At 30.4% G+C, this 57,671-nt stretch carries 44 protein-coding genes and 1 tRNA gene (2 of these 45 cut by a window edge); 20 read left to right on the top strand and 25 right to left on the bottom strand.

The window, feature by feature from the left end:
- Nucleotides 1-933 carry the 3' portion of a Fic family protein gene (locus tag ACZ451_RS14745; protein WP_464213723.1) on the top strand. The gene continues 177 nt to the left of window position 1, outside the view, so only the last 933 of its 1,110 coding nucleotides appear in the window; its start codon lies off the left edge, out of view; the stop codon is at nt 931-933.
- A 586-nt stretch (nt 934-1,519) separates the two neighbouring features.
- Entirely contained in the window at nt 1,520-2,788 is a 1,269-nt protein-coding gene (locus ACZ451_RS14740; RefSeq protein WP_464213721.1) for a pectate lyase family protein, read from the top strand.
- 200 nt (nt 2,789-2,988) lie between these two features.
- On the opposite strand, the gene ACZ451_RS14735 is transcribed toward ACZ451_RS14740, so the two are convergent.
- Complete coding sequence (locus ACZ451_RS14735) at nt 2,989-3,474, bottom strand: hypothetical protein (RefSeq protein ID WP_464213719.1); 486 nt, start codon at nt 3,472-3,474, stop codon at nt 2,989-2,991.
- 268 nt (nt 3,475-3,742) lie between these two features.
- On the opposite strand from ACZ451_RS14735, the gene ACZ451_RS14730 reads away from it, so the two are divergent.
- On the top strand, nt 3,743-5,620 hold the full coding sequence (locus tag ACZ451_RS14730; protein WP_464213717.1) for an outer membrane protein assembly factor BamB family protein: 1,878 nt from the start codon (nt 3,743-3,745) through the stop codon (nt 5,618-5,620).
- Between the two features lie 79 nt (nt 5,621-5,699).
- Here ACZ451_RS14730 and ACZ451_RS14725 read toward each other — a convergent pair whose 3' ends face one another.
- Nucleotides 5,700-6,227: a hypothetical protein gene (locus tag ACZ451_RS14725; protein WP_464213715.1), complete on the bottom strand. Its 528-nt coding sequence runs from the start codon at nt 6,225-6,227 to the stop codon at nt 5,700-5,702.
- A gap of 126 nt (nt 6,228-6,353) precedes the next feature.
- On the opposite strand from ACZ451_RS14725, the gene uvrA reads away from it, so the two are divergent.
- The 5 genes from uvrA (at nt 6,354) to ACZ451_RS14700 (ending at nt 15,884) form a co-directional block, all read left to right on the top strand.
- A complete protein-coding gene (uvrA, locus tag ACZ451_RS14720) occupies nt 6,354-9,191 on the top strand; it encodes an excinuclease ABC subunit UvrA (RefSeq protein ID WP_464213713.1) in 2,838 nt (945 codons plus the stop codon).
- 56 nt (nt 9,192-9,247) lie between these two features.
- Nucleotides 9,248-9,934, top strand: a complete 687-nt coding sequence (locus tag ACZ451_RS14715; protein WP_464213711.1) for an LOG family protein — start codon at nt 9,248-9,250, stop codon at nt 9,932-9,934.
- 4 nt (nt 9,935-9,938) lie between these two features.
- Entirely contained in the window at nt 9,939-12,776 is a 2,838-nt protein-coding gene (locus ACZ451_RS14710; RefSeq protein ID WP_464213710.1) for a gluzincin family metallopeptidase, read from the top strand.
- Between the two features lie 159 nt (nt 12,777-12,935).
- A complete protein-coding gene (locus ACZ451_RS14705; protein WP_464213709.1) occupies nt 12,936-15,347 on the top strand; it encodes an alpha-ketoacid dehydrogenase subunit alpha/beta in 2,412 nt (803 codons plus the stop codon).
- Nucleotides 15,348-15,506: 159 nt separating this feature from the next.
- Nucleotides 15,507-15,884: a DoxX family protein gene (locus ACZ451_RS14700; RefSeq protein WP_464213707.1), complete on the top strand. Its 378-nt coding sequence runs from the start codon at nt 15,507-15,509 to the stop codon at nt 15,882-15,884.
- Between the two features lie 98 nt (nt 15,885-15,982).
- Here ACZ451_RS14700 and holA read toward each other — a convergent pair whose 3' ends face one another.
- Nucleotides 15,983-16,981 carry a DNA polymerase III subunit delta gene (gene holA / locus ACZ451_RS14695; RefSeq protein WP_464213706.1) on the bottom strand — a complete coding sequence of 333 codons (999 nt, stop codon included), beginning with the start codon at nt 16,979-16,981 and terminating at the stop codon, nt 15,983-15,985.
- Nucleotides 16,982-17,007: 26 nt separating this feature from the next.
- On the opposite strand from holA, the gene ACZ451_RS14690 reads away from it, so the two are divergent.
- From ACZ451_RS14690 to ACZ451_RS14680, 3 genes are all read left to right on the top strand, one after another.
- Nucleotides 17,008-17,454: a type I restriction enzyme HsdR N-terminal domain-containing protein gene (locus ACZ451_RS14690; RefSeq protein ID WP_464213704.1), complete on the top strand. Its 447-nt coding sequence runs from the start codon at nt 17,008-17,010 to the stop codon at nt 17,452-17,454.
- Nucleotides 17,455-17,517: 63 nt separating this feature from the next.
- Complete coding sequence (locus tag ACZ451_RS14685) at nt 17,518-18,522, top strand: glycosyltransferase family 2 protein (protein WP_464213702.1); 1,005 nt, start codon at nt 17,518-17,520, stop codon at nt 18,520-18,522.
- A gap of 77 nt (nt 18,523-18,599) precedes the next feature.
- Nucleotides 18,600-19,454, top strand: coding sequence for an OmpA/MotB family protein (locus ACZ451_RS14680; RefSeq protein WP_464213700.1), 855 nt, complete (start codon nt 18,600-18,602; stop codon nt 19,452-19,454).
- 75 nt (nt 19,455-19,529) lie between these two features.
- Here ACZ451_RS14680 and ACZ451_RS14675 read toward each other — a convergent pair whose 3' ends face one another.
- From ACZ451_RS14675 to ACZ451_RS14640, 8 genes are all read right to left on the bottom strand, one after another.
- Nucleotides 19,530-20,801 carry a hypothetical protein gene (locus ACZ451_RS14675; RefSeq protein WP_464213698.1) on the bottom strand — a complete coding sequence of 424 codons (1,272 nt, stop codon included), beginning with the start codon at nt 20,799-20,801 and terminating at the stop codon, nt 19,530-19,532.
- Between the two features lie 3 nt (nt 20,802-20,804).
- Nucleotides 20,805-22,721: a zinc dependent phospholipase C family protein gene (locus ACZ451_RS14670; protein WP_464213696.1), complete on the bottom strand. Its 1,917-nt coding sequence runs from the start codon at nt 22,719-22,721 to the stop codon at nt 20,805-20,807.
- A gap of 424 nt (nt 22,722-23,145) precedes the next feature.
- Nucleotides 23,146-23,763 carry a DEAD/DEAH box helicase gene (locus ACZ451_RS14665; RefSeq protein WP_464213694.1) on the bottom strand — a complete coding sequence of 206 codons (618 nt, stop codon included), beginning with the start codon at nt 23,761-23,763 and terminating at the stop codon, nt 23,146-23,148.
- Between the two features lie 262 nt (nt 23,764-24,025).
- Nucleotides 24,026-24,868, bottom strand: a complete 843-nt coding sequence (locus tag ACZ451_RS14660; protein ID WP_464213692.1) for a 1,4-dihydroxy-2-naphthoyl-CoA synthase — start codon at nt 24,866-24,868, stop codon at nt 24,026-24,028.
- A gap of 21 nt (nt 24,869-24,889) precedes the next feature.
- Entirely contained in the window at nt 24,890-27,214 is a 2,325-nt protein-coding gene (locus ACZ451_RS14655) for a tetratricopeptide repeat protein (protein ID WP_464213690.1), read from the bottom strand.
- Between the two features lie 54 nt (nt 27,215-27,268).
- The gene (locus tag ACZ451_RS14650; RefSeq protein ID WP_464213688.1) at nt 27,269-28,522 is read right to left on the bottom strand and encodes a glycosyltransferase; all 1,254 of its coding nucleotides are present in this window, start codon (nt 28,520-28,522) and stop codon (nt 27,269-27,271) included.
- 15 nt (nt 28,523-28,537) lie between these two features.
- Nucleotides 28,538-30,049, bottom strand: coding sequence for a DEAD/DEAH box helicase (locus tag ACZ451_RS14645; RefSeq protein WP_464213686.1), 1,512 nt, complete (start codon nt 30,047-30,049; stop codon nt 28,538-28,540).
- A 138-nt stretch (nt 30,050-30,187) separates the two neighbouring features.
- Nucleotides 30,188-30,697 carry a DUF6155 family protein gene (locus ACZ451_RS14640; RefSeq protein WP_464213684.1) on the bottom strand — a complete coding sequence of 170 codons (510 nt, stop codon included), beginning with the start codon at nt 30,695-30,697 and terminating at the stop codon, nt 30,188-30,190.
- A 208-nt stretch (nt 30,698-30,905) separates the two neighbouring features.
- Here ACZ451_RS14640 and ACZ451_RS14635 point away from each other — a divergent pair, with 208 nt between their 5' ends.
- Nucleotides 30,906-31,769 (top strand): sigma-70 family RNA polymerase sigma factor, encoded by an 864-nt coding sequence (locus tag ACZ451_RS14635; protein ID WP_464213682.1) that lies wholly within the window; start codon nt 30,906-30,908, stop codon nt 31,767-31,769.
- A 459-nt stretch (nt 31,770-32,228) separates the two neighbouring features.
- Here the strand turns inward: ACZ451_RS14635 and ACZ451_RS14630 are convergent, their stop codons facing one another.
- The 8 genes from ACZ451_RS14630 to ACZ451_RS14595 form a co-directional block, all read right to left on the bottom strand.
- Nucleotides 32,229-33,455 carry a YaiO family outer membrane beta-barrel protein gene (locus ACZ451_RS14630; protein WP_464213680.1) on the bottom strand — a complete coding sequence of 409 codons (1,227 nt, stop codon included), beginning with the start codon at nt 33,453-33,455 and terminating at the stop codon, nt 32,229-32,231.
- On the bottom strand, nt 33,448-35,841 hold the full coding sequence (locus ACZ451_RS14625; RefSeq protein WP_464213678.1) for a sulfatase-like hydrolase/transferase: 2,394 nt from the start codon (nt 35,839-35,841) through the stop codon (nt 33,448-33,450). Before ACZ451_RS14625 ends, ACZ451_RS14630 begins: the two co-directional genes overlap by 8 nt.
- On the bottom strand, nt 35,841-37,271 hold the full coding sequence (locus ACZ451_RS14620; RefSeq protein ID WP_464213676.1) for a glycosyltransferase family 2 protein: 1,431 nt from the start codon (nt 37,269-37,271) through the stop codon (nt 35,841-35,843). The genes ACZ451_RS14625 and ACZ451_RS14620 overlap by 1 nt, the downstream gene beginning before the upstream one ends.
- Nucleotides 37,264-39,270 (bottom strand): HEAT repeat domain-containing protein, encoded by a 2,007-nt coding sequence (locus ACZ451_RS14615; protein WP_464213674.1) that lies wholly within the window; start codon nt 39,268-39,270, stop codon nt 37,264-37,266. Before ACZ451_RS14615 ends, ACZ451_RS14620 begins: the two co-directional genes overlap by 8 nt.
- Before the next feature lie 91 nt (nt 39,271-39,361).
- On the bottom strand, nt 39,362-39,727 hold the full coding sequence (locus ACZ451_RS14610) for a response regulator transcription factor (RefSeq protein WP_464213672.1): 366 nt from the start codon (nt 39,725-39,727) through the stop codon (nt 39,362-39,364).
- Between the two features lie 5 nt (nt 39,728-39,732).
- Entirely contained in the window at nt 39,733-41,445 is a 1,713-nt protein-coding gene (locus tag ACZ451_RS14605; RefSeq protein ID WP_464213670.1) for an ATP-binding protein, read from the bottom strand.
- A 426-nt stretch (nt 41,446-41,871) separates the two neighbouring features.
- Nucleotides 41,872-42,264: an acyl-CoA thioesterase gene (locus ACZ451_RS14600; RefSeq protein ID WP_464213668.1), complete on the bottom strand. Its 393-nt coding sequence runs from the start codon at nt 42,262-42,264 to the stop codon at nt 41,872-41,874.
- Nucleotides 42,265-42,308: 44 nt separating this feature from the next.
- Nucleotides 42,309-43,205 (bottom strand): DUF72 domain-containing protein, encoded by an 897-nt coding sequence (locus ACZ451_RS14595; protein WP_464213666.1) that lies wholly within the window; start codon nt 43,203-43,205, stop codon nt 42,309-42,311.
- Between the two features lie 205 nt (nt 43,206-43,410).
- Between ACZ451_RS14595 and ACZ451_RS14590 the strand changes: the two genes are divergently transcribed.
- Nucleotides 43,411-43,818: a glyoxalase gene (locus tag ACZ451_RS14590; protein ID WP_464213664.1), complete on the top strand. Its 408-nt coding sequence runs from the start codon at nt 43,411-43,413 to the stop codon at nt 43,816-43,818.
- Here the strand turns inward: ACZ451_RS14590 and ACZ451_RS14585 are convergent.
- Nucleotides 43,810-44,490, bottom strand: coding sequence for a DUF2461 domain-containing protein (locus tag ACZ451_RS14585; protein ID WP_464213662.1), 681 nt, complete (start codon nt 44,488-44,490; stop codon nt 43,810-43,812). The two genes, ACZ451_RS14590 and ACZ451_RS14585, sit on opposite strands and share 9 nt — an antisense overlap.
- 99 nt (nt 44,491-44,589) lie before the next feature.
- On the opposite strand from ACZ451_RS14585, the gene epsC reads away from it, so the two are divergent.
- Both epsC and cysM read left to right on the top strand, forming a co-directional pair.
- The gene (epsC, locus tag ACZ451_RS14580) at nt 44,590-45,384 is read left to right on the top strand and encodes a serine O-acetyltransferase EpsC (RefSeq protein ID WP_464213660.1); all 795 of its coding nucleotides are present in this window, start codon (nt 44,590-44,592) and stop codon (nt 45,382-45,384) included.
- Nucleotides 45,374-46,258 carry a cysteine synthase CysM gene (gene cysM, locus ACZ451_RS14575; protein ID WP_464213658.1) on the top strand — a complete coding sequence of 295 codons (885 nt, stop codon included), beginning with the start codon at nt 45,374-45,376 and terminating at the stop codon, nt 46,256-46,258. The genes epsC and cysM overlap by 11 nt, the downstream gene beginning before the upstream one ends.
- Here cysM and ACZ451_RS14570 read toward each other — a convergent pair.
- The 3 genes from ACZ451_RS14570 to ACZ451_RS14560 all read right to left on the bottom strand — a co-directional run bounded on the left by ACZ451_RS14570 (nt 46,255) and on the right by ACZ451_RS14560 (nt 49,052).
- Nucleotides 46,255-47,043 (bottom strand): tRNA pseudouridine synthase A, encoded by a 789-nt coding sequence (locus ACZ451_RS14570; protein ID WP_464213656.1) that lies wholly within the window; start codon nt 47,041-47,043, stop codon nt 46,255-46,257. The genes cysM and ACZ451_RS14570 overlap by 4 nt on opposite strands.
- Nucleotides 47,044-47,130: 87 nt before the next feature.
- The gene (locus ACZ451_RS14565; protein WP_464213654.1) at nt 47,131-47,595 is read right to left on the bottom strand and encodes a GNAT family N-acetyltransferase; all 465 of its coding nucleotides are present in this window, start codon (nt 47,593-47,595) and stop codon (nt 47,131-47,133) included.
- A 140-nt stretch (nt 47,596-47,735) separates the two neighbouring features.
- Nucleotides 47,736-49,052: an SGNH/GDSL hydrolase family protein gene (locus tag ACZ451_RS14560; protein WP_464213652.1), complete on the bottom strand. Its 1,317-nt coding sequence runs from the start codon at nt 49,050-49,052 to the stop codon at nt 47,736-47,738.
- Nucleotides 49,053-49,165: 113 nt separating this feature from the next.
- On the opposite strand from ACZ451_RS14560, the gene ACZ451_RS14555 reads away from it, so the two are divergent.
- Nucleotides 49,166-49,663 (top strand): lipocalin-like domain-containing protein, encoded by a 498-nt coding sequence (locus tag ACZ451_RS14555; RefSeq protein WP_464213650.1) that lies wholly within the window; start codon nt 49,166-49,168, stop codon nt 49,661-49,663.
- A gap of 170 nt (nt 49,664-49,833) precedes the next feature.
- On the opposite strand, the gene ACZ451_RS14550 is transcribed toward ACZ451_RS14555, so the two are convergent.
- Nucleotides 49,834-51,258, bottom strand: a complete 1,425-nt coding sequence (locus tag ACZ451_RS14550) for an L-serine ammonia-lyase (protein WP_464213648.1) — start codon at nt 51,256-51,258, stop codon at nt 49,834-49,836.
- 263 nt (nt 51,259-51,521) lie between these two features.
- Here ACZ451_RS14550 and dnaK point away from each other — a divergent pair, with 263 nt between their 5' ends.
- Entirely contained in the window at nt 51,522-53,423 is a 1,902-nt protein-coding gene (gene dnaK, locus ACZ451_RS14545; protein WP_464213646.1) for a molecular chaperone DnaK, read from the top strand.
- A gap of 847 nt (nt 53,424-54,270) precedes the next feature.
- On the opposite strand, the gene ACZ451_RS14540 is transcribed toward dnaK, so the two are convergent.
- A tRNA-Pro gene (locus ACZ451_RS14540) sits at nt 54,271-54,344 on the bottom strand.
- Nucleotides 54,345-54,496: 152 nt separating this feature from the next.
- Between ACZ451_RS14540 and ACZ451_RS14535 the strand changes: the two genes are divergently transcribed.
- The 3 genes in view from ACZ451_RS14535 to ACZ451_RS14525 are tightly spaced (at most 5 nt apart) and all read left to right on the top strand, a layout consistent with a single transcriptional unit that may run on beyond the window.
- On the top strand, nt 54,497-55,141 hold the full coding sequence (locus tag ACZ451_RS14535; protein WP_464213644.1) for an SGNH/GDSL hydrolase family protein: 645 nt from the start codon (nt 54,497-54,499) through the stop codon (nt 55,139-55,141).
- Nucleotides 55,138-56,724, top strand: coding sequence for a family 20 glycosylhydrolase (locus tag ACZ451_RS14530; RefSeq protein WP_464213642.1), 1,587 nt, complete (start codon nt 55,138-55,140; stop codon nt 56,722-56,724). Before ACZ451_RS14535 ends, ACZ451_RS14530 begins: the two co-directional genes overlap by 4 nt.
- Before the next feature lie 5 nt (nt 56,725-56,729).
- Nucleotides 56,730-57,671, top strand: the 5' portion of a protein-coding gene (locus tag ACZ451_RS14525) for a lactonase family protein (protein WP_464213640.1). Its footprint extends 195 nt past the window's final position; the window shows 942 of its 1,137 coding nt (coding positions 1-942); the start codon lies at nt 56,730-56,732; its stop codon lies off the right edge, out of view.

The following is a 57,671-nucleotide window of genomic DNA, read 5'->3' as shown; positions in this document are numbered from 1 at the left end:
AAAACTTCAGAAATAGAAGGAGAGTACCTCAGTAGAAAAGATGTGATATCTTCTGTTCGGAATAACCTGAATATCAACACTTCTTACGAAAAAGTAAAAGATAGTAGAGCCGAAGGTATAGGCGCATTGGTTACAAGTGTGCAAAATAGTTTTAGAGCGCCTCTTACAAAAGAAACCTTATTCGAATGGCATAAGCAGTTACTGCAACACGAAAAACAGCTAAAAGTTGGCGCTTGGCGAACACATACAGAACCCATGCAAGTTATTTCTGGAGCTATGGGAAAAGAGAAAATTCATTTTGAAGCACCAGCCTCAGCCGATGTACCCAAGGAAATAAAGCAATTTATAAATTGGTTTAACGATACTGCTTCAACAGGAAAGCTGCGAATAAAGCATGCAGTTATTCGATCTGCAATAGCACATCTATACTTTGAAAGCATTCATCCATTTGAAGATGGTAATGGAAGAATAGGAAGAGCTATTGCAGAAAAAGCACTCTTACAAACCATAGATAGCCCGTTACTCATTAGTCTTTCTACGCGTATTGAAAAGGAAAAGAAACAATACTATCAAGCCTTAGAGAAAGGACAAATGAGCAATAAAATAACGCCTTGGCTTCATTATTTTATGGATGTAATCTTAAATGCTTTAGACACATCGGAAGCAACTATTGATTTTACATTGAAAAAAACGAAACTTTTTGATAGCTACCAATCAAAATTGAATGAAAGACAACTAAAAGCTGTCCGCAGAATGCTAGAAGAAGGCATCGATGGATTTGAAGGTGGTATGACTGCTAGGAAGTACATTGGAATAACCAAAACATCTAAAGCAACCACAACTAGAGATCTACAAAATTTATTAGAATTAGGTGTTTTTAAATTATTGGGCAAAGGGCGTAGTACGTCTTACCAAATTAATTTAGATGTGTAATTGCTGTATATGCTTTGCTTATGTACTAAATTTGGAAACAAAATAGCATGTAAAATATAAGTATACACTTTTAAATACTTATCTGTTTTTTGATTCTCTCTAGCCTATTTTATCCCGTATTTGTGCCCTTTTTCTCTTAAAGCACTGTAAATAAAGCGTAGTTAGGTTTTGTATTGGTAAGTAACCACACGAAACTAGTTCTTCGGATCTATTTTTAGAAATATTCCAATGTATACATCTTAAGGCTATGCTTTAAAACTACTTTTACAATCTAAGGGTTTGTATATAAATTAAAATTTAGTTACTTCAACTTACTTCCTTTTAGCAAATAGTACAACTTTTTTCTAAATGTACAACAACTTAACCTCATTAAAAACGACTATCAAATTAAACAGCTATTATCATTTTGTCTTATTAACTAGCCAAAATAAATTGATTTCCTATTTTTAAAGTTATAAAATTAATAGTTTTATAATTAAATTGTTAATTTAACAAATAAATTTATTCTTAATTCAGTATTTGTTTTTAACTTCGAGTCTTAATCTAATAATTAACAAATCTAATCTAGAACAAAAAAAACAACAAAATGAAAATCAACACAAAAACAAAAGCTTTTTTATGGGTTACCGCAGTATTTATGATAATGTCATGTGAAGATCCTTACGAAGATCAGGATGTTTCTGTTTCTGAAGATCCAGTAATAACTCTTAGTGAAACAAAAGCAACAGTACGAGCTGGAGGAAATTTTGCTCAAAATTTGATAAATGCTGTCAATGCAACTCCGGTTGGAGGTACCGTTTACATCCCTAGAGGAAATCACCAAATATTCAGCCCTATAGTACTTCCGAATAAAAGAGTTTTTATTCGCGGAGAAAGCAGAGGTACTACAACAATTACTTTGAATGGTAGATCTAACGGAATCTTTTATGTAGGAGCTAATGGAACACGTATTGAAGACCTTGGAATAAATGCAAAAAACAATTTGGGCTTTAGTAATTTTGCTATCGATATCAATGGTAAACAAGATGTTCTTGTAAGAAGAGTAAATATTAGTAATGCTGTAAATGGAATAGGAACAGCAAATACACCAACTGGAGGAAAATCAATGGGAGGACTAAGCGTTGTTAATTGTGCTTTTAGTAATTGTACTCATGGAATTCTTTTTAACAGAAAATTTAGTGCAAACCCAATCAGGTGGATGAAAAGAATACTAATTGATCGTTGTACGTTTTCAGGAAATCAAACCGTAGGAGTTATTATAGATTGCGGAAATGATGGATCTAATGGAAGAGGTACTGGACCAGGATTTTGTAACCCAGGAGGATTACGAAGCGGGCAATTTGGAAGAAGAGCTGCTGAAGCACAAAGAGTAGTTACAGATATGAATGGGATGCTTATTACAGGATGTACTTTTGGAAAAGCTTTAGATTATAATATTGGATTAGCCAAATGTAAAAATATAAACATTATAGGTAATACATTAAGAGGCACTAACAATAAAAGATTTAGCGAAAGTATTAGTTTGGAACACCAAGCTTCAAATATTCTGATTTCTCAAAACTTTATATCTAATGGTGGAAATAACGGTACAAGTTATATTGCTTTAAATAGTTTTAGCGATTATTGTACTCCAAGGGTAAAGTCAAACGGAACCAGATTTGTTACAATTAGAAATAATACGTTCCAAGGAGCTGCTACTGATGGCATTATTTCACAGAATGCCGATTCAGCTACAATTATTGATAATAATTTCCTTAATCCTAAGCCTAATAGATTAGATCTTAATTTCTATACAGGAAATACTGGTATAACTCATGCTAGAAACAATATTAGTAGAATACAAATAAGAAACTAACAATAATACGTTAGTCATTAAAATACCCAGTAACATTATATAATGTTACTGGGTATTTTTATTTTCAACCATAGTACTTTCAAATACATTATTCTAAACCAACAAAATTTAGCACCTTAATTTCACTTTCTACTCTCCTATCCCTATATTAACAAGAGTTTAGTACATATTGTATCGGCAAAATAAGTATCTAAATAAAGTTACTCTACAAGAGTTTCTTGAATTGACAAGCTCCAACCCTTAGCCATTTTTTTAGCAGGAAGGTAACCTGGCTCTAGAATCCCTAAAGTAATAAGACCAGCACCACCTGCAATAAACGGAATGGCAGAAGTGCCATCTACAAAAATAGCCACAATGGCTCCTACTCCTATAGTAACTGCACCAAGGTATATAAAACCAGTAGTAGCAAGAGTACTTAAAAAGATAGGATCTCTTTTTATTTTTTCAATATCACTAAGCGCAATAGAGGTTCCGTTTATGGCAATTGTATTAGCATCTACAATAACAAAACGCCCTTTAAATTTCTCACCTGCATTTGTTTTTACACGGACTCTTTTATTTTCTTTTATAGTTTTTGTTACTTTTCTACCTTGATGTTCTAATTGAAGCACTTTTTCTTGAGCTAAAGAAACAGTTACTGTTAGCATTAAAAATAAGGTGAGTGAAAAATTAGTCAGTGTTTTCATAGTAATTTTAAATAATAATAGAAATACAGACCTTCCGATCCTTTTTTCTAAGTTAAATTCTTTTTTTAAACTAACTCATTTCTTGTTATTGAGTAGTTGACTATTAGATACAAAAATTTATAAATGGTTGCTTTGTAATTCAATAACAAAGATAGTTTTATGATCCAAATGATAGTATTAACCTCTATAATATAGCATTTCACAACATAAAATTTCTATTATTAGTAACTACAATTAAGTTTAAGGCATAATTAAAAAACCCACCTAAATGAAACGAAATTTATTACTATTTGTATGCACACTATGTGTAAGTTTAATTTATGCGCAAAGAGAACCTCAAAAAACATTAACTTTTGATAATAAAGTAGACGATTTAATAATTGTACCTGTTAATGGTATTGCCGTTATTTCTGAAGGCAATAATGTTCATGGATATAGTCCTCTTGATGCAGAAACAATTTGGACGATAAATAAACCAAAAAAAACAGGTTTGGACACTGCTGCTGATTTTTTACAAACTGGTTCAATAACCAAAGCTCCACTTGAGTTTACTGTAATTGAAGATACTCCATTTATCCAAAAGTTTTTTGACAATAGGCTTTTTGTATACAACAGCGTAAATGGAGATTTACTTTACGCTCCAGAAGGCAAAGAAAATTTTTTCCAAGCAGAATATCTTTATGATGAAAATGCTTTTTTGTTAAGAGGTCTAGAAGGTAAAAATCTTATTATCGCTAAATATAGTTTAGCAAATAAAAAAACGGAATGGAAAACTACAGTGTCTACTACTTATGGTGCTTTTTTACAAGCAGCTTCTAAATTAGCTGGAGTAGAGAAAAATGGTTTAAGAGATGTTATGGAATATTCTGATGATATAATTTATGCCCTAGTAAAATCTAAGTTCTATGTGTTAGATAAAGCAAGTGGTGATCTTTTATGGAAGGAAGAAGAAAAGAAAATATCAGACTTTAGAGTTTCAAATGATGGAAAAAAACTAATAACTGTAGAAACCAAGGGTTTTTTAAATAATAAAAGCTTAATTAATTTGTATGATTCAAGAAGTGGAAATAAAGTATGGAAAGATCCACTAAAAACTAAATATTTAGTACTTTTTGAAGATTGGCAAGATAAAATGTTATTAGCACATTACAGAGGATTTAATTTTTATGATTATAACACTGGTACCAAAGAGTGGAAAAAAGATCCTAAAGGAAAAGGTATTAAATCTGTAATACCAATAGATAAAGACTTTCTCTACGTGTATGATGATGAAATGATGTTGTTAAATAAAGAAGGAGGCAAAGAATGGAAAAAAGATGTAAAAATATGTGATGATGAGGAAGACCCTATTTTCTTTTTAGAAAAAACAAATAATGGAAGAATACTATATATTACAGCTACATATGCCAATATGGTAGATTATAAAACAGGTAAAAAAATCTGGAAAGGTAATCTTAAGCTTAATGAAAAAAGGCCTACTATGGCAAAGTATGATGAAAAAAGTGGTGATTTTATTGTTTATAATGATGAAAAATTATATCGTTTTAATCAAACAAGTGATGCCAAACCTAAACCATATGCAAAACTTAAATTAAAAAATGAAAAAATGATTTCTAGTTTAGAAATTTTCCCCAATAATGTTTCTATTTCTGGTGAGAATGAAGTTGTGGGTATTAATGATGCTGGTGAAGTTGTTTTTCATAATAAATATGTACAACCAGGGGAATTTGGTAGGCTTTTACTAAAAACCGCATTTATAACAGGGCAAATAGTAGGAAGTTTAGCTACAACAGAAGTTACAGTAACCACTAGAGATAGTGAGGGTAATATTACTTCTAGTAATACCAGTGCTGTGTTTGGAGAAAAAACAAAGGCAATTGGTGAAGCTGGATATTATGCTGGGAGATTTGGTCAACAATTTGTTCAAGATCGTTTTTTAGCGATGCAAGAAACTGATAATTATAGTTTAATTTTTGCTAAAGGTGAAAAAGGAGAAAAAGTTCTTGTAAAAGTAAATAAAGAAACAGGAGAAGAAATCGACAAAATTATGATGACGAATAATAAGCCTATTTATGATGTTGATAATGTTTCTGATGATATCTATTATAGTAAAGGAAAAGAAGTAAGAATTTTTGAAGGAAAGTAACTATATTCCTATACCTTATTTAAAAATAAAAGCGTTTCAAAATTAGGATTTTGAAACGCTTTTATTATCTTACAAATTCTTATTTGGTTCGTTCGCCAACAAAATGATCACTCTTATTTTTAAATAATACATTAAAAGTGGTTAGACTACCATAAATTCTTGTAATATATTGTTGCAAATCTATTTTTTCTTGATCATCTAAATTTTTACTAGCATTTATTTTTTGTTCCATCACACGGATCCGATCTCTTACCATTACTATTTTATGAAAGAAGGTATGTATAGGCACTTCTTTATTAGAAAGATTAGCATCACCAGCCTCCATTATTAAATTACCGCCACGCCACTTGTCAGCAATTGGAGTTACAGAAGAAGCATCGCTCCATTTTCTTAAAATAGAAATTAAAGACTGTTCTACTTCAGAGAAACTAATGGTATCTACTTCATCTTCAACAGCATCAATAATTTCAAAATCATCAATTAAATCAATAGTTTCCAATCCGTTTTCTATAAAAGTAACCCAATAATGCTTAGAAGTAACATTGGTGATGACGCCTTTTCCAAATTCTGAATGGTTTATTCTAGACCCTATTCCTAATAGTTGCATATCAAAAAATTATATCGATTAAAGGATTAAAAATAATACTAAGTTTTAATTCTCAAAAACGAAATGAAGTTAACTTCATAATTAAATAGCAAAACCGTATTTTTACAGCTTTGCTTTTAAAGAAAAATGATAAATTACGAAGAAAACATAGAGGTAAAAGGAGCTCGTGCTCATAACCTAAAAAATATAGATATTACCATACCAAGAGAAAAATTGGTTGTGATTACTGGATTATCTGGTAGTGGCAAGTCCTCTTTAGCTTTTGATACCATTTATGCAGAAGGTCAACGTAGGTATATTGAAACATTTTCTGCTTATGCAAGACAATTTTTAGGAGGTTTAGAGCGGCCAGATGTAGATAAAATTGATGGCCTTTCTCCTGTAATTGCCATAGAACAGAAAACAACTTCTAAATCGCCAAGGTCAACAGTAGGCACCATTACTGAAATTTATGATTTTTTACGCCTTTTATACGCACGCGCTGGTGATGCTTATAGTTATAATACAGGAGAAAAAATGGTGAGTTATAGTGATGAAAAGATAAAAGAGCTTATTAAAGCAGATTATACAGGTAAAAAAATTAATATTCTTGCACCAGTTATAAAATCTAGAAAAGGACATTATAGAGAGCTTTTTGAGCAAATTGCAAAACAAGGTTTTGTAAAAGTACGGGTAGATGGTGAGATAAAAGACATTGTAAAAGGTATGAAAGTAGACCGTTACAAAGTTCATGATATTGAAATTGTAATAGATCGCTTAAAGGTAGCTACCGATACAGAAGAATTTGATAAAAGATTATCAGAAACCATACATACCGCAATGTACAGTGGCGATAATGTTTTAATGGTGTTAGAAGAAGGAGAAATAGTAGCGCGTTATTTTAGTAGAGATTTAATGTGCCCCTCTACTGGTATTTCTTATCCAAACCCAGAACCTAATACCTTTTCTTTTAACTCCCCAAAGGGGATGTGTCCAGATTGTAGCGGACTGGGCCATGTATATGTAGTAAATGAAAAGAAAATTTTTCCAGATAAAAAGCAATCCATAGAAGCTGGTGGTATTGCGCCTTTAGGTCCCTACAAAAAATCATGGGCTTTTAAGCAAATTGAAACAATTGCACAACGCTATGAATTTCAATTAACAGACCCTATTCAAAAAATACCCGAAAAAGCAATGGATATTTTGCTACATGGTGGTTTTGAAAGTTTTGAGGTAGATTCTAAAACCCTTGGTGTAAAACGTACTTATAAAATAGATTATGAAGGGATAGCCAATTTTATTAAAAACCAATTTAAAGAAGCTGACTCTACAGCTATAAAAAGATGGGCAAAAGAATATATGGATAAAGTAAGTTGCCCCGTATGTTCTGGTTCTCGCTTACGTAAAGAGTCATTAAATTTTAAAGTAAACGAAAAAAATATTGCAGAATTAGCACATTTAGATATTGCAGAACTAGCCGCATTTTTTAAAGCTTTACCCAAAAAAATATCAGGAAATCAGTTTAAAATAGCAGAAGAGATTATTAAAGAAATTAGTACCCGAATTCAGTTTTTATTGGATGTTGGTTTAGACTATTTGTCTTTAAACAGAAGTTCTAAATCTTTATCTGGTGGCGAAGCACAACGCATTCGTTTAGCAACACAAATTGGTTCTCAATTGGTAGGAGTACTTTATATTTTAGATGAACCTAGCATAGGATTACACCAACGAGATAATGAAAGACTTATAAAATCTTTAGAATCTTTACGTGATATTGGTAATTCTGTTATTGTAGTAGAACATGACCGTGATATGATAGAACGTGCAGATCACGTTATTGATATAGGACCAAAAGCCGGCAAATATGGTGGGGAAATTATTTCTGAAGGCTTACCTAAAAATCTAAAAAAGGCTAATACCCTTACGGCAGATTATATTACAGGCAAAAAAGCCATTGAAATTCCTAAAAAAAGGAGAAAAGGAAATGGAAAAAGCATCACATTAACAGGCTGTACCGGAAATAATTTAAAAAATGTTTCCATAACTATTCCTTTAGGTAAAATGATAGGTGTTACCGGAGTTTCAGGTAGTGGAAAATCAACCTTAATCAATGAGACCCTCTACCCTATTATGAACGCATATTATTTTAATGGCGTTAAAAAACCAATGCCCTATAAAAAAATTACAGGCTTAGAACATATAGACAAAGTTATAGACATTAACCAGGCTCCAATTGGGAGAACGCCGCGCTCTAATCCAGCAACTTATACTGGGGTGTTTTCAGAAATACGATCATTATTTACTAAAACACCAGAAGCTGCTATACGAGGTTATAAACCGGGTAGATTTAGCTTTAATGTAAAAGGTGGGCGTTGCGAGACCTGTCAAGGTGGTGGTTTACGGGTTATAGAAATGAACTTTTTACCCGATGTTTATGTAGATTGTGAAACCTGTAATGGGAAACGTTTTAATAGAGAAACGTTAGAAATTAGATATAAAGGGAAATCTATTTCTGATGTTTTGGAGATGACCATAAACGAAGCTGTAGACTTTTTTGAATTGATTCCTAAAATTTATAGGAAATTAAAAACAATAAAAGATGTTGGGTTGGGTTATATATCCTTAGGACAACAGTCTACAACATTATCTGGAGGGGAAGCGCAACGCATTAAATTAGCCACTGAACTTTCTAAAAGAGATACGGGTAATACCTTTTATATTTTAGACGAGCCTACTACAGGGCTTCATTTTGAAGATATTAGAGTATTAATGGAAGTTTTAGATAAATTAGTAGACAAAGGTAATACCATACTTGTTATTGAACATAATATGGATGTTATTAAAATGGCTGATTACATTATAGATATTGGCTATGAAGGTGGTAAAGGTGGTGGAAAAGTAGTTGCAAAGGGAACTCCAGAAGAGCTAGCAAAAGACAAAAAAAGCTATACTGCTAAATTTTTGCAAAAAGAATTAGATATTTAAAAAGGATATTATAAAATTGTAGTGATACATTTATATATCATAAGAGATAAAATAGCATGAGAAAAGAACAACATCATAAAGGTTGGAATGAGATAAAAACAAATGACTCTTGGGCATTATTTAAAATAATGGGAGAATTTGTAAATGGATTCGAAAAAATGAGCTTAATTGGGCCATGCGTATCCATTTTTGGATCTGCAAGAACCAAAGAGAATCAAGAATATTATAAAGCTGCAGTAGATGTTGCAGAAAGTATTGCAAAAGCAGGTTATGGTATCATTACTGGCGGTGGCCCTGGTATTATGGAAGCCGGTAATAGAGGAGCAAATAAAGCGGGTGGTACTTCCGTAGGACTTAATATAGACCTTCCTTTTGAACAACATGATAATCCGTATATTGATAGTGATAAGAGTTTAGACTTTGATTACTTTTTTGTTAGAAAAGTAATGTTTGTAAAATATAGTCAGGGTTTTGTGGTAATGCCTGGAGGTTTTGGCACCTTAGATGAACTTTTTGAAGCAATTACACTCATACAAACCAATAAAATAGGGAAATTCCCAATTATATTATTTGGTACTACCTATTGGAAAGGTTTGTTAGAATGGATAAAAAATACGATGTTAACTGCTGGTACAATAAGTCCGCAAGATTTAGATTTAATACATTTAGTTGATACAAAAGAAGAGGTTGTAGAAATTATAGATGCGTTTTATAAAGGAAATACGCATAGTCCTAACTTCTAATTTGATGAATCAAAAAAATCTTTTTTTTAAATATTGCATAGGTCTGCTGCTGCTCTGTTGTTTTTATAAAACATATGGGCAACACCGTAATGAAATTAATGCCATTTTAAATAAAGAGACTAAATCTATTACTATAAAACAAGCATTTACCTATAAAAATAGCTCTACTGATACTTTAGACATTCTTTATTTTAATGATTGGGCAAATGCATATTCAAATAAAAAAACACCTTTAGCCATACGTTTCGAAGAAGATTTTAAAAAGAATTTTCATTTAGCTAAAGATTCTGAAAGAGGCTATACAAAAATGTTGAGTGTTGTTGATGAAAATTATGTAGGCATTCCATCTACACATACTTCAGTTGGTGATATTATTAAAGTTAATTTAAGTGAAAAACTTATTCCTAATGATAGTATCCAACTTTTCTTTACCTATGATGTAAAATTACCTCCAAATAAGTTTACTCGTTTTGGCTATAACAATAGAGGCGAATATTATCTTAAAGATTGGTATTTAACCCCAGCCGTTTATGATGGTGAATGGCACTTATATTCTAATGAAAATCTTGAAGATTTGTATACAGATATTACAAATACTTCTGTAACATTTACATTCCCCAAAAAATTATTTCTTCATACAAACTACTTTATTCATGACAAAGAAAATGGAACAGATCAACAAGTATACACCTTAGAGGGTAAGAATAGAAAAAGTTGTGATATTCACCTTTCCCGTTTATCTAACTTATCCAAACACATTACTAAAAATTTGGTGATTCTAAGTGATATTACTGTTGAAAAATACGATGTTATTTCTAGAGGAATAGCGATAGAAAAAGTAGCCGATTACATTTATGAAAAGTTAGGAGCGTTTCCACATGAAGAATTAGTAGTAACCACCTTTAATTATAGAAAAGATCCTTTATACGGAATCAATCAATTACCTAGATTCATAAGACCATATGATGATCAGTTTCAATTTGAGATGAAATTTTTAAAAACAGCTTTAGCTAGTTATTTAGATGAAACTATTTTTATAAATCCTAGAAAAGAAAAATGGGTAAAAGATGCTGTTTTAAATTATTTAATGATTTCATATGTAGAGCAATATTACCCCAATCAAAAATTATTAGGAAAACTATCTAATATATGGGGGTTCAGGAAATTTAATTTAGCACAATTAAAATTTGTAGATCAGTACCCTCTGCTGCACATGGTAGCAGCACGTAAGAATACAAACCAAGCATTAACTACCTCTAATGACTCACTTATTTTATTTAATCAAAAAACTGGAAATAGAAATAAAGCTGGTGCTGGGATGTCCTTTTTAGCAGATTATGTTGGCAAGGAAAATATAGATAAGAGTATTAAAAATTTCTACAATACTTATAAATTAAAAAGTATTGGTCCTGATGAGTTTCAAACTACCATAGAGCGTAATGTTACTAAAGATATTTCCTGGTTTTTTGATGAATATGTCTCTGCAAATACTAATATTGATTTTAAAATAAAAAATATAAAAAAGACCAAAGATTCTTTATTTGTTACCATAAAAAATAAAAGCGGAACAAATATCCCTATTTCACTTTCTGGCGTTCAAAAAGACTCTGTTATCTCTAATTATTGGTTTTCGGACATAGATACTACACGTACATTTAGTATTCCCAGAAATGGAGAGCAAAAGCTTGTTTTAAATTATAATGGCAAAATTCCAGAATTTAATCAGCGAGACAATTGGAAATCTGTAAAAGGAGGTTTTCTTTCTAGTAATAAAAAGTTAAAATTTCAATTTTTTAAAGATACTGAAGATCCCTATTACAATCAAATATTTTATGTTCCTGTAGCGCGTTTTAATATCTATGACGGTATTACACCTGGGCTAAGAATTTACAATAAAACTTTTTTGGATCGTCCTTTTTTGTTTGATTTTCAACCCTCCTATGGTTTAACAGAAAAAGCATTTGTAGGTTCTGGAGGCTTTAGATATCAAAAGTATTATCAAAATAGAAAACTTTTTTCTGCAAACTATTCATTTAGTGGTAATACCTTTCATTTTGCAGAAAACTCAAGGTTTACAACCATTACGCCATCGGTTAGTTTTATTTGGCGTCCAAACGATTTAAGGTCTAATAAAAGAAACTTTTTACGTTTTAGATATATTAATGTTTTAAGAAATATAGATCCTAGATTAACTACTTTAGAAACAACTCCGGATTATAGTGTATTAAACGCTCGTTATGGTAGTTTTAAGAATGGATTGGTAAACTTTTATTCTTGGAATGTAGATGGGCAACTTACCAACAATTTTAGTAAAGTTAGTTTTAATGCTGAATACAGAAAACTTTTTCAAAATAATATGCAATTGAATTTAAGGTTTTTTATAGGCAAATTTATTACAAATAACACCTCAGATCCTTTTTTTAATTTTAATTTAGACAGACCCACAGATTATCTTTTTGATTTTAATTACATAGGTCGTTCTGAAGGTGCTGGAATTTTTAGTCAGCAATATATAGCTGCAGAAGGTGGCTTTAAATCTCAAATTGCAAATCCAGACACTAACAACTTTTTAGCAACCACTAATACCAGTGTAAATATATGGCGATGGGTGGAGTTATATGGTGATCTTGGAATCATAAAAAATAAAAGAGAAAGTGGTAGATTTGTTTATGATTCTGGTATTAGATTAAATTTGGTGACGGATTATTTTGAACTTTATTTTCCCCTATACTCAAACAATGGTTGGGAAATAGCACAACCAAATTATGGAGAAACCATCAGATTTGTGGTTACCTTAAGTCCTAAAACTTTAACAAGACTTGTTACAAGAAGGTGGTTTTAATTCATTAAATTATTCTTAAAATATCGCATTTATTTTATTTATTTCATAATTAAGCACTATTATGTAATCCAAAAATTAACATATTATTGAAATTTATAACATTTTGTTGATTGCATTATTCAAACTCTTTTGATATTTTTGCAAAAAAATCTTAATAAGATGAAAGTAAATCTACAAACAAGTGCTGATATTTCTTTTGATGATTTTAAAGATCAAATCCTTAAAGATTATGAGACTGCGGTTCTTAGTAGAGAATGTAGCTTATTAGGAAGGCGAGAAGTACTTACCGGTAAGGCAAAATTTGGAATTTTTGGAGATGGAAAAGAGCTTCCCCAACTAGCCATGGCAAGAGCTTTTAAAAATGGTGATTTTAGAAGCGGCTACTATAGAGATCAAACATTTATGATGGCTATAGGGCAATTAACGCCAAAAGCTTTTTTCCATGGATTATATGCCACAACTGATGTTACTAAAGAGCCTATGAGTGCTGGTAGGCAAATGGGAGGGCATTTTATGACGCCTAGTACAAACCAAGATGGGAGTTGGAAAGATCTAACAGCACAAAAAAATAGTAGTTCAGATATTTCGCCAACCGCTGCGCAAATGCCTAGACTTTTAGGTTTAGCACAAGCATCAAAAATATACAGACACGTAAAAGGAATAGACGCTACTAAATTTTCTGTAAACGGAAATGAAGTAGCTTGGGGAACTATAGGGAATGCAAGTACTAGTGAAGGTCACTTTTTTGAAACTATAAATGCCGCTGGTGTGTTACAGGTACCAATGGTTATTAGTGTTTGGGATGATAATTATGGAATTTCTGTACCAGCAAAATACCAAACAACAAAAGAAAATATTTCTGAAATTTTAAAAGGCTTCCAAAGAACAGATACTGAAAAAGGTTATGAAATTTTAAAAGTTAATGGTTGGGATTATACTGCATTAATTCATGCATATGAAAACGCCTCTGATATTGCCAGAGAAGAACATGTGCCCGTATTAATACACGTAAAAGAATTAACACAACCTCAGGGACATTCTACTTCTGGATCGCATGAGCGATACAAGAGTGAGGAGCGTTTAGCATGGGAAAAAGAGCATGATTGCAATAAACGCTTTAGAGAATGGATGATTAGCATAGGAATTGCTACAGATGAGGAATTGAATGCGTTAGAAATTAAAATACGAAAAACTGTACGAACTGCAAAAAAAGAAGCTTGGTCAGAATTTTTAAAACCGCATAAAACCGCTAAGGCAGAACTTAAACTTATTTTAGATAATGCGGCAAGTACTTCTTCCAACAAAGCATTTATATCAAAAATAAATAACGATTTAATTGCTATAGAAGAGCCTATTAAAAAAGATATGCTTTCTAAAGCTAGAAAAGCACTACGCTATCTTTTGGGTGAAAATTCTACCTCTAAAACTGCACTTATCAATTGGATTGACAACTTTATTGCGGAAAATCAACCAAAATTTAGTTCGCATTTGTATAGTGATTTACCAAATAATGCAACTAAAGTAGCAGAAATAAGAGCGACTTACGATACGGATGCAGAAAAAGTAGATGGCAGGGTTATTTTAAAAGAAAATTTTGACAAACTTTTTGCTAGACGCCCAGAAGCCTTAATTTTTGGTGAGGATAGTGGTGTAATAGGAGATGTAAATCAAGGTTTAGAGGGTTTACAATCTAAATATGGAGCACTTAGAGTTTCCGATACCGGAATTAGAGAAGCTACTATTATTGGTCAAGGAATAGGAATGGCATTACGAGGATTAAGACCTATAGCAGAAATTCAGTACCTAGACTATATTTTATATGGTTTGCAAACTCTTAGTGATGATTTAGCAACATTATTATACAGAACCGTAGGACAACAAAAAGCACCCTTGATTATAAGAACTAGAGGTCATCGTTTAGAAGGTATTTGGCATTCTGGTTCACAAATGGGTGGTATTATTAATTTGTTACGCGGCATTTATATTCTTACTCCAAGAAATATGGTAAAAGCAGCAGGTTTTTACAATACACTCATGAAAAGTGATGAACCTGGCCTTGTTATAGAAAGTTTAAACGGGTACAGACTTAAAGAAGAGATACCAAATAATTTAGGAGAGCTTTGTACTCCAATCGGTGTTGTAGAAACTGTTAAAGAAGGTACAGATATTACGATATTATCTTATGGTTCTACCTTGCGTATTGTAACAGAAGTAGCTCAAGAACTTAAAGAAGTTGGTATAGATGCAGAAGTAATAGATGCGCAAAGCTTATTGCCTTTTGATTTAAATCATGACACTTTAAAAAGTATACAAAAAACAAATAGACTTTTAGTAGTAGATGAAGATGTGCCTGGAGGCTGTTCTGCCTATTTAGTAAATGAAATTGTTGAAAAACAAGGTGCTTATCATTACTTAGATAGTGTACCATATACCTTAACTGCAAAGGCACATAGACCTGCTTATGCAACAGATGGCGATTATTTTTCAAAGCCTAATGCCGAAGACATTTTTGAAAAAGTATATGAAATAATGCATGAAAGCAACCCAACAGATTATCCTAAATTAAGATAAGCAATATTGTTATGGTAAAATGCTCGTAGCATTACTGAAAAAATAATATGGATTTAAGGTAAACAGCTGAGTATTTAGATTTTGTTTATGGTGTAAAAGTGCATTTTTTGTATTTCTAATAAAAAATAAATATTTTTAAATATTCTAAATCTTTCTATGATGCAAAAAAATACTATAAATAACATAGGCTTAGCGCTTTTAAGAATTATACCCTCTGCTCTGATGTTAGTGCATGGCATCCCTAAATTCCAGAAGTTAATTAATGGTGATTTTGGAAAAATGGATCCTATTGGTATTGGTGCTGCTCCTTCACTTTTCTTAGCGGTCATAGGAGAAGTGGTTTGTCCCTTATTATTAATTGTAGGTTTTAAAACGAGGTTAGCTGCCATACCTGCTGCAATTACAATGGCTGTTGCCGCGTTTATTGTTCATGGCAAAGATCCATTAGCTACAAAAGAATTAGCCCTATTATATTTTGTTTTCTTTATCGTAATTGCATTATTAGGACCTGGCAAATATAGTATAGACAGAAAATAAAAAATCTCGGGGCAAGCCTACAAGGTATTCGTAAGGAAATAACTTAAAAATATCGAGGCAAGCCTCGGAGCATTTAAATCTCGATTATCGAGTAAATTTTAAATAATTTTTACAAGCAATTCTTTTAGCAAATCACTTTGAGATAAGGTTGCTCCCACTCCTTTGCCTTTAGTGTCTAATTCTCTTAAATTAGATATAATACCACTCACTTTTCGCATGGGATAATTACGCGCAGCCACTTCAAATTCTTTTACAAAAAAAGGACGTATGCCCAAGGTTTTAGATACATTATTAGGACTACGGTCAGATAATCCATGGTATTGTAATAATTGTGTAAAAAATGTATGTAATAAGGTTACAGTTAAAACAAAAGGATTGTCTTTTGGGTTTTGAGCAAAATAATTTATAATTTTTGTAGCCTTAAGTACATTGCGTTCTCCCAAGGCTTTTTTCAATTCAAAATTATTAAAGTCTTTACTAATTCCTATATTCTCTTCAATAATTTCTGGTGTTATTTCTTTTCCTTTTGGAACAACTAATTTTATTTTTTCTAATTCATTATTAATTTTACTTAAATCTGTTCCTAAAAACTCTACTAATAATACGGTTGCTTTTGGAGTAATACTATATCCGCTTCCTTGCAATACTTTTCTAATCCAATCTGCTACTTGATTTTCGTATAGCTTTTTACTTTCAAAAATTATTCCTGACTTTTGAACTGCTTTATATACTTTTTTACGCTTATCTAATTTAGAATATTTAAAACATATTACTAAAACAGTTGAAGGTTGTGGGTTTTCAGCATATGAAGCCAACTGATCTATTGTCCTGGAAAGATGCTGTGCCTCTTTAACGATAATAACCTGCTTCTCAGACATCATAGGATATCGTTTTGCATTACTTACAATATCATCTATAGAACTATCTTTACCATAAATAATAGTCTGATTAAAGCCCTTTTCGTCTTCAGATAATACATTTTTTTCTATATACTCAGCAATTTTATCAATATAATAAGGCTCCTCCCCCATTAAAAAGTAAATTGGTTTTAAATGACCCTCTCGAATATTACTTACCAACTGTTTTACTTCATCCATTTAAAAAAAATCATCAAATTTGTACTATGCAAGCGTTAAATTTACCTGCTTACAACTTTCGTTTCAAAAATAGGGAAAATAAAGTCTATATTTTTGATGTAATCCGCAAAAAATTTGTGGTTTTACAACCCGAAGAATGGGTAAGACAGCATATACTCCAATACTTAATCCAAGAGAAAAAATATCCTAAAAGTCTCATCAATGTAGAAAAGCAATTAAATAGTAATGGTGTAAAGAAGCGATATGATATTGTAATCTTTAAACCTAATGGCGCAATTGCTATTTTAGTAGAGTGTAAAGCACCAGAAATAAAAATTAATCAAACTACTTTTGATCAAATTGCACAATACAATCTGCTTTTAAAAGCAGATTACCTTATGGTTACTAATGGAATGCAACATATTTATTGCAAGATGGATTTTGAAAAAGAAAAGTATACGTTTTTAAAGGATATTCCTGATTTTAGCCGTTAATTTGCAACCTATAAAAGAATAATGAACTTATAGCATGTATCTAAAAGAAAAGGTGCAATTTGAATGTTAAAAATAGCAGTTGTAATACTTAATTGGAATGGAGAAAAATTATTAGAACAATTTTTACCTTCAGTAACACAATATTCTAATAATGCTACGATCTATGTTGCAGATAATGCTTCTACCGATAATTCAATTCATTTTATAAAAGAAAACTACCCCACTGTAAAAATTATTAAAAACACAGTAAATGGAGGTTATGCTAAAGGTTATAATGATGCTTTACAGCATATAGATGCAGAAATTTATTGTTTGTTAAATTCTGATGTTGAAGTAACAAAAAATTGGCTAAATCCAATAGAAAATACTTTTTCAGAATTTCCTGATATTTCAATTATACAACCTAAAATACTAGATTTAAAACAGAAAGATTATTTTGAGTATGCTGGTGCTGCAGGAGGATATATAGATCAGTTAGGCTATCCATTTTGTAGAGGTAGAATTTTTCAAGCGTTAGAAAAAGACACTGGCCAGTATAATGATATTCAAGAGATATTTTGGGCTACAGGTGCATGTATGTTTATAAAGAGTACAGTCTTTAAAGAATTAAATGGTTTTGATGAAGATTATTTTGCGCATCAAGAAGAGGTAGATTTATGTTGGAGAGCAAAAAATCAGGGCCATAAAGTATTCTATGTAGGAACATCTGAAATTTATCATCTAGGAGGATCAACACTCACTAATATGAACCCAAAAAAAACATATTTAAATTTTAGAAACTCCTTGTATTCTATCACAAAAAATTTACCGCGCAAGAAAGCATTTTGTATTATCTTTGTGCGATTGTTACTGGATGGTGTTGCAGGGTTACGCTTTATTTTTCAATTAAAATTTAACCATTGCTTTGCAATTTTAAGAGCTCATTTTAGCTTTTATAAAAACTTTAGCAAGGTTTATAAGAAAAGAGAAAAAACAAAATATATTCGAAAATATTATACTGTAAAGTCCATTGTTTGGTCTCATTTCGTATATCATATTAGAAAATTTAACATTTTAGTAAAAGATTAACTAAGTTGTAATAGCCTACTATTACATTTTATATAAATTTGAAACTGTTTAAACAATATAATCTATTTATAATTATTATGAAAAAAATCATTTTAGGATGTTTAGGAATTACTTTATTAGTAGCATCATGTGTACCACAAAAGAAATTTGCTGAATTAGAAGCAAAACATAAGGAAACACAGGATTTATTAAATTCAGCTACTGTAAAATTAAACAATTGTTTAGAAGAAAAAGCAACTGCATCTGCAAGGTTAAAGACTTTAGAAGATCAAAATAAATTTTTAAAAGGAAACAATCAAGTACTTATAGATAATTTAGGAAATCTTACAGACTTAAGTGCAGCTGGTGCTAAAAACTTAGAAAGATCTTTAGAAAATATAAAAGAAAAAGATTTAACGATCCGTAAATTAAATCAGGCTATTACCAGAAGAGATTCTGTAAACCTATCTTTAGTACAAAGTTTAAAGGGTGTTCTAGGAAACTTAGACGATGAAGATATTGAAATTAGTGTAGAAAAAGGTGTTGTTTTTGTATCAATATCTGATAAGCTTTTATTTAGCAGTGGTAGCTATAAATTATCCCAAAAAGCAAAAGGAGTATTAGGGAAAGTTGCTAAAGTAGTAAACAATAAGCCAGATTTTGACTTTTTAGTTGAAGGACACACAGATGATGTTCCTTATAGAAAAGGAATTTTAGAAGATAACTGGGATTTGAGTGCTAAACGTGCTACTTCTGTTGTACGTGTTTTACAAAACGATTATGGTGTAGATCCTAAGCGTATGACTGCAGCAGGAAGATCTTCTTATATTCCATTAGACGCTACAGATAAATCTAAAAATAGAAGAACCCGTATTGTAGTTCTTCCAAAAATAGATCAGTTTTATGATATGATTGAAGAAGGAATGAAAGATCCAGCAATCAACGGAAACTAAGAATAAAAAATTAAAAAAATTAAAGGCGACCATCTCGGTCGCCTTTTTTAATACAAAAAATTTTAGCTAGTTAAGTTATTGATTGTTCCAAACTATTTTTTTAACACCAATATGTCGGTCCTCATCGGAGTTTAAAACATTGAAATTTTTTGGCATGTCATATGGTGCTATTGAATATGCTCGTATTGTAAAAATAAAATCTCGTCTATCTTTTTTAACTGGAGCTTTCCATGAAATTTTAACAGTTTTAGAATCAAAAGCTCCTAAAAAAGTAGTTGTAGAACCAATAAATTGTTGATCATTAATATCCTTTGAATCCTTATGAATTCTACGTCTAGTACTAAATTTACCACGAGGTGCAATCTCTATTAAATCTCCTTTTTTAATTTTTATCCTAGGGTTACTCTTTAAAGAAAGGCTAATATGATTTCCTGTCCTTACACTATTAGGTTGAGAATTTCTACTTTTTCCTAGTACTTTTACATTAAACTGATTACGTGTACCACTTCTTGATGTTCCAGTGAAAATATTTATTTTCTTATTTGAAGAAAAATTATACATGCCTTGTTCTACAACTCCAGTTACATGAGTACCCCTACCAGCTATTTTAAAAACATCTTCTACATGAAACCTAAAAGAACGTTGATCTAAAGGGATATCATCTGAATTCACTAACATATCACCCGTTTTAATCTCTCTTTTAAATTTTTCTCTTAATGTTTTATTCAAAGAAAGAAATAAGGTGATTTCACCTCTTATATTCTCTACAGTATGAAAAGTGCTAGATGTTGAGGGCTGTGTAATACCATTTACACGGGTTGTATAAGTAAAATCACTTCCTAAAACATCTAAGATATCTCCAAGTACAATTTTTCCTTTTTCTAGTTTTCCTTTTATTTGAAGCCCTAAAAAGTTCACGGAAATTTGATGAATTGTAAATTCAACATTATATTCTTTCATTTTCTTAGCAACAAAGAACTCAACATTAACTGTCGGCATATAAATATCTCCTCTATTAACAAGTGTTGCTTCTAGATTATAGCTAGTATTTGGATTTATATTTTGTGCTACACGCCCAGAGCTTTTATGCGTTAAGTTAACACCAAAACTATTTTGATTAAATCTAGCATTTCTCCTTCCTTTATCATTATGAGCACTAGGGATTAATAAAAATGATTTCCCTGTATGCAAGCCTAAATTTAATTTGATTCCATTTTGAAGCGCTTTCGCTCTTTCATCCTGATATTCTCTTGTCTCAACATAATCTGCAAAAGCGTTGCTGTTTAATTCAATATCATTTTTTATAAGCGCTATTGAACGATCTATTTTTTTATGAAAATTACTCATGATTTATTTTTTTAATATGGGTTGAACTGGTTCTACTATTTCATCATCTGCTGTACAGGAAGTGCTTTCCCAACATGGATAACCAATACCACGATCTGCATCTAAATTAATATCAGGAATTTCTTTATTTTCTAAGAATTGTTGATACAAATAACTGGTTAATAAGCAGGAGTTACCCAACTGTTCTCTCCTACCCTCAGTTTTAAGTGCTTCAAAATCATTAATCTGATTGATTGAATTCACAAAGTTTGTATTTAGATTAATATTCCCTTCTATAAAATAATCATGAGGTTCAGTAGCATAACTTGTTGGTGCTGGTGTAGCTGTATTTAACTCTGGATCCGTACTTGGATACATAAGATGGGCTTCTTGTGATGCAACTCTAAATATTCCTTTATTTACATCAACATGTTTTAAAGGGTATTCCCATGAAGTACGCAATGTATTTCCCTGCAAATCTGGTAATGTAGGATTAAGCATATGTTCTACCCTTGAATCGTTTAAATACCTAACAGAAGGAAACGCCATTCCGTTTAATGAAACTGAAAGACGGAAATAATCATAAATACCATAAATAGATTGGTATATAAAATTTAGAATATGGTGAAATGCATGTGCACCAATTGCAACAAAAGATCCAATTAAAGCATCTAATAAAGCCGCAGCTATTTTTGCCAATTCTTTAATAATACGTGCTAAATTTTTAAAGAAATTAATAATATTTCTAGGGTTAAAATTCCATGAAAAATCAACATCACCTAAAATATCTCCAATTTCTCTTATAGCATCTGTCACTCTTTGTACAAAATCATCAAATGTTTCTCGAATTTCTTCTGTTAATGGTGGCAAATCTGGTAATGATGGAGGTAAAATAGCTTCTTCTGTACTAGATTTAAACCAACTATACCATAATCTATATGCAGCATCAACTTCCTCTGGTTCCATACCGTCACCGAATATAGATGAACCATCATCATTTTTATACACTTCTTTTGTAGCATTAGAAAATAACTCACTTAACTCCTGAGGAAGCCCAATATCAGTAATTTCTGGTGTTAAACCATCTATAATAGATTCTGTATCGTTAATTCTATTATGCTCATTAAAGTTAAATCGAAAATCGTCATGCAAATTACTATTACTAAAATCTTTATTTGAATATTGATGTAAAGCAGAAACATCCTGAAATTTCTCTACTACATTATGGCGCTGTGAGTGTGTTCTAAATGGACCTCTAACAATATTATTAACATAAGGATGCCCAACACTATCTGCTGATACATGAGATAAGTAACCGATGGCATAAGCATGCAATTTAGGATTATCCTTACTGTGTTCTAGTAAATATTGTGCAAATTTTCCTGTTCTTCGATAGTGTAAAATATCAAACCACCACCATTTATTTTTTGGTTCACAATTTTGAATAGGGTGTGCTAAAAAGCTATAGATATCAATATTAGAAGTAACAAAATCTTCAATTGCAGTAGATACAGTGGCTTCTATAAGCCCAACTAAACTCTTAGTATCTTCAATCATCCTTTTAATATTTCTAAAAGTTACAGATTCTTCAACTACTTCATCTACCGCTTCATCTAATTCGTCTTTTAGTTCCTTTAGTTCTGTTAAGATTGGAAATGTTTCTTCTATTTTACCCTCTACCTCTTTCAGTGTTTTTGCTAATTTTATAATCATTTTAGCAGGAAAAAATTCGCCTAAAGGCCAATCTTTCACATTAAAAAAAAGAAAATCTGGACCCAATGTTCCAAAATTGAGATAGGTTTCATGTTCTTTTAACCAATTTAAAGTTTCATCGTTAAAATATTTAGCATTATTTGGATCACCATTTAAAGTGGATCCTGATTGATTAACTCCTTTATGAAGTTGTTGACCGATAATATAATGTACAGATGGACCTGGCATATTTATGCGTTTTTAAATTAATAATTAATTGAAAACCTTAAGGATTTTATTTTTTGAAATGGGTTACCCATTCCTATATAATATTTTAAAATTCTTAAACAGAATTAAAATATTTATAGATATCATCATGATTATATGTGATGAAAGTAAGTTTTAAATTACTTTAAAAAATAAATTATGTAAGAATTGCAAATTAATATGTGTAGATAGTAATTTTTTATTTACCTCATTAAAGTGGCAAAATGCTAAATAACAATTATATAGGTTTTAACCACAAGTTTCTATCATTAGACAACAATAGTTTATTTAAACGCTACAAGAAATATACTTTTACAGTGTTATAATTTTAAAGAGTTAGTTTTTCATTTTCATATAGTGTTCTCAAAAAATGGCTTTAATCGCTTGATTAGAGCCTTTTTTATGCTTATTCATTTGCTTTTACGGTAATAGCATTATGCATAAAAACATTTCTCATACGTTCTAAGCGTTCATCAAATACCGTAGCTAAAACTACATATTGGCATTTTTCTATACTTTCTGGTGTTCTAATTACATCTGAATAGGCACTTGCTTTCTTTAAAAACTCTGCATCTTCTATTATAAAAAGTTTTAACTGACTTAAATTAATCCCGTTTAAAAAGAATATTTTATTAAGTCGTTTGGGGGTAGCAATTACAATATCAACTCCATCGTAAATATCTGCTCTTTGATCTTCTATGTTTTGCTCGTCGTAAGCACAATATATTCTTAAATCCATTCGCTTTGTAAAACGTTTAAAATCGTCTGCCAAAGCTAAAGCCTTTTGTTTGTCAGCTACAAATATTAATGCTCTAGGAGCGTCTTCAAATGCTTTACATTCTAATTTTTGTAATGTACTTATAATAATCGCTGTAGATTTCCCGCACCCCTTAGGACCAATACCATATACATTAACACCACTCTTTATTTTTGGTAATAATTGTTTTTGAAATGGTAAAGGAATATCAAATTCTAAAAGATCTAGTGCTTCTTGTAATGCTGGATGTATTTTTTTAAAAGACATATTGTTAATTAAAATTCTTCATTTTTTTGGCGTTTAAAAAGTGCTTATAACGTTTTTTTATGATCTCACCACAAGTTTTAAGCAGTTCACAACAATAGTTTCTCAAAAGAGTGAAAGCCCTGTATATTTATGGTATAATAAAAAGAAATAAAAATTTTCATTTTCATATAGTGTTCTCAAAAAGGGGCTTTATCTAAAAGGGTAAAGCCTTTTTTAATGCCTTATATTCAAGAAAGATTAGTGCTATAGGGTATTAATCTGCTTAAGGAAGCCATTTATTTTCGCCAAAATCTGGTTTTCTTTTTTCCAAAAATGCATTTCTACCTTCTTTAGCCTCTTCTGTCATATAGGCTAAACGAGTAGCTTCACCAGCAAATACTTGTTGTCCTACCATACCGTCATCAGTAAGGTTCATTGCAAATTTGAGCATTTTTATAGAAGTTGGTGATTTTTCTAAAATTTCTTGTGCCCATTGGTAAGCGGTATCTTCTAATTCTTCATGAGGAATTACTGCATTTACCATTCCCATTTCATATGCTTCTTGTGCTGAATAATTTCTTCCTAAAAAGAAAATTTCTCTTGCTTTTTTTTGTCCTACCATTTTTGCTAAATATGCCGAGCCATAACCACCATCAAAACTTGTAACATCAGCATCTGTTTGCTTAAATATTGCATGCTCTTTGCTTGCTAAAGTTAAATCGCAGACAACATGTAAACTATGCCCCCCACCAACTGCCCATCCTGGTACAACAGCAATTACTGCTTTTGGCATAAAACGAATCATACGCTGCACTTCTAGAATATTTAAACGATGTTGGCCATCTTCTCCTACATAACCCTGGTGCCCTCTTGCTTTTTGATCTCCTCCACTGCAAAAAGACCAAATTCCATCTTTTGTAGATGGCCCTTCTGCAGATAACAAAACTACTCCTATTGTAGTATCTTCTTGTGCATCATAAAAAGCTTTTATGAGTTCGCTTGTTGTGTTAGGACGAAATGCATTACGAACATTTGGCCTATTAAATGCAATACGTGCTACACCATTACACTTTTTATAGGTGATGTCTTTGAATTCTAAGGCTTTTTTCCAATTTGGTAATTCCATAAGTTTAAATATTAAGCAAGATTAGCCTTCTTTTTCGTTATAAATTAATAACCTTGCTGCAAGTTCATTAGCTCTTTTTAAATACACAAAGTCTTTATCTGCATTAGACCAGTACTTCATTGCAATATCTAAATATTCTTTAGCTTCTTGTTTATTTTCTTTTTCTAATAAAAGTGCCATTCTATAATAATAGATGGGTTCATCTGTTTTTTGATCTATTGCTTTTTGCAGGATTTGTTTAGCTGTTTTTATATCCCCTACTTTGTTATATATTTCGGCTAAGAAAAAACTATTTGCATCAAATAATTTTTTAATTTTCCCTGTATCTTTCTCTAAAATTTTAAGACATGTTTCATAATCTCCTAATTGGTAAAATTTTAATAATTCATAAAATTCTTTAAAACCATCTCCATAGTTTTCATACTCTTTAGAGCAAGTCAAGAACTCTTCATTATTTATTTTTACTTCATAATCTCGAACAATAATATTTGACTGTACTATACAGTCAAATATGGGAATTGATTCAGCAGAATACTTTCCTATTTCCTTTATCAATCTATCTATTTCATTTGTCTGATTTATTGTTTGATACAAATCAAATTTTACGTTAAAAGTTCTAGTTAACATAGCACTTAAAGGAGTATTTTTAAGACCATATTTTTCATAGGTTTCGTAAGCTTTTAAAGATTTATTAATTTGCCCCGTTCTTCTAAAAAAATACCCTTTAATCCATAAAAAGTTTAGACTATCTGTAAGTGTAGTTGCTTGTGCTATTCCCTTATCTATCCTCTCATTTGCTTTGACTAAATCTAAATTTCTAAAATCTAAATAGGCTAATCTTGCTTGTAACTTTGTGTTTAAAGGATCTAATGCTTCTTCTTCAAAAAGTATCTCTTTAGCTTTTTCTATTCTCCCCTGCTTTTCATAAATATCTGCATATCGCATCCGATCTTGTTTTCTATCAGGAAATTCTCTGCTAAACCTATCTAATGTTTTTTCTGCTTCTATATATTCTTCATTTTCTACTTCTAAATTATAGAGTGTTAATAATCCTTTTTCAATATTACCATTATCTATAGCTTCTTGTATTAATACTTTAGCACTATCTATGCCTTTGTTAGCCTTATAATAACTTAGTAAATTATTATAAGCACTAAATTCGTATGGAAACATTTTTCTACGCAATTCTTGGAGTTTACAATAGGCATCAAAATTATTTGTGTAATTGTATAGGACTTCTTTAGCATAAAACTGCGTTCTTTCTGGCAATGAATTACCATATTTAATTGATTTTTTAATTGCTACAATAGCTTGATCACTTTTTCCTGCATTGTATAACGAGGTACCCAAATAAAGGTAACAGGTAGAACACATTGCGTCTGATTCAACTGATTTGTTAGCAAAATCTATTACTTTTTCTAATCCTGATGGATCGTTATAGTAAGCCATTCGAGATTTAGTTAAATATTCTAATGACTTTGTATTTTCTGTAATTAAAGAAGAACTTGGTAAACTGGTTTTATTTTTAGATCCTTCAATAGGGTTGGGAATATGATCAAAAATGTATTGTTTTATTTTATCAATTGCAACAAAAGGGTTTTTGTCTGTGATATCAAAAGACATGATACTCTTACCATCATTAGAACTATATAAATTACTAGCAAAAATATATTGTTCATCTTTTATCGAGTAAGATATTCTGGTGAAATAATCACAGCGCACTTCATTTGCAATTTTTCGTTGCATACCAACACTAGGTACTGTAAATGGTTTAAGTTCTAATCGGTCATAAACACTATGTAAACTATATTGAGAGTAAGAATAAAATTCTGGCCTTTGATCAACACTTGATTCCAACAAATTTGAAAAAGCTACCCCCCACCAATCTAATTCATTATCATCTGTTAGATTTTCGAATTGAAAAATAGCAACAGTTTTCACTTGATTAAAAACAGGAACAACTGTTTCAATTTTTTCCCCTTTTTCGTCAGTTAAAGTTACAATTTCTGATTGTTTTGGTTTTTCATTATTAAATAAAAGACCTCCTAATATAAAAGCAATTATTACATTTCCTAAAACAACAAACTTTGGCCATTTTACAACCCCTTTTGTAGTTTTTGGATTTAATTGATCACTAAAATAAATTAGAATAATAATAGCAGGTATCAACGCAAACCAGACAAGCAAGTATTTATCTACTAAATTTTCAGTGAAATTGTACCGTCTCGTCAAAAATTCCACAAATTGTAAAAGTCCAAAGCCGACGGCAAAATATGTCCCTAAGTATTGAGGCACTTTTTTATCCCATAATACCTGAAACCATGATTTTTTATCTTCTGAAGCCATACACTAAATATATCTACTAATATAAAGGATGTAACTTAAAAGAAACTTATTAATTTATTTTTTTTTTAAAACAACTTCTTTATTCTTCTCTTCAATCCATTTAGACATATACTTGGTGCTTTTCATGCTTTCATGAAGTAGCAGTGCCCCTATAAAATTAGCTTTTCTATGAGCTATTAAATTAGATTGAATGTCTATTAATTTGGATTCAAAATTAGTACTCAAAATATTTTTATCATATAACTGATTTATAATTCTAAATCCATTTTGTTGTGCTATGTTCCATTTTTCTTGATTTTGGTATAATGATGCCGCTGCATTTGCAAATTCTACTGCATTATCCACAACTTCACCACACCAATCTAAATCTCTATGCATCCCCTCTGCTCCTATTTTTGTGGTGATACTTGGCAGACCAAAACACATAGCATCGGCTAGTTTCCCTTTTATACCAGCTCCAAACCGCAATGGCGCTAAATTAATTCTAGCACCTTTCATCATAATTTCTAAATCATCTACAAAACCATGAACTATAACTCCTTCATCTGGCCTATGCATTTCTACTATTTGTTGTGGTAAATAGGCACCATACACATGTAGCGTAGCATTAGGTAATTCTTTTCTTATCAATGGCCATATTTTCTTATTTAACCAAAGAAAGGCATCTATATTTGGCGTGTGTTTCCCGTTTCCTATACAGACAAAATCTTTTCTGTTTTCAAAAGAGGGCATTTCATTTTTTTTTGTATAAATTTCTGCTAACATAAATGGTAAATGCAATAGTAAAGAAGTACTGATTTTTATGTGCTTACAGAGTAATTCCATTTCATAGCTTGAAATAATCAGCGAAAGATCGCAACGATAAATACTAGCTATTTCTCTTTTTGTAATATCACTTTTTAACCATTCATCAATTGTAAAAGAGCTATTTTTTTTACATAATTGTGCTCTAACACTACGTAAACTATGTAAATCTTCTGTATCCAAAATACGTATTGCACTTGGAACATTTTCAGCTACACGCCAACCAAATTGTTCTTCTGTTAAAAAACGATCAAACAAAACAATTTCTGGTTGTAATTTTAGTATAAAATCATCAAAACTAGTATTATTTAATGCTATCGAAACTTCAGTGATACCTAAATCTTCTAATTTTAAAGATAAATTACTTTTACTAGCAGTAGATGCGAACGTAATTTTGTAATTTTTATTCAGGAAAAATTCAATAAGTTGCTGCATTCTACTTCCAGCAGCAGTGGCATTTGGCTCTGGCCAAACAAAACCAATAATGAGTAACTTTTTTGACATCTAACTTAGATTGTACTACATTTTTTCAGAAAATTTTTGAGAAATCTTTAAACGAAGTTTTCGCTCATAATCTTCTTCTAGCCACTCTTTATAATTCTTAGTATTGTTCATAATACAATAGGAGTACAAACGGACTCTATAAGCAATTTCTTCTTTTAACAGCTTTGCTAAAATTCTCGCATCAAAAACATCTTCGCTATTTTCCATGCAAATTTGCGCATGTTGCTCTAAGCTTTTTTCTAAAACTAGTTTAGATTTACCACCTTCGGCAAAAATCTTTTTATATTCCTCTTTTACATCAAAATCTAGATGCGTAGACTTAGAAAACCTTGCTCTTAAATCATCTGGCATTGTATAAACAAATTCTCGTTCTATTTCCTCATCATTTTTAATATTTTCAAGATAAAAATCTGGAAAATGAAAAATTTCTTTCCAATCTATCGGTGCATTCCACATTCCAAAACGAGCCACATTATTCCCCATATCTAGCACTGTAAAAGTATCTTTATTTGGTAAAATACGAGATCCTCTACCGATCATCTGAAAATATAATGTAAGTGATTTTGTAGCTCTATTTAATATAATGGTCTCAACAGTGGGCTCATCAAAACCTGTTGTTAATATACTTACCGAAGTTAAGATAGCATCTGGTGTATTTTTAAACCAAGTTAAAATTTCTTTACGTTCCGTTGCATTATTTTTATTATCTAAATGTCTAATATTATAGCCTGCTTTTTTAAAGGTTTCATAAACGTAAATAGAGGTATTAATACCATTATTAAAAATTAAGGTTTTGGTACCCTTTGCTACTTCTTCATACGCATATATTAACTTAGAAAGCATGGTATAATTACCATATAACTCTTCTGATGATTTTACAGTATAATCGCCACCTACTCCAATTTTTAAATTTCTAAGGCTAACATCTTTATTGTAAACAATTGCTTTTGCTAAAAAATTCTTATCAATTAAGGATTGTATAGATTCTCCTACGATCAACTTTTTATAGTTATCTTTCATAGGTAGTTTTATATTAGAACTTAATGGCGTAGCAGTTACACCGAGAATAATAGAATTTTCAAAATATTTAAATAGTTTACGGAAAGAATTATAGTGTGCTTCATCAATAATAACAAGTCCAATATTATTTATTTCAACTTTTTCTTCTTGCAATCTGTTGTTTAATGTTTCAACCATCGCAACAAAGCACATATACTCATCCTGATCTATAAGCTCTTTAACACTGCTATTTATAATTTTATTTTTTACGCCAAAACCATCAAGCATTTTAGATGTCTGCGTTCCTAATTCTATTCTATGCGTTAATACTACAACTTTTTTTTGGCGTTCTTTTATAAAACGTTTTGCTATTTCAGAAAACACAACAGTTTTTCCGCCACCAGTAGGGAGTTGGTATAATAAATTTACATTATCAGGAGAATTATTTAAAAACTCAAAAATGGAATTTAAATCTTGTAATTGATAATCATAAAGTTTTTTTTCTATTATTTCTTGAGAATGCTTCAAAAGCGAATTATAATTACTGTGTTAGAGTTGTCTGCTTACTTGGCTTATAAAAAAACCAATCTAACAAAAATAATAGATTTTTATATTCAAACGTATTTTATAACGTTAATTAAAGAAATAATTTAGTTTTACACGATTTTATTCTATTTGATCTAATGCCCTTGAAAAATCTTCAATATTGGGCCATTCTTGAAGTTCAACATCTTTATATATTTTTAGTATTCTATCTTTAAAATCTTGTAAGAGTCCATGTTGAGATATGTATACAACTACCTGGTTAAACGAATTAAACATACTTTTATAAAAAGAGTCTGCTACTTTTTTTTCTTCTGAAAAAGATTGGGCAATTTCTATATTATACAACATTAAATCGGCTACCAAATGTAATTCTACACCCAATTTTATAAAGTGCTTAATATAATTTTGAGCTATAGATCGTCTCATACGAGCTTTTTTCCTTTTTAATGGATAATACTCATTAGAAATTTTAATTTTAGCTTCTTGAATAAGCTTATCCTCTTTTGGATTAAATACAAAATTGAAGTATTCTTTTACCACCGGAAACCTATCATACAAATCTAAAAGTTGAATTTCTAACTCTTCTTTTGGTAGTGCAGATGCATAAGCTTTTAATTCTCTTTTACTCATTTTTAAAACAAATATTTGGTTTAAAAGTACAAAAGATTCCAATCTGAAGCTCAATTACAATTTAAAACCAATTGGAATATTCTTGAAAAAAATATTGTTTTTTTGATAAAAACATAAACTTATTATAAAATAGCCCCTATTTGTAAGCAAAAGTTTGAAAATTCATTAAAAAATACTACTTTGTAAGTCCAGAACAATATATTGACATATGAGGCAACTAAAGATTATCAAGCAGGTAACTAATAGAGAATCAAAATCATTAGACAAGTACTTGCAAGATATCAGTAAAATAGATTTAATTACTGCTAATGAAGAAGTTGATTTAGCACAAAGGATTAGAGAGGGCGATCAAGTTGCTTTAGAAAAATTAACGACAGCAAATTTACGATTTGTGGTTTCTGTTGCAAAACAATACCAAAATCAAGGACTTACTTTACCAGATTTAATTAATGAAGGTAATGTTGGCTTAGTTAAAGCTGCAAAACGGTTTGATGAAACAAGAGGTTTTAAATTTATATCTTATGCCGTTTGGTGGATAAGACAATCCATATTACAAGCATTAGCAGAACAATCTAGAATTGTGAGGCTTCCCTTAAATAAAATTGGTTCTATAAATAAAATTAAGAAAGCGTTTTCTTATTTAGAACAAGCACATGAAAGACCACCATCTCCTGAGGAAATTGCTAAGGAATTAGAAATGACTGTTAGTGAAGTGAGACAATCTTTAAAAAATACAGGAAGACATGTTTCCATGGATGCTCCATTAAAAGAAGGGGAAGATTCTAATCTATATAATGTTTTAGGCTCTGGAGAATCTCCAAACCCTGATAAAAAGTTATTGCAACAATCTCTAAATATAGAAATCAATAGAGCTTTAGAAACACTGTCGCAGAGAGAAGCTGATGTTGTTAAATTATATTATGGAATTGGCGACCAACACTCTATGACTTTAGAGGAAATTGGACAGACTTTTGACTTAACAAGAGAACGTGTAAGACAAATAAGAGAAAAAGCTATTAGAAAACTAAAACACAACTCTAGAAGTAAGATATTAAAAACATATCTAGGATAGATTACAAGCGTAAATTACTAATAAAGCCTCACTAAATATATTTAGTGAGGCTTTATTAGTTTTAAGTCTTTTATTAATTATGAATGGTTCAACCCATTGATATTGTAATTTCCTAAAATTTCATTTAAACTTTCAATAAAACTTAAATACGCTGAATTTTCTTGATTCTTGTTTGTCATAATTACTGCATTTTGTAGGTTAATATATTTTTGGATGATTTTATAAAAAATCTAATTCTACTAATTCGTTTAAACTTAATATTTCATTTAAATCTTGCAAAAATGATAAGTATTCGTCTCCGTAGGTATCGTATAACATTTGGTCTATATGGTTTGGTTTATTAAACTTTTATAAACTTATCTAAATGTTACTTTACACACAATATAATGTGGTGAAATACCTTTTTTTTGTTGTTAAATCAGTTTTCCTTATTGTCAAATCAATTTATCTTATGGCGTATCAATATTTAAATTGGTAATTAAAGCCAATTGTAGCCGCCCAAAAGAATTTTCCTGAATCAAAACTCAATTCTTGTCGTGTTACTCCTAGGGTAGTTCTATAATTATTTAAACTATTTCTAGCAGTAAATTGATATTCTATAAGCAATTGTTGTGACTCTACATATAATAACGTTTCCGCAAGTAATATATTATCAACTCTAAATTGATTTAGTTGTGAAGCAACACCATAACTAGCATTTAAACCAATATAATTATACTTGTCTTTTAAATATTTACGCGCTAATAGACTTCCAGAAACACCTATAGCCCTAGCAAGCGTTGGTGTTATGTATGGCCTAGCTGAAAAATAATAATTACCTTTATAAATGCCATAAGAAGCTGTAAAAATAGACACACTACTATTTGTAAAATTTAAATAACGTAATCCTAAAGACACCTCTTTTCCTTTTGATATTGTACTATATAACTCTGCCCCTACTCTATGATTTGGAAATATGGTTGCCTTAGAATAACCATAATTTAAATATGCATACAATCCTTTAGAAAATTTTGGATATAGATCTAATTCATATTGTACGCCATTTGTATTAAAACGATTGTTATAATTTACTTTTGGAATAATGGTTCCATATTTAGTTTCTCTTTCGTAAGTTATACTAGCATAATACATTGGATCAAAAAGTATATCAAAAAAATCTGTTGCAATATTAATTCCTATAGCATTTTTGGACGCTTTTATAATTATAGTATCTTTTGGGAACTCAGTTTTTTCTTCAATACTTGTGTTAGATATAATATCAGTTAGCTTCACTTTTAGTGCTTCTAGTTCTACATCATTTTCTAAATACATCAATGCTTTATACGATAGCCCTAAAGCTGTGTAATAATTTTTGGCATAAATTTCATTATTAATGGCAGCAATCCATGCTTCTTTATTTTTTCTATCTTTAGAAGTGATCTTATTGAATTCATTTCTAGCAATATCATATTTACCATCCCAACTTAGGGTTTTTGCTAGTAGATTTCTAACATCCGAGTAGTCTGGGTACTTGGTGAGAATATTTCGTAAGGTATCTCTTGCCGCTATTCTATCTCCAGAAAAGGCCATATCTCTAGCTATAAAAAATGATTTATCTGGATTTCCAGAATAATCAGATTCTTGTGCATTTACAGCACTTGCAAAAACCAATAAGCACAATGTTATGTAATTATAAATTTTATTCATGTATGCTATTTTGGGCTATGTAAGATTCTATTTTGGGATTAAATAGTACCGTATTGGTTTTTTTTGCGTCTTTTTGTACTACTTTGTATGCTCTATTAATTTTATTAACAATCCCATTAGATTTGATATTATTTTGTTGAATTTTATGAAAGAGTAACAATGCCTTATCATTTTCATTAGACCAATAGTAGACATCTAACAATGCAGCATATACATCTTCATAATTCGGGTTTTTAAGCAAACAACTTTCTAAAATCTCTTGCGCAATTTTATAATTTCCATCCCATGCATTTACTCTGGCGGTTAGTATTTTAGTATCTATATGGCTCGGTACTTCAGATAAAATATATTTACTGAGTAACAATGCTTTATTACTTTCTCTATCAAAAGCTAGCTGTTTTGCTGTTTCATAAGCATCATCAAAATCTTTTCCATTAAACTGGCTATCTATCCATATTTTTTCATCTTTTGCAAACGATTCTTTTTCTATTTTAAAAATGGTTAAATCTTCAGGAACTATTTTATTCTTATTTGTTACGTAAGCATTTAATGCTTTAAACTTGTTGAATTCTTTTTTAACCTTTTCTGTATTTGTTAAAGTATTATGAAGCTCTAGGTCTTCTGTAATTTTAAATAAGTTTCCGTTGCTATAAAAATGCTTTAAATTCACATAATCTTTAATTTCTTTTTTATTTCGCATCAGTGGGATGTTCTTGGTAATTCTAAATTCTTGGCACATATCTATGCCATTACCCATCCATGCCGTTTCTTCAGGTATCTTTAAAGCATAGTGCTGTTCTAACATCCCTAATAAAGTAGGTACAACATCAAAATGAGACGACACTGCGCTAATTTTCTGAGTTGATTTTAACAAAGGGCTATATATCATAAATGGCACATGAAACCGTTTTAACACATTCTTTTGAGGTATTGAATTTAGCCTATGATCTCCTGTAATTACAAAAATAGTATTGTTATAAGCCGGATTTGATTTATAGGCTTGCATAAACTCATGTACTGCCTCATCTGCATATAAAAGTGATCCAAAAATATTTTTATTTTTATTCACTATTCTTTTTACCTTTTTTGCGTAAATATTTTGTGCTAGTATTTTTTTAACTTTTTGTTCATACAATTCTGAATTTGGTGCTAAAAATGGGTGACTAGTGGTTAAAGTCATAAACACATCTAGTTTAGGCTGACTGTTTATCTCATACTGATTTAGCGCTATCGCTTTTCGGAATAATTCTTTATCTGGATAACCCCATGAGACCTCTGATCCGTAACCAGGTTGCAAATGATATTGATCTCCATAATTGCTTCTATCTAATATAAAATCTACATTTTCACTTTTTAAATAATTATCTAAATTATAAAATGAGCTATTTGCACCCATATATAAAGAAGTTCTATATCCGTTATTTTTTAAAATACTGAAAAGTGTTAATTTATGAGGAATGTTCTCTAAAGCCATAAAGCCATTTTGTCCAAATGGAAGCGAACCCAAAAGCGAAGGAATTACTCCATAAGTCTCGCCTGTATTGCATAAAAAATTATCCCAATACAAAGATTTAGTACTTAATTCATCTAAATATGGAGTAAAGCCACCAAATTCTGCGTTTTCACCCATAAAATCTCTTCCTAAACCCTCTACAATAATGAAAACAATATTAGGTTTTTGACTTTTTAAATTGAAATAATTGCTCAGTACATCTTTATGATTTGCTTTTTGTAATAATGGATACTCTTCTACAACTTCATAATTATGCTCTACTAAAGCCGTTCTAAAAAGATTATGTATTAAATATTGTGTCTTATTCTCATTTATGGGTTTTCCCGAAATAAATAAGGTTGCTAAAAATAAGCTTAGTAGAATAAATGTAAATGGAAACATTTTACTGATATAATGGTAATACCTAGAACTAAGCATATAAAACCATATAAATGCTGCTGTAATTACTAATGGTACGAGCACCGTAATAAAATTACTTATCCCAGATTTAAAAATCGTATCTTTTATATCTTTAAGATTATGTCCTAAAATATCTACACCTAATGGCAAATAAGTAATAATGTAATAATTAGTTAAAATACCTTCTACAAGCACTAAAAACAGTAAAACTATTATAGTAAACTTAAAACCTGTTCCCGTTTTATGCATTTCTAAAAAATGAAATGGAGCAACCAATAAAAGCCCCACTAGCGCACTATACCCTATATGATGGGTTATGGCTATGATAAGACTCATATTAAATAATGTATCTACAATACCTTTAAAGTATAAGGTTATATATTGATAAAAAGAAAGCAGTACCAGGCACAACAAGAAAGAAATCATCGATCTTGTAAACTCTTTTAGGGTTATATCATGCACTACTACTTTCATTAATTGGCTTTCGCAAATCCTTTGCGGGTTATTGTTCCCCAACCAGATTTTACTTTAAATAATTTTTTATAATTACCTCTAACTGCTGCAAATACAACGATAGGGTGAAAAACAAATGGTTCTACTAATGCACATAGCATTAAAATTAGAATGTCTTTTATGTTCTTATATTCATTATAGGAGTATACTTCCCATAAAATGGCATAAAAACTAAACATTACAGCATACAAATAAATCATAGCCGTTATTGCTATGAAAAACGGAACATTTAATATATCGATATAGTAAAACAGAATAATAGAAAAGAAACCAAAGAACTCTAACAATGGTGCCATCCATTCATAAAAAAACCAATATGGATAACTTATTAAACCTAACCTACCATATTTAGGGTTAAAAAACATGTCCTTGTGTGTGTATAAGGTTTCTATATTACCACGAGACCAACGATCTCTTTGATTTACCAATATTTTTGTACTCTCTGGCACCTCAGTCCAACATAGAGGATCTGGAATGTATTCTATAGTATGCGGTTGTTTATTATCAACCATGTAACGTCGCATTCTAAATACAATTTCCATATCTTCTCCTACAGTATTTGTATCATAACCGCCAACTGCTAATGCTATTTCTCTATCAAAAAATCCAAAAGCTCCAGAAATAATTAAGAGGCAATCTAATCTACCCCATGCCATTCTACCCAAAAGAAAAGATCTTGTATATTCTAAAAGTTGAAATCTTGCTAACCAATTCTTTGGCAATTTAATTTCTTCTAAAGCGCCTCCGTTAATTACGCACGAATTTGCAATTCTAATTACTCCTCCAACTGCAATAACTCTTTTCTCTGTTCTTTGATAAAAAGATTTTACAACATGTAATAATGCGTCTGGCAACAATAAACAATCTACGTCTATACATCCAACATATTGACTTTCAGATAAATACATTCCCGTGTTTAAAGCATCAGATTTACCACCATTTTCTTTATCAATAACCGTAAGTTTAGAAAATGCTTGTTGTTTAGATTTATATACACCTCTAATAGGTTTTGACTTCCAATTAGGATCAATTTTCTTATCTATTTTAACAAGATCATAAGCAGTTATCATTTTCTGCATGGTATCATCTTTACTACCGTCATTTACTACCATTACCTCATAATTCACATATTTTAATGATAAGAGCGATCGTATATTTTCAACTATTGTCATTCCTTCATTATAGGCAGGTGCAACTATAGTTAAACTAGGCGCTAAAGGAGATGACATTACTTTAGACATATCCCCAAAACTATTTTTATGTTTATAATGAATTGAATTTCTGGTAGACAGATATCCCATTAAGCTAAATGCAATAAATAGTATTACAGTAAACACCAGAAAAATGATGTTTATATATTCTAATGCGATATTAAAATATCCATTATTCATTTAACTTGTCTTTAAATTTTGGTAGTGATATTAATTGATTTAGAAGTGATTCTTGACTCTCATTAAGTATAATTTCTTCTTCTACTGCTTGAAAATATTCTTCTGAAAATTCAAAAGCTACATCTTCTAAACCTTCGGGTTTGGCAGGGCTTATTTCTAATTCGTTTAATAAAAAGCAAAATTCTAATGGTAGTAAACCCTCTTTATTTTCATACGTTTCTGGTTTTTCTTTTAAATCTTCAGAAGTTTTATTAACTTTTTTTGTGAGCTTTTCTAAAGGTTCTACTTGTTTTGAACTATGTAACTGCGTTTCTTGTTCTATGATTTTTTCTATAACCTCCGTAGTAACCTCTTCAATAGAAATTTCTTCATTATTAATTTCAGTATTTAATTTTTCTAAAAGCTTTGTTTTTACTTCTGCTGCTTTTTCTCTAATCCTACTATTTTCATCATCAATCAATGTCGTTAAAAAGGATACTTCTTTTTCATTTCCTAATTCATACACTTCATCTAATAAGATTAACTTACTCTCTATATCTGCTATTTTAAACAGAGAACAAAATATACTATGATATGAAGTATATAAACTTTCTGCTCCTTCTAACATCTCACTATTCTTGAAATAATCATCTACTAAAACTTTTTCATTGGTGATACCCAATTCTATTTCAATAGTGTTATTTTTTATTTCAATGGTATCTTCTTTTTCAATAATGCTTTTTGTAACAATATCAATCCTTGTATCATCTGTCTTTAATTCCTCAAAAGTGTTTATTTCAAAATTTAGTACTGGTACTACATCACCAGTAGTTGTTGTATCTATATTTTCTCTAGTCTTTTTATTTTCAATTGGCAATTGTATTTCTTTAGGAAATTCATTAGTATTATGCAAAGTGTTTTTATCTTCTAGTTTTGCTAATTCTAACTCATCTATTAAATCTGTAAGTGCTATTTCTACATGTTTTTCTATGCCAACAGTTGGCATAACATGTTCATTAGAAATAGCGTTTAAAGCACTTAAAGCTTTGCTTTTTACATTAAAATTAGATTCTTTATGATCAACAACTTCTAAAAATGGAATATCATCTGGGTTTTCAAAATTTTCAATAGCATCTAATATTGCTAGTTTAATGGCCGTATTATTTTTCCAAAAGACACTTTTAAGTGTTTCTCTTGCGCTTTCAAAATGAAATTTTTTAATACAATTTATTGCCTCTTGTTTTATCTTATTATTCTTATGCTTCACTAATTCTATAATAGATGCTTCAGCATCATTTTGGTTATAATAATTTATTAATCGCAATGAAAATAATACCACATCTCTATTCTTAGAAGTCAACCATTTTTTAAATTTAGGAGGTACAAAGTCTTCTAAGTTGGAAATGATTTCCATTATCTTAATTTGTTGCCATTCAGAAATTTTATAGCAAGTAGTGTCTAAAAAATAGCTGATCCCTTCATGCATCAAAGCTATTGTAGATATTTCTGCTTGTTTTCTAATAATAGATCGTTTATCATTAATAAATTTTTTAATAAACCCATAAGACTCTGTAATATTCATTTGTGTTAACTCAAAAATACCTTGAGACACATTTTCCCATTTCCAGCTTTTTAGTTTTTGATATGTTTCTATTTCTAAATTCAATTCTCTATATAAATTATAAAGTCTAGTTTTTGTATTTCCAGATACATCTTTAGTTAAATCCAGTAAAACCTCCCTTAGTATACCTCTATTAAAATCGTCTTTAATAAGTTCTCTAATCTGTATTCTTTGGTTGATATAGTTTTTTCGCTCTTCGTTAGTCCCAGTTGCTTCATCATAAAATAGAAACTCACTTACCATGGGTGATAATTCTTTTTTTCTATCAGTAGTGTTTCTATTTATGATTTTAAATTTTCCTCTAAAGAAAAATACAGCAAGGAAATAAAGCAGTGCTACAGCTGTAAATAGTATAGTGAGGTCCCAGAATAAATCCGTATGGATTTTTGGAGCCGTCACAATAAGATGTGTTTTTAATATGGGAGTGTTAAAAAACAAATATTTTATTTAAATAGGTTAAGTTTTATTTATATTAAGACTTTGGGGAGACTTAATGTAATGCTTTTGAAAGTCTAATTAAAAGTTCAGACGGACTTATAGGTTTGGTTAAAAAATCATTTGCTCCTAATTTAAAAGCAGATACTATATTTTCTTCATTACCAGCAGAAGACAATACAATAATTGGAATCTCTAATTTTAACTCTTTACGTACATAATCTGTAAGTTCTAAACCAGAAAAATAAGGCATCATGATATCTGTAACTATAATATCTGGTGTAGCGACTTTTAAACGTTCTTTTACTTCTCTGCCATTAGTAGATAAATGTACCTCATGACCTGCTTTTTTTAATCTAAAATTTAAAAGTGAAGCCAACAGATCATCATCTTCTGCTAATAAAACTTTATGTCTAGTCATGTTAACTATTTTTTTATCCTTGCTAATTCGCTATCTATAGCTTTTTCTACTGTCGGATATTCTTCTAGAAAACAATCATATAAAAAATTAAGGTATTTTATATCTTTATCTATAGTACAAGAAGCATGCATTTGCGTTGTTATTTTTAAAAGACTGTGAGCTTCTATGTTTTTCAATGCATATTTTATTTTATGTACATTAAATTTTATACCTTCAAAATCAGAATTTTCCAGATCAATTTTCATTTTTCCTATAAATTCTATTGCATTTCTTTTTTGGAGCTTCACTAATTCTTCTAACAATTCTATATCGCCTAAACAATCTTCCATAACTTGTGCAAGACTTATTAATTCTTGATTTGTATTCTGTATTGTTGGGGATACATATTGCGACTCAAATACATCTATTTTATCCATATCACTATATTTTGAGGTTAATTTTATTAATAGCTGTTCTGCTTTGTAGGGTTTTAATAAAAAATCATTAATACCACATTTTATGCATAACTCTTTATCATGAACTGTAAAATCTGCACTAAAGGCTATAATTGGCGTATCATTAAAAGATCTTATCATTTCAGCTGCCTTGAAACCATCTATATCTGGCATTCTTAAATCTAAAAGAATAATATCTATTTTTTCATTTTTTAAAATTTCTAGACCTTCAAAAACATCTGCAGTTATATAATTTTTACTCTTCCATAAATCTAATTGACTTTTAACAAGTTTTTGATTTAGAATGTTATCCTCAATCACAAGAACATTTGTATTTTTTATAATTTTTAATCGCTCTTCAGCTATTTTTGGGTTTAGCATTTTTTTAGTTTTTTTCAGCGCTTTCCCCTCCGTATATGGAATAGAGAATCTAAATGTAGTTCCCTCATTTAATTTACTATGTATAGCAATAGTTCCATTTAATGAAGTTATAAGGTGCTTTACAATACTTAGCCCTAATCCTGTACCTCCATATTTTTTATAGGTATCATCCTCAGCTTGTTTGTACCAATCAAATATGTTTTTTTGGTTTTCTTTAGAAATTCCAATACCAGTATCTGATACCTCAAAATCTAAAATAAGTTTTTTCTTATGTGTTTCTCTAACACATATAGTAAGAGCTATACTCCCTTCGTTTGTAAACTTTATGGCATTACCAATAATATTTAAAAGTATTTGAGAAAGTTTTGAAGGATCTCCAACCAATACATCTGGAATATCGTTTCCTATTGAAACATTAAAAGCTATATTCTTCTTTACAATAAGTGTTTTGCTTAAATATGAAATTTCATTTATAACATTATTTAAGCTAAAATTTATTACTTCTGATGCGGTTGGCTCTGTAGCATTTTTTGAATATGATAATAATTCATCTGTAATTTTTAGAAGCGCATTAGAAGCAGATTTAATTGCTTCTACATAACTCACTTGAGTATCAGATAATTTTTCCTGAGATAAAAGTTCAGAAAAACCTAAAATACCATTTAACGGCGTTCTTAATTCATGACTAACTTTAGCAACATGTAAATTTTGTTTTTCTAAAGTTGAAAAATTAGAAGTATCATAAGTTTCATTAAGAACAGTTTTTTCTTCTAAACTTGTTTTAAAAGATGTAAAAGAATTTTTTAGAATTACAGCTTCCGAAGTTGTTAATTCTTCAAATGAAAAGCTACTTAATTTTTGCTCTAAATCTGATAGATAAGATAATAGTTCTGTTGATTTCAATTTGTAAAATTTAGGTGTGTTAGCGATTTAAAATTATAAGTGAAGTAATGTTTTTCTTAAATCTTAAATAAACCTTCTACTTATAATATATAAATATGAGATAATATGGTAATTAGCACAATAAAATGTTACCTGAAACGAAGAAGTTGTTGTAAAAAGCTTAAAAAGTGATGGGAACGAATTGTTAAACATACGCATTTCATCGGATTTTTTAATCTTTTAATCTACAAATAAAAATCCACTATGAAATTTAAATAATTCACAAGCAACTGGTTTTTAATATTTTAAAATTATTTACATAAACTATTAAATTAAAAAATTAAAATAAAATAAGTGAAAAATAAAATTTTTAAAAAGAAAATCAAAAAAATAATTATTAAATAATTACTTAAGTTAAATATTTATAATATAATAATAATCAGTAATTTAAGATTTTTTTAATCTATCTCCAACAAATTCAATTTTAGTTTTTCCATGTGGAGTGGGTTTTCCATTTTCATTTAGATTTACCATTATAATATTATCTACAGTAACAATGGTTTCACGAGTCATTTTATTTCTAACTTCACAATTTAAAGTCAACGAACTTGCCCCAAATTTTACAACATCAATTCCAATTTCTACAATATCGCCTTTTACTGCAGTGCTCATAAAATTGATCTCAGAAATGTATTTAGTAACTACTTTTTTACTTTCTAATTGTATAATAGTATAAAGAGCAGCTTCTTCATCTATCCATGCTAAAACAGTACCACCAAATAAAGTACCATTGGCATTTAAATCTCCTGGTCTTACCCATTTTCTTGTATGAAATCTCATTTGGATTATATCTATTTAATACAAAGCTAATAAAGATCCATTTCTTAAAATAACGTTGGCGGAGAATCTAGTAACGTTTTAGGGATTCTTAAATTAGTGTTCATTTTTTTATTCAATTTAGCAATAAAACGAGCTGATAATAATGGAGACTCTAATTCCATATTTTGATGAACAAAAAAATGTATCTTTTTTAATCCTTTTATGTTCCATTCAGCTAATCGTTCTATCCAATCATCTAATCTATCATAATCGCTACTATGGTTAGCTCCAACATATCTAATAAAAGCTTCATTATTAGTAAGGCGCATGTGCATAATATCTCTTCTTCCAGCCGTATCTACGAGGACATTAGCTATGTTATTCTCTTCTAAAAGATAATATAACTCTTGGGCAACTTTTTTGTCGTTAAACCAATCTGTATGTCTAAATTCTATTGCTAAAGGAAATTCTTTTGGCCAATATTCAATAAAACGTACTACTCTATCCCAATTTTTAGGACCAAAATTATTGTGCATTTGTAAAAAGATAGTGCCTAACTTTTCTTTTAGATTTTTTGTTACTTCAAGATACTGATCTACAATAGGATACACCTTATCATTTAAACGTCTTAAATGACTTATATCTTGAGGTAATTTTGGAAAGAATTTAAAATTTTCAGGAGTTTTCTCGTACCATTTTGTGTATTGTTCAGCTGGGAAAATTCTATAAAAAGTAGCATTCAACTCAATACAATTAAATTGAGATGAGTAATAAACCAATTCATCTTTAGTACCTCTTGGATAAAAATTCTTTAAATCTTGTCTATTCCATTTTGCACAACCTACATAAATTTCAGTTGCTACATCATTTAAAGATTTAGAAAGTACAACTTCTGTATTGGGATGATCTAAAGGAAAACTAAAATCTATAAGTGCTGGTTGTTCTACTTTACCAAACTTCATATTTATTTTTTTAGAATTTAAAAGTAAGAATTCTATTGATTTAAAAAACTGTTATTATTAATAAATCATTGTAGAACAGTGTTGTAATATCTATTTTTTTTACGCATTAAATATTTCCGTTTTGTTCATAACATCGTTAAAAACTAATATTTCTGTTCTTTAACTCCTTTTTTCTATTTACTACCTTTAAAAAAAGCTTTATAAGATGGGTAATAGATCAGAACAATTAGAGCATATTCGTCCAGAAATTAAATCTAGCAGAATTATAGAAGGGATGAGTGATGAAGAATATTTTCAAAATAAAACATTACGCCCTATTTTAAAATTTCAAAATCCATTATTACTTGTAATCTTCCAAAACTACATTAAAAAGCATAAAAATCGTTTTTATGAGTTATCAATGTCCAAACGTTTTTTATATCTAGAAAATGCTATACAGAAAGATATTAAGCTTAGAAATGCTTTAAAAGGAGTTATCATAGGACAATTTACCGTAGAAGAATATGAATTATACCTCCAAAACTCTTCTGCTTTAAATAAAAGAATGATGAAGATGGTTATTGAGCGTTATAAAGATCAGATTCAATTTTTTGAAGACAAAATTTTAGTCTAATAAAGATTCACCATTTAAATCTGTTGTAAGAATTTCACTCATTAAATCAAAAAACGGCCTAATTTCCTTAAAAGATTGTATTACGACTTCTGGAAAGCTAGCAGCTAAAACCTCTTTATCTGTAAAATTTCTTACAAAAATAAACTGCTTTTTCTTGATTAGGTCAATGTCTTTATGCGTTTTATCAAAATCTCTTGGAGCAGTTTTTAATTCGTCTCCTACTAATTCTCCCCAAGTGTTTTTAAACGTTGGGTGATTAATGACTTCTCTAAATTCCGAAGCATCTAATTCCAATTCTTTTCTAATTCTAAATAAATCGTCTTTATTAGGGTCCCAAAAACCAGTAGCAATGAAACTTTCTCCTGGCTTAATTCTAATAAAATATCCTCCTCTTAGCTTTGCCCCTAACCTAGAAAAAGATGCTGCAAAATGACTTTTATAAGGTGTTTTATCTTTAGAGAAACGAACATCTCTATATATTCTAAACAATTTTTGTTTTTCTATCTCATCATGCTTTTCTAAACCACTTTTCACCAAGCTCAAGAATTGTTTTATACAATCTTCGTGCTTTTTAAAAGTAGTTTTATTTTTCTCGAACCAATCTCTATTGTTATTTTTTTCAAGGCTTTTTAAAAAATTTAAAATATCCTTGGTTAGTAAGCTATCCTTCATTCGACTATAACTTTGATGTATTTTTAGATAAAGTTAACCAAATTAACACATCAGTTTTTAAAATATTAGATTAATTTTGAACGTACTATCATTCAAATTATGAATTCAAAATCAATTATAGATAAAATAAATCAGCATAAAAAACAGCCTAATTTAAGATTTCGTCTTAAAGATAGCGTTAAAGAATTCACAGACAGACTATTTCTTACCCTTTTTGATATAGAAACACCAGTTGAAGATAATTTAAAAATTTTAGAAAAACAGTTTGATGAATTAGTTGATTTAGCCTGCTGGGAATTAGATAAGCCCTGTAAAAAAACATGGGAAAATTACATTGGCCAACTTCCAAAAGTATTGGAAATGCTAAATTTAGATGCTGAAGCTTTTGTAAATTGTGACCCAGCTTCTTCCTCTATTGAAGAAATATATATGGCTTACCCTGGTTTTTATGCCATAGCTATATACAGATTATCACATGAACTTTATCTTAAAGGCTTTCCTTTAGTCCCAAGACTAATGACAGAATATGCACATATGCAAACAGGTGTTGATATTAATCCTGGAGCAACTATAGGAAAATCTTTTTTTATAGACCACGGAACTGGTGTTGTAATTGGAGAGGCTGCAATTATTAAAGACCATGTACGCATATACCAAGGGGTAACTTTAGGCGGGCTGTATGTGGCAAAAAATTTACGTAAAACAAAAAGACATCCTACTATAGAAAGTAATGTTACTATTTATGCAAATGCTACAATTTTAGGAGGTAAAACTATTATTGGAGAAAATAGTGTTATTGGTGGTAATGCATTTATTACTACATCTGTTCCTCCAAATTCTAAAGTATACCATACATCAGAAATAAAAATAAAAACAGCTTCTAATGTCTCATAGTTTATTTGATTTAATAGGAAATACACCTTTAGTACTTTCCAGAGTTTTAAATACAAATCCAAATGTTAACTTATTATTTAAATTAGAAGGTCATAACCCAGGCGGGAGTGTAAAAGACCGTGCTGCATTTAATATGATTAAAAGTGCTTTAGATAGAGGTGATATTTCTAAAGAAACTAAACTTATAGAAGCTACAAGTGGTAACACAGGAATTGCTTTAGCAATGATTGCTGGCGTTTACGGATTAAATATAGAATTAGTAATGCCAGAGAATGCTACTAAAGAACGTATACAAACGATGCGTGCTTATGGTGCAAAAGTTACTTTAACTGCTAAAGATGTAGGTATTGAAGGAGCTAGAGACTATGCCGAAAGTAAAGTAGCCAAAGAAGGCTTTTTTATGATGAACCAATTTGGAAATAATGACAATTGGCAAGCGCATTATAAAACCACTGGTCCAGAAATATGGAATGATACTGATGGAAAGGTCACGCATTTTGTATCTTCAATGGGCACTACTGGTACTATTATGGGAACTTCTACTTACCTGAAAGAAAAAAATAAAAATGTTCAAATTGTAGGGGTGCAGCCAAAAGATGGTGCTAGCATTCCTGGTATACGGAAATGGCCTAAAGCCTATTTACCAAAAATATTTGATACAAGCAAAATAGATACTGTGTTAGAAGTAAGCCAAGAAGAGGCTGCAGATATGGCATTACGCTTAGCTAAAGAAGAAGGCATTTTTTCTGGAATGAGTAGTGGCGGCGCAACAGCAGCAGCATTAAAACTTGCTGCAACTCTAGAAAGTGGTACAATAGTATCTATCATATGCGATCGTGGAGATCGTTATTTGTCATCTGGCTTGTTTGATTAATCGATAAAATCTAATTTATTAAGATGTAATCCTGAACCTGGAGCTACATAGGTTAATTTCATAGTAGTATCAGCTTTTAATGAGTTTTCAATATCGCTAAGACTAAGAGTACCATTACCTACTTGTATCAAAGCGCCCATCATCATGCGTATTTGATATCGCATAAAACCAGCTCCCTTTACATGTAATGCATAACTATGCTCTGGGAAAAAATTTGCTTGTAATAAGGTATTTTCTTTTATTTTAGAAGAAGTAATAGTTCTCACTACTTTTGTATTTTCCTGTAATCTAGCTGTATAAACTTTAAAATTATGTTCTCCATTAAATAAAGTAGCCGCTTGTTTCATTTTTTCAATATCTAAATCTTCTAAAATTGTGGTGACGAAGGGGGCAGAAAAAGGGTGGGGTTTTTCACCATAGGCAAACAAATACACATATTCTTTTTCTTTACTATGGTGAATAATATTAAACTTTTCTTTTTTAGCTATAATCGATAGAATTCTGATATCTGGAGGTAAGTTTTTATTGAATAGAATCACAAAATTTTCTAAATCGTCTAGAGGCTCATGATCTAAAAACAATTCAAAAGCAGCATCTAAGGCTGACACTTTTGCATCCGTTCTACCTGCACCTAGTATTTTATATGAAGCATTTGGCAATATAAACTTTAATGTTTTTAGCAACATGGCTTCAATTGTTTTCTGCCCAGGTTGCTTTTGCCATCCACTATACCTAAATCCTAAAAATTGTATTTTAATAAGATAATAATATCGTTGTTTTTTCATACCACTATAATCACTCTAAAAATACAAATTCAAAAAGATACTTCACAAATGTAAAAACAATGTAAAGTATTAAAATATGTGTTATAATTAGTTGTTAATTGAATTCATTTTAAGTTCCATAATAGGTAGAAACCTATCTTTAATAGAACTTTTAAGTTTTCCAATGACTCTAAACCCCATTTTGCTGTAGAACTTTTCGGCATTTGGATCTGCATCTAGAATAACACTTTTAAATTCTGAATTCTGAATTCGTTTTAAAAAATCTGTCATTAATATTCTACCATATCCCTTATCAATAAACTTTGGTGCTACAAAAAGAAAATTCAATTTAATATTTGAAATATTTTCTGGTTGGTATGCGTAGAAACCTATCAAAGTACCATCTATGATCAGCTTATAAATTTGATTTTCATCAATATAGTTCTCAGTAATCGTTAATTCATCTCTCCAAGCTTCAATTTGCTTTTTGTCATAACCCCAAAAAGATTTAGATTGTATTGTTAATTGGGTTAAATCTTTAGCATCGGTTCTATTCGCTCTAATAATTTTCATTTTTACTTCTATACCCCGTAATATTTAGTAAAGGAATTTTAAAAGTAACTATTTTTTTGAAAATTTTATATACATCATACGAGAAGAGTGTACAGATGTTAGCAACTGGATAATTTGTTATATACTACTTTTATAAATCCTTAGTTTGGTGAATCCATTATAATAAACTGCCCGCTATAAAATGAAGACCCATTTGGTAATTTTATAATTTTTAAGGTCGTTGTATGTGAACCAGCTTCTACTTCAGGAGCATAAAAGAATTGTCCATATTTTATTGCTCCACTGCCTTCTTTTAAAATGATTTTTTTTGGGGTTTTTCCATCGGTGCTTACTTCTACTTCCATACCAGTTCCTTGCGGAATAGAAGAAAAACCTATTAATACACCATTCCAGTTAATTGTTAAGCTTTCTCCTTCTTTATTTGTTTTAAAAGCACCTCTTAACATTTGGTTGGTTCTCTCGCGATCACTTCTATAAATAGCATCACTATTAACATCTACAGTTTCCCAATTTGCGTTTACATCCATATTATCATATGATAGTAATGAAGCATTTTCAAAATGATCTGTTTTTATGGGACTTGGCATGTCATGCATTAAAGGTTTATCTATGTTTTCCATAGCTTTTAAGCCTTTAATAGTAGTTTCTGCATATAATTGATAACCATCTTCTTTAGGATGTACCCCATCTTTTGAAAAGTAAAGTTTTCCTGCTTCTGGCGCTGGAGCCTTAAAAACAAGCTTCCCTTCTTTTTCAAGTTTAACAACTTCAACTCCAAAATCTATGGATGGAATTCCATATGTATTAGCAACTTCTTCCATTACTTTTCCAATCCAATATTGTTTTCCTTGTCTTAAATCGTCTAGCATCCACTCCCCTATGGTATACACAAAACAAATATCAGTTTCCGGATTATGAGCTCTTATTAGTCTTACTAAACCTTCTGTTGATCTTGCTATATCAGCAATTCCACCATTAACTCTAAATTCAATAAAAATTAAATCTGGATTTTTATCTAATACATCAACTTTAGCTCTGGCAGCACCAAAATCAATCCCAGTTCCAGAATGTGCAGCTTCTATTTCCGTAAAGTTAGCAGTAGGATATCTATCTTTAATCCAATTAAATGTAATGGGTCTCCATCCATTTTGGTTGGTTATACTACCACCCATATAAGCTACAGAAATATTTTTTCCAGATTTAGCTTTAGCGAAAAAATTTGGGAGTCCATTTCTGATTCTAAGCTCCTCAGCAATTCCAGTATCAAAGTCAAAAGATCCATTTTCTTCAACTACAGGGTCTTCTGTCTCTTCTGGCACTTCTTCTTCTGGAAGTGTAGGAGTAACAATTTCTTCTTGGAGGTTTTGTTTTTCAATTTGAATTTGCGAATCAGAACAACTTAATAGGCTTAATAAAAATGAGAAGAAAAGAATCATTGTATATTTTAAAGTTTTCATAGTCTTTATAAAGTTATCAATTATTTTTTAATGTGACTCACATTAGTAAAAGTTTGAATAAATATAGCTTTAGAAAAAAAATAATTATATTTAATTCCTAAATTTAAAAAGCTATGATTGTAAAGAATTTTTTGTGTGTTCTAATTTTTGGTTTTATAGTGTTTTCATGTTCAGATTCAAATGAAGAACAAGTTGAAGAATTATCTGAGGAACAAGTTGAAGAATCATCTGAGGAACAAGTTGAAGAGCCAGCAGAAGAACCAGTAACAGAAGAACCTATAACAGAAAATACTACATTAATAGGCACATGGAGACTAACAGGCTTTTCTGATGGTACAACAGATCAAACTGCAAGTGAATGCGAAAGTCAAGATACGATAACACTTGAGGAAAATGGAATATTTAGTTTTGTGTTTAATGATCAAGACCAAGCAATGATGTGTTTTGTAGCAAGAGAAGATACTGAAACTTGGGAGCAAATAGCTGATGATCGTGTTCGCCTAACATACTCTGAAAATGATGTTCAAGAGTTTGATTTTTTAATCAATAATAATGAGCTATCTCTAACGTCTGATAATGGATTTATACAAAAGTATATCGGCGTACAATAGAGAGTAACATAATCTCATACAATCTAATAATTAGTGCAAACTCAGATTACATTACTTTTAGGCCTTTAAGTATTTAACTTATAAAAAAGTAAAAAATTGAGATATAAAAAGCATTATAATCTAATTTTTACAAATACTATACTTAAACGTTATAAGTACATTGTGATGTGTTAACAGTCACTTAAAAACACACCCACAGCAAGTCCTCCCTCAGAAGTTTCTTTGTATTTAGAATTCATATCCTTTGCAGTTTCCCACATGGTTTGTATTACTTTATCTAAAGTAACTTTAGCATCTTCTGGATTAGATCCTAAAGCAAGTTCAGCAGCATTTATAGCTTTGATAGCTCCCATAGAATTACGCTCAATACAAGGTATTTGCACTAGACCACCAATAGGATCGCAAGTAAGCCCTAAATGATGTTCCATTGCTATTTCGGCAGCCATTAAAACTTGTTCTGGTGTACCACCTAATAATTCTGTAAGTGCACCAGCGGCCATAGCACTAGAAACACCAATTTCTGCTTGGCATCCGCCCATGGCAGCAGATATGGTAGCTCCCTTTTTAAAAATACTCCCAATTTCTCCCGCTACTAATAAAAACTTCTTAATTTCTTTAAAATTGGCTTCATGATTTTCAATCACCAAATAATACATTAAAACAGCAGGTATTACTCCTGCACTACCATTTGTTGGTGCAGTAACTACTCTGCCTAAAGAGGCATTAACTTCGTTTACAGAAAGGGCAAAACAACTTACCCACTTCAATATCTGTCTAAATTTAACTTTCGTTTTTCGTATCGTTTCTACCCATTCTTGAGGAGAAGCATAAGAATAATCGCCTTTTAAGCTATTATGCATGTCAAAAGCTCGTCTTCGTACTTGTAAACCTCCTGGTAGCGTACCTTCTGTATGGCAGCCTGTATACATACATTCAAGCATTGTATCCCAAATTCTAAGCAATTCCTGATCTATTTCAGCATCAGAACGCAGAGAGCGCTCGTTCTCTAATACCAAATCAGAAATATTTTTTTGAGCTGCCTTACTATAAGCTAAAAGCTCTTCCGATTTTTGAGTTGGATAAGGAAATTTTTGAAGCAAATGCGTATTCTTTTCTGTATTATCTTCATTCTCTTTCACTACAAAACCACCTCCTATAGAATAATATTTTTCTGATACTTTCTTATCCGTATCTAATAGGGCTTCAAAACAAATTCCGTTAGCATGAAATGGGAGAAATTCTCTTTTAAAAATAATATTGTTTTCTGGAGTAAATGGAAGTGGTTTAATTCCATTTAAAAGAATAGTATCCGTATTTTTTATCGTATTTATAATTTCGTCAATACTAGTAATTGGTATAGTTTCCGGATCGTAACCCGCTAAACCCAGTTGCAATGCAATATCCGTAGCATGTCCTTTTCCTGTTAAGGCTAGAGATCCATACACATAAACATTAACAGTAACAATATGGTGGAATAATTTTTTGGTCTGTAGTTCTTTAATCCATTTTTCTGCTGCACGCCATGGTCCCAAGGTATGAGAACTAGAAGGACCTACTCCTATTTTAAGCATGTCAAATGTACTAATAGACTCCATAAATGGTACTTTTAAGAATATCAAAACAAATATAGTTTCTATAACATTAAGTAAGTAAAAAGTTATGAAAATTGTTTTGAAAAATAGTAAGTTCATTTTTTGACTATTCTCTGACTTTTGTACGCATTCTTACAATAGTTAAACGTCAAAAACTAACAGTAGAATATAAAAATATGACAGCTTGGCAGATTTATTGACATGGCATAATACTTGACTATACTGTTTTGAAAATAGAGTATTCAATACAAGTAAAAAATAAGATCATGAGTAAAATAATTGGAATAGATTTAGGAACAACAAACTCTTGTGTTTCCGTAATGGAAGGTAATGAGCCTGTTGTAATTCCTAATGCAGAGGGTAAAAGAACAACACCATCTGTTATCGCTTTTGTAGAAGGAGGAGAAATTAAAGTTGGTGATCCTGCAAAAAGGCAGGCAGTAACAAATCCTAACAAAACGATATATTCTATAAAACGTTTTATGGGGAATAAATATTCTGAGTCTAGTAAAGAGGCTGGTAGAGTACCTTATAAAGTAGTTAAAGGAGATAATGACACTCCAAGAGTAGATATAGACGGACGTTTGTATTCTCCACAAGAACTTTCTGCTATGATTCTTCAGAAAATGAAGAAAACAGCAGAGGATTATTTAGGACAAGATGTAACAAGAGCCGTAATTACTGTTCCTGCATATTTTAATGATGCGCAAAGACAGGCAACTAAAGAAGCTGGTGAAATAGCAGGACTTACTGTAGAACGTATTATAAATGAGCCAACCTCTGCTTCTTTAGCATATGGTATGGATAAAAAAGATACGGATCAAAAAATCGTTGTTTTTGATTTTGGTGGAGGAACACATGATGTTTCTATCTTAGAATTAGGGGATGGTGTTTTTGAAGTATTAGCAACAGATGGTGACACACACTTAGGAGGTGATGATGTAGATCAGAAAATAATTGACTGGTTAGCAGAAGAGTTTAAGAAAGATGAAAATATGGATTTACGTGAAGATGCAATGGCATTGCAACGTTTACGTGAAGCAGCAGAAAAAGCTAAGATAGAATTATCTTCTTCTGCACAAACAGAAATTAATTTACCTTACGTTACAGCAACTGCTAGTGGTCCTAAGCATTTAGTACGCACACTTACATTAGCTAAGTTTAACCAGTTAATAGATGATTTAGTAAAAAGAACAATAGCGCCTTGTGAAACAGCATTAAAAGCAGCTGGTTTATCTAAGAGTGATATTGATGAGATCATTTTAGTAGGTGGTTCTACAAGAATACCAGCAGTACAAGAAGCTGTTGAAAAATTCTTTAATAAAAAACCTTCTAAAGGAGTTAACCCAGATGAAGTTGTAGCCGTTGGTGCAGCAATACAAGGTGGAGTGTTAACAGGAGATGTTAAAGACGTACTTTTATTAGATGTTACGCCATTATCTTTAGGTATAGAAACTATGGGAAGTGTTATGACAAAGCTTATAGAAGCAAACACTACTATCCCAACAAAAAAATCGCAGGTATTTTCTACTGCTGCTGATAATCAGCCATCTGTAGAAATCCATGTTTTACAAGGAGAGCGTCCAATGGCAGCAGATAATAAAACAATTGGTCGTTTTCATTTAGATGGAATACCACCAGCGCAGAGAGGAACGCCACAAATTGAAGTGACTTTTGATATTGATGCAAATGGTATTATCAAAGTATCAGCAACGGATAAAGCTACGAATAAAACACAGGATATTAGAATTGAAGCTTCTTCAGGATTAACAGAAGAAGAAATTCAAAAGATGAAAGCTGAAGCTGAAGCTAATGCAGAAGCAGATAAAAAAGCTAAAGAAACAGCTGATAAGCTAAACGAAGCAGATGGAATGATCTTCCAAACAGAAAAGCAATTAAAAGAGTTTGGAGATAAAATTTCTGATGCCAACAAAGCACCAGTAGAAGCTGCTTTAGAAGAATTAAAAAAAGCATATGAAACTAAAGATTTAGCACTTATTACACCAGCTTTAGAAAAAATAAATGAAGCTTGGAAAGGCGCATCAGAAGAAATGTACAAAGCACAAGCAGAACAACAAGGAGCTCCAGCTCCTGAAGGAGATGCCACTGCAGGTTCGGATGCAGAAGGTGATAATGTTGAAGATGTGGATTTTGAAGAAGTTAAATAATCTTCTTTTCAAATAAAGGCTATACTTTATTTAAACAATAAAACTTAGCCATAAATAAAAAAGGCTGTCTATAAATAGACAGCCTTTTTTATTATTGATAAACTTAAAGTCCTTTATTAGGTATTCTATTAAAAAATAGTTTGAATTAAAGATAGCTCCTCATACTTTATTTTTCAAAAAACTTTTTAATTTCATCAGCATCGAACATTCCAATTTTAGCTTTACGAAATCTAAAGGTTAATAAAGTTAAAATTAACAAGACAAAATAGGTGCAAGCCGCTATTAAGCAAAAGCATAAAAATGTTTCATGGATAAAGTTTATTTCTAAATGTTTGTATTGACTTAAATGATATATCGCTTCAAAAAACTTAAATATATAGACTAGATAAATAAGATAAAGTGCGTATTCTAAGTTTCTTATTTTAAGATCAACAGGTGAATTATTTTTTATTTTACTATAAATAGCGTGTAGATATGAAAAGTGAACTAAACTAAGAATAGGGAAAATGTATCGATCTGGTCTTAGAAAATAAAATTTATTGGAATAAATTCCATAAAAACTATAGATATCTAATATGATCAAGGCAATAGTGCTAAAACATAGCAAAAGCCATAATTGTATATTATGTACAGTCAACTTCATAAGTAGGTGTTTAGGCTTTGGGAAACCGTTCTTTAAAACGGGTACTTTTTTTATTTATTTGAAATAAGTTGTTTAATGTTGAGAAGTCCCTTAAAAGTGTTGTGAAAGATCCTAAAGATCTATTTTTGATAGTAATAAAACTTTAAAATTAACACTTATGAAATACTGAAAAAATAGATAATAGTTACCTTTTGGAAGATTTTGTCGGGGTGACAGGATTTGAACCTGCGACCACTCGACCCCCAGCCGAGTGCGCTACCGGACTGCGCTACACCCCGTAAAATATAATTTTAAGTCTGCAAATATACATCTAAGTATAAAATAAGAACCATTTATAATCAATTTTTAATCACAAAACAATACCTTTTTATAATTCATAAAGTAAATTCATAATTTTAAAACTATCTTAGGCTCTTAATTTAATAGATTTGTGAAAATAGTACTCTATTTATTATTATTCTTTTCCAGTTTTTGTTTTGCACAAGGAAATCCATTTTTTAAAGATGAAGTTAAAGCCATACAGCAAAAAAATGACAGTATTTGGGATAGCTCAAAAGAAACTATAGTTTTTACAGGGAGTTCTAGCATCCGTTTATGGAAAAATTTACAAGAAAAATTTCCGCAACATCAAATTATTAATACTGGTTTTGGGGGCTCACAAGCTATAGATTTAGAAGGTTATCTAAAGGAATTAGTTTTAAACTACAACCCTAAAAAAGTATTTATTTACGAAGGTGATAATGATATTTCAACTAAAAAAAATACTAAAAAAATAGTAGCTTGTTTTAAAAAAATTATTAAAGAAATTAAAGCATACAACCCAAGAACAAAAATTGTACTCATTTCTGTTAAACCAAGTATTGCTAGATGGGAATTAAAATCAAAATACAAAAAACTAAATAGAAAGCTGAAACAGCTTTGTAAAAAAGATATCAATTTAGCCTATGCAAATATTTGGGATATTATGTTTGATAAACAAGGTATTAAAACAAATATATTTAAGAGTGATGGGCTCCATTTAAACCATAAAGGTTATGAGCTTTGGTATAGTGTAATTAAAAATTATGTAGAATGAAAAAAACAATTCTATTACAAGTTATTATCCTTTTTTTAGGCGTTTTTGCAATTTGTTCTTGTGCCAAAAAGAAAGTTGTTCTAAAATTTCCCAAAACAAATTTATCTTCAGAGCCTATCATCCCAAAACCTGTACAAGTAATAGAAACTAATTCTGCTTTTGGTTTAGATAAAAATACTGTTATCTATACTTCTAAAACCAATATAAAGTTTAAAAAAGTTGGTCTTTTTTTAGCAAAAAAAATAAAAGAAAAAATAAATTTAGAAATTCCTGTAAATAATGCTGATTCTGATACGGTAGATCGAATTATTTACATCAATCAATCTGATAGCACAGATTTGAAAGCAAAAGAGTCGTATCAGATATATATTAATAAAGATTCTATCTTCATTAATTCTAATACTTCTGAGGGTGCCTATAGAGCTATACAAACGCTAGAGCAAATAATACCTGCTCAAAGTAATGATACGATTACAGATCATAAGATGTGGTTAGTACCAACCGGTAAAATTATAGATCGTCCTAATTTTGCCTATAGAGGAACTATGCTCGATGTTGCTCGTCATTTTTTTAGTGTAGAAGAAGTTAAAAAATATATAGATGTACTCGCCTACTATAAAATAAACATACTGCATTTACATTTATCCGATGATCAAGGTTGGCGGATTGAAATAAAATCTTGGCCTAAACTAACTGAAATTGGAGGTGCTACAGAAGTTGGCGGTAAATCTGGAGGTTTCTATACACAAGAAGAATATGCAAGTATTATTGCGTATGCAGCAGAACGTTATATTACTATAATTCCAGAAATAGATATGCCTGGGCATACCAATGCAGCATCTCTATCTTACCCTATTTTAAATGGTAATGGAAAAACACCAAAACCGTATACTGGAACAAGAGTAGGTTTTAGCACCTTAGATACTAATAAGGATATTGTTTATACATTTATAGACGATGTAGTGAGAGAAATAACCGCACTAACACCAGGCCCTTATTTTCATATTGGCGGAGATGAAAGTCATGTGACTAAGAAAAAAGATTATATCCATTTTGTAAGCAAGGTGGAAAAAATTGTACAAAAGCATGGAAAACAAATGATTGGATGGGATGAGGTTATCCAAGCTGATATAAATTCTAATACTATTGCTCAACATTGGCAAACAGAAGAAAATGCACTAAAATCTGTAAAAAAAGGTTTGAAAATAATTATGTCTCCAGCAAAAAAAGCTTATTTGGATATGAAATATGATGAGCATTCTAAATTTGGATTAACTTGGGCTGCTTACATTCCTGTAGATGTTGCATATAATTGGTCTCCAGAAACACACATAGATGGTATTACTAAAGAAAATATTTTAGGCCTAGAAGCTCCATTATGGTCCGAAACCATTTCCAATAGCGAGGAACTAGAATATTTAGCCTTTCCAAGAATTATTGGATATGCAGAATTAGGCTGGTCTATACCTGAAAATAGGAATTGGGAAGATTATAAAATTAGATTAGCAAAGCAAGCTCCTTATTTAAAACGAAAAAATATAAAATATTATCCAACAAAACTAATCAACTGGATTAAAGAATAATACATATGAAAAACTACTTAGGTCTAATTACTATACTCCTTTTATTTAGCTGTCAGACCAAAAAAAAGGAAGCAGAAAAAACTGAGTTAAAAACAAAAACAGTAAAAAAAGAATTTTCTTTTTATGTTGGAACCTATACTGGAGGAGAAAGCAAAGGAATCTATAAATACAGCATAAATGACCAAGGTGTATTAAAAAAAGATGGTTTAGCAACAACTGCAAAAAACCCTTCTTTTTTAGCACTGAGTCATGATAAAAAATATCTTCTAGCCGTAAGTGAAATTAAAAATGAATTAGGTACTGGTAACGTAGAATCGTATAAAATAACAAAAGACAGTTTAATGTTTATGAATAGTATTTCTTCTGGTGGTGCAAGTCCTTGCCATATTATCACAAATAAAAATAACAATGTATTAGTCGCTAATTATACGGGAGGAAATGTTGGTTTGTTTCATTTAAATACGGAAGGCAAGCTCACAAGTTTAGACATACAACAACATACTGGTAAAGGGACAACCAGCAGACAAGAAGCACCACATGCCCATTCGACATGGTTTAGTCCAAATAAAGAAAATGAGGTAATTGCTCTTGATTTAGGGACAAATGAATTATGGTTTTCTACCATCACTGAACAAAAATTGAAACCTTCTGCACCACAAAAATTGGCTATGGCAGATGGTGCAGGGCCACGCCATATGGTATTTAATCCTATAAAACCAGAATTTGCATATGTTTTAAATGAATTGGATGGTACCATTACTGGCATTAAGAAACAAGAGGATCATAGTTATAAAATCACTACAACTATTTCTACTTTACCAAAAGATTTTACAGAATTTAACAAATGTGCAGACATTCATATGTCTAATGATGGTGCATTTCTGTATGCTTCTAATAGAGGACATAATAGCATTGCAATTTTTAAAGTAAATAGTGATGCCTCTTTA

The organism is Allocellulophaga tsushimaensis (genome assembly GCF_055383085.1).
This window is presented reverse-complemented; position numbering and strand designations above follow the sequence as displayed.

Coding starts and splice junctions, on each gene's coding strand:
- ACZ451_RS14530 (WP_464213642.1), top strand. CDS start 55,138: ATGAAAAAAACAATTCTATTACAAGTTATTATCCTTTTTTTAGGCGTT.
- ACZ451_RS14680 (WP_464213700.1), top strand. CDS start 18,600: ATGAAAAAAATCATTTTAGGATGTTTAGGAATTACTTTATTAGTAGCA.
- ACZ451_RS14570 (WP_464213656.1), bottom strand. CDS start 47,043: ATGAAAAAACAACGATATTATTATCTTATTAAAATACAATTTTTAGGA.
- ACZ451_RS14635 (WP_464213682.1), top strand. CDS start 30,906: ATGAGGCAACTAAAGATTATCAAGCAGGTAACTAATAGAGAATCAAAA.
- ACZ451_RS14700 (WP_464213707.1), top strand. CDS start 15,507: ATGCAAAAAAATACTATAAATAACATAGGCTTAGCGCTTTTAAGAATT.
- uvrA (WP_464213713.1), top strand. CDS start 6,354: ATGATAAATTACGAAGAAAACATAGAGGTAAAAGGAGCTCGTGCTCAT.
- ACZ451_RS14675 (WP_464213698.1), bottom strand. CDS start 20,801: ATGAGTAATTTTCATAAAAAAATAGATCGTTCAATAGCGCTTATAAAA.
- ACZ451_RS14560 (WP_464213652.1), bottom strand. CDS start 49,052: ATGAAAACTTTAAAATATACAATGATTCTTTTCTTCTCATTTTTATTA.
- ACZ451_RS14640 (WP_464213684.1), bottom strand. CDS start 30,697: ATGAGTAAAAGAGAATTAAAAGCTTATGCATCTGCACTACCAAAAGAA.
- ACZ451_RS14690 (WP_464213704.1), top strand. CDS start 17,008: ATGCAAGCGTTAAATTTACCTGCTTACAACTTTCGTTTCAAAAATAGG.
- ACZ451_RS14740 (WP_464213721.1), top strand. CDS start 1,520: ATGAAAATCAACACAAAAACAAAAGCTTTTTTATGGGTTACCGCAGTA.
- ACZ451_RS14610 (WP_464213672.1), bottom strand. CDS start 39,727: ATGACTAGACATAAAGTTTTATTAGCAGAAGATGATGATCTGTTGGCT.
- ACZ451_RS14620 (WP_464213676.1), bottom strand. CDS start 37,271: ATGAATAATGGATATTTTAATATCGCATTAGAATATATAAACATCATT.
- ACZ451_RS14595 (WP_464213666.1), bottom strand. CDS start 43,205: ATGAAGTTTGGTAAAGTAGAACAACCAGCACTTATAGATTTTAGTTTT.
- holA (WP_464213706.1), bottom strand. CDS start 16,981: ATGGATGAAGTAAAACAGTTGGTAAGTAATATTCGAGAGGGTCATTTA.
- ACZ451_RS14565 (WP_464213654.1), bottom strand. CDS start 47,595: ATGAAAATTATTAGAGCGAATAGAACCGATGCTAAAGATTTAACCCAA.
- ACZ451_RS14600 (WP_464213668.1), bottom strand. CDS start 42,264: ATGAGATTTCATACAAGAAAATGGGTAAGACCAGGAGATTTAAATGCC.
- ACZ451_RS14725 (WP_464213715.1), bottom strand. CDS start 6,227: ATGCAACTATTAGGAATAGGGTCTAGAATAAACCATTCAGAATTTGGA.
- epsC (WP_464213660.1), top strand. CDS start 44,590: ATGAATTCAAAATCAATTATAGATAAAATAAATCAGCATAAAAAACAG.
- ACZ451_RS14715 (WP_464213711.1), top strand. CDS start 9,248: ATGAGAAAAGAACAACATCATAAAGGTTGGAATGAGATAAAAACAAAT.
- ACZ451_RS14655 (WP_464213690.1), bottom strand. CDS start 27,214: ATGGCTTCAGAAGATAAAAAATCATGGTTTCAGGTATTATGGGATAAA.
- ACZ451_RS14585 (WP_464213662.1), bottom strand. CDS start 44,490: ATGAAGGATAGCTTACTAACCAAGGATATTTTAAATTTTTTAAAAAGC.
- ACZ451_RS14665 (WP_464213694.1), bottom strand. CDS start 23,763: ATGTCTTTTAAAAAAATACATCCAGCATTACAAGAAGCACTAGATCTT.
- ACZ451_RS14555 (WP_464213650.1), top strand. CDS start 49,166: ATGATTGTAAAGAATTTTTTGTGTGTTCTAATTTTTGGTTTTATAGTG.
- ACZ451_RS14650 (WP_464213688.1), bottom strand. CDS start 28,522: ATGTCAAAAAAGTTACTCATTATTGGTTTTGTTTGGCCAGAGCCAAAT.
- ACZ451_RS14590 (WP_464213664.1), top strand. CDS start 43,411: ATGGGTAATAGATCAGAACAATTAGAGCATATTCGTCCAGAAATTAAA.
- ACZ451_RS14685 (WP_464213702.1), top strand. CDS start 17,518: ATGTTAAAAATAGCAGTTGTAATACTTAATTGGAATGGAGAAAAATTA.
- cysM (WP_464213658.1), top strand. CDS start 45,374: ATGTCTCATAGTTTATTTGATTTAATAGGAAATACACCTTTAGTACTT.
- dnaK (WP_464213646.1), top strand. CDS start 51,522: ATGAGTAAAATAATTGGAATAGATTTAGGAACAACAAACTCTTGTGTT.
- ACZ451_RS14630 (WP_464213680.1), bottom strand. CDS start 33,455: ATGAATAAAATTTATAATTACATAACATTGTGCTTATTGGTTTTTGCA.
- ACZ451_RS14705 (WP_464213709.1), top strand. CDS start 12,936: ATGAAAGTAAATCTACAAACAAGTGCTGATATTTCTTTTGATGATTTT.
- ACZ451_RS14710 (WP_464213710.1), top strand. CDS start 9,939: ATGAATCAAAAAAATCTTTTTTTTAAATATTGCATAGGTCTGCTGCTG.
- ACZ451_RS14670 (WP_464213696.1), bottom strand. CDS start 22,721: ATGCCAGGTCCATCTGTACATTATATTATCGGTCAACAACTTCATAAA.
- ACZ451_RS14550 (WP_464213648.1), bottom strand. CDS start 51,258: ATGGAGTCTATTAGTACATTTGACATGCTTAAAATAGGAGTAGGTCCT.
- ACZ451_RS14735 (WP_464213719.1), bottom strand. CDS start 3,474: ATGAAAACACTGACTAATTTTTCACTCACCTTATTTTTAATGCTAACA.
- ACZ451_RS14625 (WP_464213678.1), bottom strand. CDS start 35,841: ATGAAAGTAGTAGTGCATGATATAACCCTAAAAGAGTTTACAAGATCG.
- ACZ451_RS14730 (WP_464213717.1), top strand. CDS start 3,743: ATGAAACGAAATTTATTACTATTTGTATGCACACTATGTGTAAGTTTA.
- ACZ451_RS14660 (WP_464213692.1), bottom strand. CDS start 24,868: ATGGAATTACCAAATTGGAAAAAAGCCTTAGAATTCAAAGACATCACC.